Here is a 57,671-nt window from a genome sequence, read left to right as displayed (position 1 = left end):
GCGTGCAAATGAACTTCGTGGCGAGAAGCGCAGCCGCCTCATGCTTTACTGCCGTCCGGAACAAATACATAGCCCAGGCCCCAAACGGTCTGGATGTAGCGTGGATGGGCCGGATCTTCTTCCACCATGCGTCGCAGGCGGGAAATCTGTACGTCGATAGAACGTTCCATGGCGCTGTACTCCCGACCACGGGCCAGATTCATCAGCTTATCGCGCGACAGCGGCTCACGTGGATGGCTTACCAACGCCTTGAGAACGGCAAATTCACCGCTGGTCAACGGCATAGGTTCGTCTTCACGGAACATCTCACGCGTGCCCAGGTTAAGCTTGAACTTGCCAAAAGCGATGACCGCTTCTTCCTGAGACGGCGCACCGGGCAGTTCATTGGCCTGACGGCGCAATACCGCACGAATACGCGCCAGCAGCTCACGTGGGTTGAACGGCTTTGGAATATAGTCGTCAGCACCGATTTCCAGCCCAACGATGCGATCCACTTCTTCGCCCTTGGCGGTCACCATAATGATAGGCATCGGGTTGCTCTGACTGCGCAGGCGGCGGCAAATGGAAAGACCATCTTCGCCAGGCAGCATCAGATCAAGCACCATTAAATGGAAGGATTCGCGGGTTAACAGACGGTCCATCTGCTCGGCGTTGGCGACACTGCGCACCTGAAAGCCCTGCTCGGTAAGATAGCGCTCTAATAGTGCACGTAAACGCATATCGTCATCGACGACCAGAATCTTGTAGTTTTCTTGCATTTTTAACTCCCAAAGGCGCTATTGCCTGAGCCGATATTGTTAAAAAAAGATGCGGCACAGTGACAGTGTTTAATGGTTTATATTCTAGTCAAAATTGTTACAAAGCATATTAAACAGCAGCTTATATTTAAATTTTGGTCTGACGGCCGGGCAAGCTGCGTAATGACCACGGCGTTGAACAGAATACGGCAAATCTGAAATATTGGGTAAAATTCCGCTATTCACTGGTTTAGACGCGGCACACCGTGGCACAGCACTTGCAAATTCAAGCGCTTGCCGGAAAATTTGACTTAAATTACGTTCGTATCTGACGACGAATCCCGGATAGTCCGGTTTTTTAGACTGATAACAGCATAATATTCGGAAAAAAAACAGGTTAATACGCGACCTCTCTCGGATTAGTTTGAGAAGCCTCCCGAACAAGGCCATCTGCAGGTAAAGAGAGATAAATCAAACAGTAAAGCCCGCTTTGCGGCCCAATGGATTTCACCCACACTATAGCGACACCAACTTGCCGCTTTACGGGGAAACCATAATGAAAAAAACGATTTTACTGCTGAGCGCACTGGCTTTGGCCAGCGTCGGTCAGACTTATGCCGCTACCGCAACCGGTGAAGCCGCGGGCGCACAGGCAACGACCACCGCTCAGGGTAACTCCAATGCGATTGGTATTGGCGCAGTCGCCGCTCTGCTGGGCGTTGGACTGGCAACGGCTGGCGGCGGCGGCGGTGACGGCACCAACAGCAGCACCTCGACGACCACCTCGACCAAAGCCGGTAAGTAATTCCTGCCGCCACGGAACCGCACCGGTCTGGATATGACAGCCCCCCTCCTCTGTCATTGCCGTATAAGGGTTTTTTAACAGGTAAAAAACCCTTTTCCCACCTCTTTTTCGCCACGCACGATTTGCTTTACACTGATCCTCTTTCGATTTGACCGGCTTGTACCATGAGAACCCGACTGATTACCCGAGAAGGTTTCAACACCTTAAAAGCTGAACTCGATCACCTGTGGCGTGAAGAGCGACCTGAAGTCACCAAAAAAGTGACCTGGGCCGCCAGCCTCGGCGACCGCAGCGAAAATGCGGATTATCAATACAATAAGAAACGCCTGCGTGAAATTGACCGCCGCGTGCGCTATTTGAGCAAGAGCATTGAGCAACTGCGCATTGTGGATTATTCACCCCAGCAGGATGGCAAAGTATTTTTTGGCGCCTGGGTTGAAGTCGAAAACGATGACGGCGATGTGAAGCGCTTCCGTATCGTGGGTTACGATGAGATTTTTGGCCGCAAGGATTACATCTCAATTGACTCGCCCATGGCGCGGGCGCTGTTAAAAAAGGCCGTCGGCGACGCGGCGGTAGTAGAAACGCCAGCGGGCCCGGCATGCTGGTATGTCAATGAAATTAGCTATGTTGAAGGCTGATTCAGAATATCGCTGAAAGCAGGCCGCTTCTCTGGCAATTTCAGCCATCAATCCGTATAACTATCGGCTATTTCTCAACCCAGAAAGCATAATAGTCCGATGATGAATGTTCTTAGCCAGCTAATTGCAAGTGAGCTACAGGCGCGCCCTGAGCAAGTTGATGCGGCCGTCCGCCTGTTGGATGAAGGGAATACCGTGCCGTTTATCGCACGTTATCGTAAAGAGGTGACGGGCGGCCTGGATGATACACAACTCCGCCAGCTCGAAACCCGCCTCAGCTACCTGCGTGAATTATCCGAGCGTCGGCAGGCCATCCTGAAATCTATAGAGGAACAGGGAAAACTCACCGACGATCTGGCGAATGCCATCAATACCACCCTCAGCAAAACCGAACTTGAAGACCTCTACCTGCCCTATAAGCCTAAGCGCCGTACGCGTGGCCAAATCGCGATTGAAGCCGGGCTGGAACCCCTGGCCGATACCTTATGGCAGGATCCTTCACAGGACCCTGAGCAGTTGGCAACAGGCTATGTGAATGTGGATAACGGTGTCGCTGACGTTCGTGCGGCGCTGGATGGCGCGCGTTATATCCTGATGGAGCGCTTTGCTGAAGATGCCGCCCTGCTGGCTAAAGTCCGCCACTATTTGTGGAAAAATGCCCATCTGGTCTCAAACGTGGTGGAAGGCAAAGAGGAAGAAGGCGCGAAATTCCGCGACTACTTCGATCACCATGAGCCGCTGCACAGCGTTCCTTCGCATCGCGCGCTGGCCATGCTGCGCGGTCGTAATGAAGGTATTTTACAGCTGTCGCTGAATGCCGATCCGCAGTTTGATGAGCCACCGCGCGAAAGCCACGGTGAAACCCTGATTGCGGAACACCTGAATCTGCGACTGAATAACGCACCGGCTGACAGCTGGCGCAAGGCCGTGGTCAGTTGGACCTGGCGCATCAAAGTCATGCTGCATCTGGAAACCGAGCTGATGGGTACCGTTCGCGAGCGTGCGGAAGACGAGGCCATTAACGTCTTTGCCCGTAACCTGCACGACCTGTTAATGGCGGCACCTGCGGGCATGAGGGCCACGATGGGCCTGGATCCCGGCCTGCGTACCGGTGTGAAAGTTGCCGTGGTTGACGCGACCGGCAAGCTGGTCGCCACCGATACAGTTTATCCGCATACCGGGCAAACGGCCAAGGCGGCGGCAGCGGTCGCGGCGCTGTGCGTGAAACATCAGGTGGAACTGGTCGCCATCGGTAATGGCACTGCCTCACGTGAAACCGAGCGCTTCTTTCTGGATCTGCAAAAACAGTTTCCCCAGGTCACCGCCCAGAAAGTGATCGTCAGCGAAGCGGGCGCCTCAGTCTACTCCGCGTCTGAATTAGCTGCGCTGGAATTTCCGGATCTGGATGTCTCACTGCGTGGCGCAGTGTCGATCGCCCGTCGCCTGCAGGATCCGCTGGCCGAACTGGTGAAAATCGATCCGAAATCGATCGGTGTAGGCCAGTATCAGCATGACGTCAGCCAGAGCCAGCTCGCGAAAAAACTGGATGCGGTGGTGGAAGACTGTGTGAACGCCGTCGGTGTCGATCTTAACACGGCTTCGGTACCGCTGCTGACGCGCGTGGCCGGGTTAACCCGCATGATGGCACAAAATATTGTTGGCTGGCGCGATGAAAACGGCCGTTTCCAGAACCGTCAGCAGCTTCTCAAGGTCAGCCGTCTTGGGCCTAAAGCGTTTGAGCAGTGCGCTGGCTTCCTGCGCATCAACCACGGCGATAATCCACTGGATGCCTCGACGGTGCACCCGGAAGCTTATCCGGTGGTGGAACGCATTCTGGCCGCGACCGAGCAGGCGCTGAGTGAGCTGATGGGCAATCCCACCAGCCTGCGTAACCTGAAAGCGTTGGACTTCACAGACGACCGCTTTGGTTTACCGACTGTGACCGACATCATGAAAGAGCTGGAAAAGCCGGGCCGCGATCCCCGTCCTGAGTTTAAAACGGCACAGTTTGCCGAAGGCGTGGAAACCCTGAATGACCTGATGCCAGGCATGGTACTTGAAGGCGCCGTGACCAACGTCACCAACTTTGGTGCGTTCGTCGATATTGGCGTGCATCAGGATGGCCTGGTTCATATTTCTTCGCTGTCGGACAAGTTTGTGGAAGATCCTCATCAGGTCGTAAAAGCGGGCGACATCGTTAAAGTTAAAGTGATGGAAGTGGATCTACAACGTAAGCGCATTGCCTTAACCATGCGCCTTGACGAGCAGCCGGGAGAAGGCAACGCGCGCGGCGCTAAGAGCGGTGCGCCACGCGAAGAAAAACGTCCGGCCGCGAACAAAGGCCGCGCACGTCCTGCCAGCCAGCCCGCAGGCAACAGCGCCATGGGCGACGCGCTGGCGGCGGCATTCGGTAAAAAACGCTAGTTACGCACCACGCAGTCACCTCTTATCCCCGTCATGGAGAAGGAGGTGACTGTCATCCTTCTCTCGCTGGTCGCTCGTTTTATCTGAACAGAAAAAACGTTCCAGGCCGCCTCTGTTTACCTTCTGACGCGGGCGCAGTTGCCGATGTGGGGCTTCACGCCTGCTGCTTTGCACTGGCTTTTCAGGCCGACCTGGCACGTTTGAGTTGAAAATCCCCGCCCTGACGCTACGCTAAAAAGACGCCCGTCATAATAACGACACCTGCTGTGGCACCCTTTGATAATGGAAAAGATCACTGCTTTAATCGATAAGATTTATGCCGATGCCTTTCCTCAGGCTATGCGCGAACGCCTGCTCGCCACGATCGTTGAAGCCCGTGACACCACTAAGCTGCCGAGAAAGGCCCACTGGGATGAGCAGGACGTGGTGCTGATTACGTATGCCGATCAGTTCCGCGAGCCGGGCAAACCCACACTCAACACCTTTTCACGTTTCTACCAGCAGCATTTGCACGCCACGTTTCCGCTGGTGCACCTCCTGCCGTTTTATCCCTATTCGTCTGACGACGGCTTTTCGGTCATTAACTACCATCAGGTCGATCCGCTGTGTGGCGACTGGCAGGACATTGCCTTACTGCATCAGGAAACGCGCCTGATGTTCGACTTTGTCTGTAACCATATGTCAGCGCATAGTGCGTGGTTTAAAAATTATCTTGCTCAGGATGAAGGCTGGGATGATTTTTTTATCAGCCTGCCGCCCACCACCGACCTCAGCGCGGTCACGCGGCCAAGAACGTCACCGTTGCTCACCCCCTTTACGCTGGAAAACGGTGAAATCCGCTTTGTCTGGACCACGTTCAGTGCCGATCAGATTGACCTTAACTTTGCCCGTCCCAGGGTGCTAGTGCGCATGGTAGAGGTGCTACTCGACTATCTGAAACGTGGCGCGGACTATGTGCGACTGGATGCGGTGGGATACATGTGGAAAACGCCAGGCACGAACTGTATTCACCTCGAAAAAACGCATCTGCTGGTCAAACTGTTTCGCGCCATTGCCGACGTGGTCGCACCCGGCACCGTCATCATCACCGAAACGAATGTGCCGCACAAAGACAACATCAGCTACTTTGGTAACGGGCAAGACGAAGCCCAGATGGTGTATCAGTTTTCCTTGCCGCCGCTGGTGCTACACGCCATCCACACCGGATCGGCTCGCGCTCTGCGTCAATGGGCCAGCACCCTGCAGGTGGGCAATGGCAATACAACCTTTTTTAACTTCCTGGCCTCGCACGATGGTATAGGTCTTAATCCGGCACGCGGGATTTTATCGGAGGTGGAGATCACGGCGCTGGTGCGCGATCTGGCACTGGAGGGGGCGCTGATCTCTTATAAAAACAATCCTGACGGCAGCACCAGCCCATACGAAATCAACGTGACCTATTTCGACGCGCTTAACCGTGAAGGCGATGACGACGAAACGCGCCTCAAACGCTTTATGCTGGCGCATGCTATTTTACTGGCCTTTCCGGGTGTTCCAGCCGTCTATATTCAAAGCATCCTGGGATCGCGTAATGACTATGACGGCGTACGGGAGGCAGGCCATAACCGGGCCATTAACCGGCAAAAATATTCGCTCTCCGTTATCGAAGACGCACTGGTGAACAGCGACGGCTTACGCCATCAGGTTTATACCCGGCTGAGCAAACTGATTCAGCAGCGTCGACGCCAGACGGCCTTTCATCCCGACAACCCGTTGACGTTGTTTCAGAGCGATAATGCCCTGCTCATCATGAAGCGTTATTCGCATAACGGCGGTGATGAATTACTGTGTGTGTTTAATCTCAGTGGCAGGCAGATTGAAGCCCCGTTACCGGAGGCGCATCTTTTTCAGGATGTGGTAAGCGGTGAGAAAATTGATGGCACCCAGCCAGTAACGCTGGATGCCTGGCAATTCATGTGGCTACGATAATTACTTGTACACTTCCGCTGTCGCACTGAACTTACCGTGCTCACGACCCGCGATCACCAGGAAGTATTTGCCACCCTTCTCATCAGCGGCCTTTGACAGCTTCTTCTTAGCATCCATCGGCGACGTGGTTTCGGCCGTGGTATTTACGGTGCCGATTTTGGTCAGATGCATCTTCTGCACTTCTTCTTTGGTGACTTCTTTCGCCGCCAGAGCAGAGAATGACACTGCGCCCATCATCATTGATGCAACAACCCATTTCATAACCTTCATTTGTCTACCCTCATTCATGATCCATTGTTGAGATGTAAGCAGCCGCAAATCGCTTAAGGCTATATCGAACGGCATAGTCATCTCCCTGACTAATCGCATAGAAGTGCAGCGGCCTTGCTCACTCATGAAGTATTGCCGCTGCGCAGAAATTTGCCAGTGAGGGCCAGGGTTATCTGTCTAATTTGCTGATAAATGAAACAATGTGCTGGCAGAACGCATCCGGGTGCGAAATAAAGGGGGCATGTGCCGCTTTGTCCGTTACGACAGACGGCGACGTGGGCAGCAGCGGATCGAGTTGCTGCACAATCCGGCGCGGCACCAGACCATCCAGCGCGCCATACATCCGCAAAAAGGGCAGCGTAATGGCCGTAAGCCTGTCACGCAAGTCATCGTCGCTCAGAATCGTCAGGCCGCCATTGAGCACGTCCACGTCTGGCATCGGCTGCGACAATACCACCTCCTTGAGCTTACGTGCATCCGCCCGAGCGGTTTCCGTTCCCATGGTCTGCAGCGCCAGAAAACGCTCGACGGTGCGCTGAAAATCGTGACTGAGCTGCTGCTGGAAGTTATGCAGGGTTAAGGGGGCAATACCCGGCCAGTCATCGCGGGCCGTAAAACAGGGCGAAGAAGCCACCGTAATCAGGGCGCGTAACCGCTCTGGCTCGCTCAACGCCAGCTGTGTGGCGACCAACCCGCCAAGCGACCACCCCAGCACAATGGCGCGAGGCGGCAGAAAGGGCACCAGTGCCTGCGCCATCTGTTCCAGCGACAGGGCAGCAAACCCGCGGCTGCGACCATAGCCAGGCAGATCCACCAGATGCAGGCGAAACTGTGCGCTGAGTCGCGGCACAATGTTTTGCCACACTTCCGCATTCAGCCCCCAGCCGTGCAGCAGCACAAGATCGTCATCTCCTTCGCCACAGGTATGCCAGTAAAGTGAGCTCATCCGTTACTATTCCATGATTGATAAGGAGGTCACTATGCTACCAATGCCCGCCCTGTGTTGGCTATGTCAGTTACCCTTGCGGATTGCCCTGCATGGACTCTGCAGCATTTGCCTGCGCCAGCTACCACGGCTGCCATCACTGTGTCCATGCTGCGGCCTGCCTGCCGCATCCGATGCTCTGCCCTGCGGTCGTTGCCTGCTTAGACCGCCGCCCTGGCAGGCGCTAATCTGCGTCAGCCACTATCAGCCCCCGCTCAGCACATGGGTGAATCAATTAAAATTTTCGGGTATTACCGCACTCAGGGTGATGCTGGCCCGGCTGCTTTTGCTAAGCTGGCTCAATGCGTATCGCAGAGGACAGACCGTTCGTCCCGACTTACTGATGTGTGTTCCGCTGCATGCCCGACGCTGCTGGCGGCGCGGTTACAACCAGACGGCCCTGTTGGCAACGCCGCTGGCACGCTGGCTGGAGTGTGAATTCAGCCTGGCGTTATCCCGTCAGCGCGCCGGCGCTGTTCAGCATCAGTTGAGTGCCCGTCAGCGGCGCCGCAATCTACGCGGTGCGTTTTGCCTTGAAACGGATGTTAACGGACGCCATATCGCCTTAATCGATGATGTGGTGACGACCGGCAGCACGGTCAGAGAAATCAGCCGCCTGTTACAGGGGCGAGGCGCAGCCAGCGTGCAAGTGTGGTGCCTGTGCCGTACCTTGTAGAGCCTGAATGATGGGCGTATTATAACCAACTAAATTAGTCAACTATTGAGCAACTGACATGATCCGAATTACTGATTCTGCCCAAGAGCATTTTTCAAAACTGCTATCCAAACAAGAAGATGGCACCCAGATTCGCGTATTCGTGATTAACCCGGGTACGCCAACTGCCGAATGCGGTGTGTCCTACTGCCCACCGGATGCGGTAGAAGCGACAGATACTGAACTGAAATTTGAAAAGCTGTCAGCCTATGTGGATGAGCTGAGCGCGCCCTATTTGGAAGACGCTGAAATCGACTTCGTAACGGATAATCTGGGTTCGCAGCTGACGCTCAAGGCGCCTAATGCCAAAATGCGTAAAGTTTCCGATGATGCGCCGATGGTTGAGCGTGTTGAGTACCTGTTACAGGCTCAGATTAACCCGCAGCTGGCAGGCCACGGCGGTCGCGTTTCGCTGATGGAAATCACCGACGACGGTTTTGCTATTCTGCAATTCGGCGGCGGCTGTAACGGCTGTTCGATGATCGACGTCACCCTTAAAGACGGCATTGAGAAAGAACTGCTGGCGGCGTTCCCGCAGCTGAAAGGCGTGCGCGATATCACCGAACATCAGCGTGGCGAGCACTCTTTCTACTGATGTTTACGCGCGACAGCCCGGCTGTCGCGCGCATCCGTTATCCTGCCTTGCGTCGTTTAGTCACGGTTTCCAGCAGTTTATTCACGTTATCGTCGGCAAAAATGCGTTCCAGCGGCTGCGCGAGCTTGCGCCGCCAGTTGGGATATTGATCGACCGTACCCGGCACATTCACCGGCGTCGTCATCCCCAGCCAGTCTTCCGGCTGTAGCCCCAGCAGCGCACTGTTCGTGTCCGCCAGAAAACGGTGAACGGACTGATTCAGTTCGGCCGTCATCGCCAGAGCATCCGCCCGCTTTGCGCTGCGCGACGGTACGGCTCCCGCTTTATGCAGAGCATCCAGTAAGGCCTGTTTTTGCTTCATCCGCTGCTGCTGCAGGTTCTGTACCGTTTGCCCGTCTGGATAAAGCCCGATTTTCTCGCCAAGCTCTAAATCACCTGCACTCCAGAAGCCGGTCAACGTGGGAAGATCGTGCGTACTGGCGCTGGCAATGGACTGGCGTGGATAGGCCTGGGGGGCACGGTAAGTCCCCTGTTTTTCCTGCTCAAACCACAAGACTTTCCAGGAAAACACGCCGCTGTCGCGCAGCAGGCTGACGATCTCTTTAGGTACCGTACCGAGATCCTCACCAATCACCATACAGCGCAAACGCTGGCTTTCCAGCGCCAGAATGCCAAGCAGATCGTGCACAGGGTAAGCGACGTAGGCGCCTTTATCCGCCGTTTCACCTGCCGGAACCCACCAGAGGCGCAGCAGAGCCATGACGTGGTCAATACGCAGCGCCCCGCAGTCACGCATATTGGCGCGCAGGATATCAATAAATGGTTGATAGCCCCTGGCCTGCAATACGTGAGGATCCATTGGCGGCAGCCCCCAGTTTTGCCCCAACGGCCCCAGCCTGTCAGGCGGCGCGCCAATTGATGCCTTAAGGCGGTACAGCTCCGGATCGTGCCAGGTTTCGGCACTGCCTTCGGCCACACCGACCGCTAAATCACGATACAGCCCCACGCTCATGCCCAGCGCCTGGCTCCGTGCCCAACACTGAGAGAACTGCTGCTGTGCCAGCCACTGTAACCACTGCCAGAAGGCAATCTCATCCGCGTGCTGCGCGCACCAATCCTGAACGTCAGAAGACTGACTGTTACGCCAGCGCTCAGGCCAGGCCGGCCAGCCCGCGTGCGTGGCACCTTTCCCCTGCATTTCAGCCTGCAGACCCTCATAGGCCGCCTGATAGCGCAGGCTGTCGCCCCCCTGCTGGATGAAATCCGCAAACTGCTGCTTCTGTGCGTCTTGCGCATCGCGCGACTGGAACCGGGCCCAGCCGTGACGTAATGCCGTAATTTTCAGTGCCATAACCGCGTCATAATCCACCCATTCGCTTTCACGGGCTTGCTTTAACGCCTTTTGGGTTTTGGCACTTTTCCACCACTTCTGACCCGCGCTGCTTTGTTGGAAATCGGCAACCTGTGCCACATCGATGTAAATAATATTCAGCCAGCGGCGCGATGAAGGGCTGTAGGGGCTGGCAAAAGCGGGGCTGGACGGATAGAGCGCATGCAACGGGTTCAGGCCAACAAAGTCGCCGCCGCGTGCGGCAAGCTGCTCCAGCAACATTTCCAGATCGCCAAAATCACCGATGCCCCAGTTTTTCTCTGAACGCACGGTATAAAGCTGCACCAGCGCCCCCCAGCGTTTCTCTCCGGCGCGCAAGGCCGGTGGCAGATAACAACGGCGCGGTGTCACGATCACACGCGTCTGCCACTCACGCTTGCCCTTGCTCAAGGTCAGCTGGTGATAACCCTGCCCCAGAGGCGAAGGCAGTTTAAAGGGTGCACCGCCTTCGAGGGTTCCGCTAAGGGTTTTGCCTTTCTCTGTCTGCAACTGCCAGCGGAAGCTGCCGTCCATCTGAGGCGTCAGCTCGCGTTTACGGTTACCGCTAAAAACCACAACGGGGGGCAGCGGAGATTTACCGGCTTTCTGTGGGTTTTCCATTATGCCCAGTAAGGCGCGTTTGGTATCATCGCTGATGGCTTCAGGTTCACCGTTCGCATCGAAATACGTGAGCGCTATTCCCGCCGCCTGGGCGGCTTTATCAAGTGAAGTGGATTTCATCGCAATTCCTTAGCGTTGCGCCTGCCAGATGCGCTGTTGATAGTCCCGAATCGACCGATCCGAACTAAAAATACCGGTTCGCGCCGTGTTGAGAATGGCGGCGCGCGTCCAGGCTTCCCGATCGCGCCACAAGGCCTCAACCCGTTTCTGCGCATCGATATAGGCCTGATAATCCGCCAGCACCAGCCAGGGATCGCCATTTTTTGTCAGGCTATCCAACATTAGGTTGAATGCATGCTTATCGCCATGACTGAACGTTCCTTTTTTCAGTGATCTCAACAGTTCATCCAGTTCCTTGTTGTGCTTACGGACTTTTTGCGGTTTGTAGCCTCCGGCCTTGAGGGCTTTAACGTCATCCACGGTATTGCCAAAAATAAAGATATTTTCTGCCCCTACCTGCTCCGCAATTTCCACGTTGGCGCCATCCAGCGTGCCGATAGTCAGCGCGCCATTCAGTGCAAGTTTCATGTTGCCGGTGCCGGAAGCTTCATAACCTGCGGTGGAAATCTGCTCTGACAGATCGGCGGCGGGAATCAGGTATTCGGCGGCCGTGATGCGGTAATCCGGAATAAAGACCACCTTCAGCTTGTCGCCGACAAGCGGATCGTTGTTCACCACCTCTGCCACCTTGTTAATGGCATAGATAATGTTCTTTGCCAGGTAGTAGCCTGGTGCCGCCTTTGCCCCAAACAGAAACACTCTGGGAATGATACTGGCGTCATTGGGGTTGTCGCGGACGTTTTTATAGCAGTGCAGAATATGGAGCAGACCCAGATGCTGACGTTTATATTCATGTAGCCGCTTGATCTGCACGTCAAAAATCGCGTTTGGGTTAACCACAATGCCGGTGTGCTGAGCAATGTAGGTGGCTAACCGCGCTTTGTTGTGTTGCTTAACCGCGCGAAAACGCTCACGGAAAACGGGATCGTCGGCGTAAGGCTCCAGGCCCTGCAGCGCGGTCAGGTTGTTGACCCATTCACGCTTCAGGGTGTCATCAATCAGGCCAGCCAGCGCAGGATTGCACTGCTTTATCCAGCGGCGCGGCGTAATGCCGTTGGTGACATTATGAAACTTCTGCGGCCAGAGCTGATGGTACTCGGGAAAAAGATCCGTCACGACCAGCCCGGAATGCAGGGCCGCCACGCCATTCACCGCAAAGCCACTGACAACGCAAAGATTAGCCATTCTGACCTGCCCCTCGGCGACCACAGCCAGTTTGTTCCAAAGCGCTTTGTCATCAGGCCAGCGCTGTTTAACCTGCTGTTTGAGGCGACGGTTGATCTCTTTGATGATCATCATGTGGCGCGGCAGCAGGCTGCGTATCAGCTTCTCATCCCAGCGCTCCAGGGCTTCGGGCATTAAGGTGTGATTGGTATAGGCAAACACGCGGCTGGTGATGTGCCAGGCCTCGTCCCAACTTAGCTGGTGCTCATCCAGCAGCAGGCGCAGCATCTCCGGAATGGCGATAGTGGGATGCGTATCGTTAAGCTGAATGACCTCAAAATCAGGCAGCGCATGAATGCTTCTCCCCGCCTGATGATGGCGACGCAAAATATCGGCCACCGCACAGGCACACTGGAAATACTGCTGCATCAGACGCAGGCGTTTGCCCTGTGGATGGTTATCATTGGGATAGAGCACTTTGGTCAGGCTGGCGGCATCAATCCCCTGCTTCTCAGCCTGCAAAAACTGACCGTCGTTGAACAGGGTCAGGTCAAAGGGATGCTCACTGGTCGCTTTCCACAGCCTCAACGGCAGGGTGACGCCATTGCGATAACCTGTTACCGGTAAATCCCAGGCTTCTCCACGAAGATAAATGGCGGGCTCCCACACTTTACGCCCGTCATCCTGCTTGATGACTTTTCCGCCCATCGCGACGCGGACATCCAGCGCGGCGTTATGCCGAAACCAGGGGTACGTCTCGCGCGCCCAGTCGTCGGGTTCCTCGACCTGTTTCCCCTCTGCAAAACGCTGGCGAAACAAACCGTACTGGTAGTTAAGCCCGTGCCCGGTAGCGGGCTGCCCAACCGTCGCCATTGAGTCCATGTAACAGGCAGCCAGCCTGCCCAGGCCACCGTTCCCCAATGCCGGATCAACTTCTTCTTCCAGTAATTCGCTTAACTCAACCTGGTATTCCGCCAGCAGGGATTTGACCTCGTCGTACCACCCCAGATTCATCAGGTTATTTCCTGTAAGGCGCCCCAGCAGAAACTCCATTGAGAGATAGTTAACGTGACGCTGGGGTTGCGAGCCCCGGACCGCCGGTTGGGCGTTGAGCAATTCGTTGACCGTGGCACTCAGTGCCTGCCACCACTGGTGTGGCGTCATTTGTTTTGCGGAGGAGAAACCAAGATGCTGCCAGTGGCGGGTTAACGCAGCCTGAAAACGGGATTTGTTGAATTTCTGCTGTGGCATATCACTCCCTTTTGTATCCATATGGTTAAAGCAAAAATGGAATGCGCATGGGCCAGCCATATTGCTGGCGGCCATGTTAATTAAATACGCGAGTGGAGAAAAAAGCGACAGGCAGGTTTGAAAAACGCCAGTGATCTGACTGGCGTGCAGGTCTCAGCAGAGTTCGAGGTGAACCTCATGCTGTTCAATAACTTTCATGATGCTGTTAGGCGGCATCTTATCGGTGTAGAGATAGTCGAGCTGGCTCATATTGCCCAGATTGACCATCGCGTTACGGCCAAATTTCGAGTGGTCTACCACCAACATGACACAGCGGGAGTTTTCGATGATGGCGCGTTTGGTACGGACTTCGTGGTAGTCAAACTCCAGCAGCGATCCGTCCATATCGATGCCGCTGATCCCGAGGATGCCGTAATCAAGACGAAACTGTGAAATAAAGTCCAACGTCGCTTCCCCCATGACTGCGCCATCACGGGTACGCACTTCTCCACCGGCGATAATGACCCTGAAGTCTGGCTTGCCCATCAACAGCATTGCCACGTTCAGGTTGTTGGTCACCACGCGTAAATCGCTATGGTTTAACAACGCATGTGCCACGGCTTCTGGTGTGGTACCGATATCGATAAACAGCGTCGCCCCGTCCGGTATCTGGCTGGCCACCCGCTGTGCGATACGCGCTTTTTCAGCTGACCACATCATCTTGCGATCCTGCCAGGCGGTATTCTCTGAACTGGAAGGCAAGGCTGCGCCGCCGTGGTGGCGCTGAATTTTATTTTGATCGGCAAGGTCGTTTAAATCACGACGAATCGTTTGTGGGCTGACCTCGAAATGATCGACCAGCTCCTCAGTACTGACATATCCCTGACGCCGAACCAGATCAATAATGGCGTCATGACGTTGCGTCTGCTTCACATTCCTCTCCTGTTTCGGGCTTATTCTTATTCGTTGTGACTACCGTTTACGCTTGCGTGTGTCGACAAACGCCATTGCCAGTCCGACAAGCAGGCCACCAACGTGTGCTGCGTTAGCGATAGCCAGACCAAATGCACCAAACCAGCCCACCACCAGCCAGACAAGTGCAAAGCCGATTAACCCACGCTCCAGATAAACACCGCTGTCGGGATCGCGTTCACCGCGCAGCCAGCAGTATCCCATCAGCGCATAGACCACACCGGACAGGCCGCCAAACCAGATACCGCTAAATTTCGACTGAAGCCAGCCGCTGAGCAGTGCAGAAATGATAAAAATAACAAAAAGCTTACCGCTGCCCAGACGTTTTTCTACGGCTCCACCGAGATACCACCACCACATCAGATTAAACAGGATGTGCAACAGTGAAAAGTGAAGTAGCACATGGCTGAACCAGCGCCAGATCTCAAAATGTTGATCGGCATCTGGCCACGCCAGCCAGTACATTACGGTACGATCGCCCAGTACCTGCATCAGCACAAATACCGCAATACAGGCAAACATAACCACCATGGTCAACGGCCCGGCACGCTCACGGATGTTTGCCCAGATATTGCTTCGCTCATAGCGCAACCCGCTGTCGGTTTTACCACTGTGCCAGCTTGCCGCCTGGTAGCGCGGATGGTTGGGATCGCGCACAAACTGCTGAAGTTCGTTTTCGACCATCGAAAGCTGGCTTTCATCATCCAGCATAATGACGTAATGACTTTCACGTTCAATACGCAATTTCACGCCGCGCGTTGCCATATAGTCAACAAAAGCCTGCGCCATGCGCGGCTGGTTAAATTGGGTAATGCGCATTACTCACTCTCCGTGTTACGCCTGACCAGTCACTCAGCGCCACTGGTCACCTGTTGAGGGAAGGCGGCGCGCCAGGCATCAAACCCGCCATCAATACTGTAAGCAGTGGTAAATCCCTGGGCGTGCAGATAATCCGCTGCACTTTTACTGCTGTTGCCGTGATAGCACATTACCAGCACCGGCAGGCTTGTATCGGTTGAACTGATAAAATCATTAAGGTTGTTATTCGATAAATGCAAGGCGCCGTTGGCATGACCAAGAGCAAAACTTTGCGCATCGCGGATATCCACCATTACTGCGCCTTGTGCCAGCCGCTGTTGAGCCTGATGAACATCAATACATTGGTAAGTTTCCATGGTGTCTCTCATAACATCATCAAAATGACGTCTAGTGTAACCTGATAATCCTCGCCAATAACCTGACAATCACTACGGCTATTCACCTTTGCGCCCAGATAATGTTATCCATATCACGCAAAATTGTTTTTAGGTGGTTAAATACTGGCATCAATGTTGGTTTGCGATTATGATTATGCTCGAAAACGAACATAAGTGAACTATTCCGAACATCGGAGGAGACAACGTGGAAACCAAAGACCTGATCGTTATCGGCGGCGGCATCAACGGTGCTGGCATCGCAGCAGACGCTGCAGGACGCGGACTGTCGGTGTTAATGCTAGAGGCGCGGGACCTGGCTTGCGCGACCTCTTCCGCCAGCTCAAAGCTGATTCACGGTGGCCTGCGCTACCTTGAACATTATGAATTCCGTCTGGTGAGCGAAGCGCTGGCCGAGCGCGAAGTGCTGTTAAAGATGGCACCCCATATCGCATTCCCAATGCGCTTTCGCTTACCACACCGCCCGCATCTGCGTCCGGCGTGGATGATCCGTACTGGCCTGTTTATGTACGATCACCTGGGCAAGCGCACGAGCCTGCCGGGCAGTAAAAGCCTGAGCTTTGGTGCAGAGTCTGCACTTAAGCCTGAAATTAAGCGCGGTTTTGAGTATTCCGACTGCTGGGTGGACGATGCCCGAATGGTGGTACTCAATGCGCAGGAAGTGGTTAAACATGGTGGTGAGGTGCGTACCCGCACTCGCGTGACTCGCGCATGGCGTGAGAACGGCCTGTGGATGGTAGAAGCTGAGGATATCGACAGCGGCAAAACCTTCACCTGGCAGGCCAAAGGCCTGGTCAACGCCGCCGGTCCATGGGTTAAGCAGTTCTTCGACGATGGCCTGGAGCTGAAATCGCCTTACGGTATTCGCCTGATCAAAGGCAGCCATATTGTGGTGCCGCGCGTTCACAATGAGAAGCAGGCTTATATCCTGCAAAACGAAGATAACCGTATTGTGTTTGTTATTCCGTGGATGGATGAGTTTTCTATCATCGGCACCACCGACGTGGAATACAAAGGCGATCCGAAAAGCGTCGCTATTGATGATAATGAAATCGACTACATCCTGAAGGTGTACAACGGCCATTTCAAAAAGCAGCTGACGCCTGACGACATTGTGTGGACCTATTCCGGCGTGCGTCCGCTTTGTGATGACGAGTCCGATTCGCCGCAGGCGATCACTCGCGATTACACCCTGGATGTCCGCGATGACAACGGTCAGACGCCGCTGTTGTCCGTTTTCGGTGGTAAATTAACGACTTACCGTAAACTGGCCGAGCATGCGCTGGAGAAGTTGTCGAAGTATTATCCTGATGCGGGCGCAGCATGGACTAAAAACTGCGTGCTGCCCGGCGGTAATATTTCCGGCAGCAGCGACGATTACGCTGCCAGCCTGCGCCGCCGTTACCCGTTCATTACTGAAAACATGGCACGTCACTACGCCCGCACTTACGGTAGCAGCACCGAAGTGCTGCTTAAAGACGCGACATCGCTGGAAGACCTGGGTGAAAACTTCGGTCATGAGTTTTATGAGGCGGAGTTACGTTACCTTGTGCAGCATGAGTGGGTGCGTGAAGTGGATGATGCTATCTGGCGCCGTACCAAGCAAGGTATGTGGCTGAACGAAGCCCAGCAGGCACGCATTGCCGAATGGCTGGCGGCTAAGGCGAAGCCTACGCTGTCGCTGGCATCGTAGTCGCGCGTCAGCGCTGAAAGCGCGGTGCAACAGGTTGCGGCCTGTTGTGCCGCTTTTTTTTGCCTTAGCGGCGGCGTGTCAAGGTTCATTGCATGAACGTGGCTTTTGGTTGGTTGCCTGAGCGGCATCCAGTTATGTAACTCTGAGAAGGTTTCGCTCGCCAGGCGGCGGGCAGTTTCAGTCCGCCCCGTGCGGGCGACCGACAAGGGGCCGCCAGTCGCCGCGGCCCCTTGACCCCCGGCTCCCGTCCTGCCCACCCGCCGCTGCGCGGTGCCTTCGCTGCTTCAGGATTTCTGCCGGACCGCCCGGACGCGCCATCCCTGGCGCGGCCTGACTTTCGCCGACGTCCTGTCGGCTCATCCGGAAATCCTGCATCCGCTCAGCGGTACGGGAAGGCCGGCCCAACTCCCCCGCTTTGATAACTGTGTGAAAACCAACGCCTGTATCGCTTCAGATGTCAGAAAACATCGCTTCAGATGCCAGAAAAGCATCACAGCTTATTGCTGTTCATTTTTTCATTTTCGTCAGGCCTTCCTGTCTTCAGTTCTGATTGCGCATGTTCACAACAAGCAGGCAAAGCAGGCCTTTGGGAAAAATATACGCCCTCACAGGCGAGGGTTTGCTCGAGGCATCCGCCGCGCTGAGGAGAGAACGGAGGCTAGGACGGCGCGGCATGGAAGCCGCGACGAGGACGGCTGCGCCAAGGATGGCGCATCCGGACGGTCCGTCAGGCCACAGTGAATGACGAAGGAACAGCGGCGGCTGCCGGACGCCGGGATTGTTAAGGGGCTGGCGCGAGCCCCTTAACCCGACCGCCTGCACGGACAGGCTGAAACTCCCCGGCGCCTGGCGGGCGGAACCTGCTCAGAGCATAACGGTATGCTCACCGCCTCACAGGCAGAGCCAAACCCAATGATGAATAAGCCCTCACAGGCAGGGGTTTTCCGGAGGCATACGCCGCGCTGAGGAGAGAACGGAGGCCAGGACGGCGCGGCACGGAAGCCGCGACGAGGACGGCTGCGCCAGGGATGGCGCATCCGGACGGTCCGTCAGGCCGCAGTGAGTGACGAAGGTACAGCGGCGGCTGCCGGACGCCGGGATTGTTAAGGGGCTGGCGCGAGCCCCTTAACCCGACCGCCTGCACGGACAGGCTGAAACTCCCCGGTGCCTGGCGGGCGGAACCTGCTCAGAGCATAACGGTATGCTCACCGCCTCACAGGCAGAGCCAAACCCAATGAGGAATAAGCCCTCACAGGCGGGGGTTTTCAGAAGGCATCCGCCGCGCTGAGGAGAGAACGAAGGCCAGGACGTCGCGGCACGGAAGCCGCGACGAGGACGGCTGCGCCAGGGATGGCGCATCCGGACGGTCCGTCAGGCCGCAGTGAGTGACGAAGGTACAGCGGCTGCTGCTGCCGGACGCCGGGATTGTTAAGGGGCTGGCGCGAGCCCCTTAACCCGACCGCCTGCACGGACAGGCTGAAACTCCCCGGCGCCTGGCGGGCGGAACCTGCTCAATGCAAGACCGTGCCCCCACACCTGCCAGGTGCACAACCGTTGCGGGGGGAACCTGCTCAGAGCAGAAACGTTACCGCCAAACTACAACCTTACCGGCGAAATATTCCAAATCTCATCCGCATATTCCTGAATCGTACGGTCAGACGAGAAATAGCCCATGCCAGCAATGTTCATAGCCGCCCGGTGCTGCCAGACATCCGGCTGGCGATACAGTTCATCAACCTTATCCTGCGTATCCACATAGCTGCGGTAATCTGCCAACAGCTGATAGTGATCGCCGAAGTTGACCAGCAGGTCGAACAGATTACGGTAACGGCCGGGATCCTGCGGACTAAAGACGCCTGAGGCCAACTGAGTCAGCACCTGATGCAACTCTGCATCTTCTTCATAGTATTTACGCGGGTTATAACCTGCTTTACGCAAGGCTTCGACCTGCGGCGTTGTGTTACCAAAAATGAAGATGTTCTCTTTACCCACATGCTCCAGCATTTCAACGTTGGCCCCGTCCAGCGTGCCGATAGTCAACGCGCCGTTGAGCGCAAATTTCATATTACTGGTACCCGATGCTTCGGTACCTGCCGTTGAAATCTGCTCAGAGAGATCGGCAGCAGGAATAATAATCTGCGCCAGACTCACGCTGTAGTTAGGAATAAATACGACCTTGAGTTTGTTTTTAACCTGAGGATCGTTGTTGATGACCTTAGCCACATCGTTAATCAGATGAATAATGTGCTTGGCAACGTAGTAAGCGGACGCGGCTTTACCTGCAAAAATGTTAACACGCGGCACCCACTCGGCGTCCGGATCGGCTTTGATGCGGTTGTAGCGCGTAATCACGTGCAAAACGTTAAGCAACTGGCGCTTGTACTCATGGATGCGCTTAATCTGTACGTCAAACAGCGCGTTAGGATCGATAACGACATCCAGATTCTTCGCCACCCAGATCGCCAGACGTTTTTTGTTTTCCAGCTTGGCTTCGGCCACTTTCTCAATAAACGCAGGATAATCAACACAGCTTTTGAGTTCACTGAGCTGGCTTAGATCGGTGCGCCAGTTACGGCCAATTTGTTCGTCCAGCAATTCTGACAGTGGCGGATTAGCCAGCGCCAGCCAGCGACGTGGCGTTACGCCGTTGGTTTTGTTACAGAATCGGCCTGGGAACAGCCGCGAGAAATCGGCAAACAGGGACTGAACCATCAGGTTAGAGTGCAGTTCAGAAACGCCGTTAACCTTATGACTGACAACAACAGCCAGCCAGGCCATACGTACCCGACGCCCGTCGTTCTCGTCGATGATCGAAATACGCGACAGCAGATCCCAGTCGTCTGGATAGTATTCCTGAATCGTTTTAAGGAAAAAATCGTTGATTTCAAAGATGATGCTCAGATGACGCGGCAGGATCTTACCGATCATATCTACCGGCCAGGTTTCCAGGGCTTCAGTCATTAACGTGTGGTTGGTGTAAGAGAACACCTGGCAGCACACATCAAACGCATCATCCCAGGTGAATTTATGCTCATCAATCAACAACCGCATCAGCTCAGGAATCGCTAACACCGGATGTGTGTCATTAAGGTGAATGGCGATTTTATCAGCCAGATTGTTCCAGGTGCGGTGCATCATCCAGTGGCGATTCAGGATATCCTGCACGGTAGCTGACACCAGGAAGTACTCCTGACGCAAACGAAGCTCACGCCCGGAATAGGTCGAGTCATCGGGATAAAGCACGCGCGACACGTTTTCTGAGTGGTTTTTATCTTCCACAGCCGCAAAATAGTCACCCTGGTTGAATTTACCCAGGTTGATTTCGTTACTGGCCTGCGCGCCCCACAAACGTAACGTATTGGTCGAGTCAGTGTCGTAGCCAGGGATAATTTGATCGTAGGCCATGGCGAGAATTTCTTCGGTTTCCAGCCAGCGCACTTTTGCACCTTCGTGCTGAACGCGGCCACCGAAGCGAACTTTATAACGGGTGTTGAAGCGCTGAAACTCCCACGGGTTACCGTATTCCAGCCAGTAATCCGGAGACTCTTTCTGCTCGCCGTCCACAATATTTTGTTTGAACATGCCGTAATCATAGCGGATGCCGTAGCCGCGTCCGGGCATGCCCAGCGTAGCCAGAGAATCCAGGAAGCAGGCGGCAAGACGGCCTAAACCCCCGTTGCCCAGGCCGGGATCGTTCTCTTCTTCCATGAGTTCGGCCAGATCGAGGCCCATTTCGTCCAGTGCCAGATTGAGATCGTCGTAGATCCCCATGGCCAGTAGCGCATTGCCCAACGTGCGGCCCATCAGGAATTCCATCGACAGGTAATAAACCTGACGCACATCCTGGGAAAGTTGAGCACGATTAGAACGCAGCCAGCGCTCTACCATGCGATCGCGCACGGCAAGCAACGCGGCGTTGAGCCATTCATGTTTGTTCGCAATCGAAGGGTCTTTACCAATGGTGAACATCAGTTTGTAAGCGATTGAGTGCTTTAAGGCATCAACCGTCAACGTAGGTGAAGCGTAAGTGAATGGTGTATTCATTTTCTGTTTCCCAATCCGTTACAACAAACGTTGGTAAAGATCGCGGTAGGCTTGAGCGGCAACCTGCCAGCTAAAGTCCATTCCCATCGCCTGACGCTGCACATAACGCCACAGTGAAGGACGAGACCACAACACAAAAGCACGACGAATGGCCCTTAATAAGGACCAGGCATTACTGTCTTCGAAACTGAACCCACTGGCAATGCCATCCGCTAAATTTTCTAGCGAACTGTCGTTGACCGTATCCGCCAGCCCGCCCGTGCGGCGGACCAGTGGCAGCGTGCCGTATTTCAGTCCATAGAGCTGTGTCAGGCCGCAAGGCTCAAAACGGCTCGGTACCATAATGACATCGGCCCCACCAACGATGCGATGCGAGAATGCCTCGTGGTAGCCAATCTGCACGCCCACGCTGCCGGGATGTTCGGCGGCGGCGGCCAGAAAGCCCTGCTGCAGCTCAGCATCACCCTGTCCTAACAGCACCAGCTGTCCGCCCTGCGCCAGTAAACCCGGCAGCGCTTCCAGCACCAGATCCAGCCCTTTTTGCCGGGTCAGGCGGCTGATCACGGCAAACACCGGTGCTTTATCGTCAACCTTCAGTCCCATCGCAACCTGCAGCTGGCGCTTGTTTTCCGCTTTAGCTTCCAGCGTATCCCGGTTGTAGCGGGAGCTCAGCAACAGATCGTGAGAAGGATCCCAAATAGCCGGGTCCACGCCGTTCAGAACGCCGCTCAGGCGACCTTCACGCATACGCTGTGCCAGCAACGTTTCCATGCCATAGCCGTACTCTGGCGTCGTAATTTCACGCGCGTAAGTTGGGCTGACTGCCGTCACGTGGTCGGCGTAGAACAAGCCGGCCTTCAGGTAAGAGATCTGGCCAAAGAACTCCAGACCAAACATGTTAAAAAACGATTGTGGCAGCTGAATCTGATCCAAATGGTGCGCCGAAAAAAGCCCCTGATAAGCCAGGTTGTGCACGGTGAAGACAGACTTAGCCGGACGGCCACGCGCCTCCAGATAAGCACACGTCAGGCCCGCATGCCAGTCGTGTGCATGAACAATATCCGGTCGCCAGTAGCTATCCAGCCCGCAGCCTAACTCACAGCCCATCCATCCCAGTAAAGCAAAGCGCAAATAGTTGTCGACGTAGGCAAACTGCGATTCATCATGATAAGGACTGCCCGGCCGATCGTAGAGATCGGGAGCGTCGATAAGATAGATACCTACCCCATCGAATCGCCCAAAAAGCAGGCGCACCGGACCGGCAAAGGTTTGCAGTTCCGCAACCACCTGCGTATCGGGTATTCCTTTACGTAATGCAGGAAACGCGGGTAACAACACACGCGTATCTGTTCCACCCGCAATTTGTGCCTGAGGTAATGCTCCGACTACATCAGCCAGCCCGCCCGTTTTCAGCAGCGGGAAAAGTTCTGAACAGACATGTAAAACCTGCATCCTCGACCTCATTAAGTTACCAGGCACGATCCTCGTGCCGATGGGTTGTGTGCCGCTTGTCGTTTATGATCCCGCGCTATTTAGTTTGGCCAGCATGGCGCGCGTAACCAGTACAATGCCTTCTTCTGAACGGAAAAACCGGCGGCTGTCTTCATCAGGGTTTTCACCAATCACCATCCCTTCTGGCAGCACACAGGCGCGGTCAATGACGCAGCGGCGCAGACGACAGGATCGGCCGACTACCACATCAGGTAGCAGTACCGTTGAATCGATATTGCAAAATGAGTTCACCCGCACGCGGGAAAACATGACCGAATTCACCACCACCGATCCCGAGATAATGCAGCCACCGGAGACCAGTGAGTTCATCGTCATACCATGGCTGCCGGAACGGTCCTGAACAAACTTTGCCGGTGGCAAAGGTTCCATGTGCGTCCGAATCGGCCAGGTGCTGTCGTACATGTCCAGCTCGGGTGTAACAGAGGCTAAATCAAGGTTGGCGCGCCAGTAGGCTTCCAGCGTACCCACATCCCGCCAGTAGGGCGGTGCCTCGTGATCGTTTTGCACACAAGAGATCGCAAACGAATGGGCGTAGCCCTCTCCACTCGCGACCACTTTTGGCAGAATATCTTTGCCGAAATCGTGGCTTGAACCTGCTTCATGCAGGTCGGCTTCCAGCAAGCCATAGAGGTATTCGGCGTCGAAGACATAAATTCCCATACTGGCCAGCGATTTGGTGTCATCGCCCGGCATTGTCGGTGGCTTCGGCGGCTTCTCTACGAAATCGATTACTTTATTGTTTTCGTCGACGGCCATCACACCAAATGCGGTCGCCTCATGCACCGGCACGGGCAGACAGGCGATGGTGCATCGCGCATCGTTCAGCACGTGGTCCAGCAACATCCTTGAGTAATCCATCTTATAGATATGATCACCGGCCAGGATGACGACGTACTGCGCGCCATAGCGTCGGATAACGTCAAGGTTCTGTGTTACTGCATCCGCTGTTCCGCGATACCATTGCTCCGTCGAGAAGCGCTGCTGCGCAGGTAGCAGGTCAACAAATTCATTCATCTCTTCGTTGAAGATAGACCAACCACGCTGAATATGTTGAGTTAACGTATGAGACTGGTATTGCGTAATGACCCCAATGCGGCGAATCCCTGAGTTCACACAGTTGGAAAGTGCAAAGTCGATAATGCGGAATTTGCCACCAAAGTGAACGGCGGGCTTGGCACGCTTAGCGGTAAGATCGACCAGACGCGTACCGCGTCCACCAGCCAGTACAAGGGCAACGGTTTGTGTAGGGAGCTGGCGCGCCAGCATGAGATGTTCTGCTCTTTCTAATTTGACCATGTCTGACTCCTTATCATTGCTTTTGGAACACACACACAGCGTGTGCGGGACCATGCCAGACAGTTAACCGGATGGGGTGACATTCCCCGGTGAAAGGAGGAAGGACGTGCCATTCTCCGTCTGGTAAGGCGATATCACATATCGAATCTGTCGCATTTATTGTTATTAACCAGCGGTCTGAAAGCAGAATCTGCAGGCTACACATGCCCTGCTTCCAGCCAGCTTCATCTACGGGATTACCCTGGGCGTCCAGCCACTGGACATTGCCGTCATCGTTCTGCCACCAGCGATCTGCTGTGAGTGCAGGAATTCGCTTGCGCAGTTGAATCAGCGACGCCGTAAAATCGACCAGCGCTTTTTCGTCATCGTGCCAGTTGAGCCAGCTCAGAGGATTGTCCTGGCAATACGCATTGTTATTGCCCTGCTGACTTTGACCCCGTTCGTCTCCCGCCAGCAGCATGGGCGTTCCCTGAGAAAGCAGCAGCGTGGTCAGCAGCCCTTGCATGCTGCGGCGCCGGCGCTGCGCCACCTCCGCACTGCTCTCCAGACCTTCTGTACCATGATTGTGGCTATAGTTGTTACCGTGCCCGTCACGGTTTTCTTCACCGTTAACTTCGTTATGTTTATTGTTGAAACTCACGAGGTCGCGTAGGGTAAAACCATCGTGAGCGGTAATCAGATTGATGGTCGCGTGCGGCCTGCAATCGTCATGCTGAAAAAGGTCGCTTGAGGCGGCAAACCGGCAGGCAAATTCCCCCAGGCTGACGTCACCATGCAGCCATGCGCGCCGGGTCGTATCGCGAAATTGATCGTTCCATTCTGCAAAGGGCGCAGGAAAATTGCCTACCTGATAACCACCTGGACCGATATCCCAGGGCTCGGCGATCAGTTTGACTTTTGACAGTATCGGACAGGCGCGGATGGCCTCAAACAGAGCCGCATCGCGGTGATAATCCGGTTCGCGACCCAGCACCGGCGCAAGATCAAAGCGGAAACCATCGACGTGACAGACGCGCACCCAGTAGCGCAGCGCCTCCAGCGTCCAGTTCATTACCTGCGGATGGTTGAGGTTCAGGGTATTGCCGCAGCCGGTCCAGTTGTGATAATCGCCCTGTTCGTCCAGCCAGTAATAGCTGGCGTTATCAATGCCGCGAAAGGAAAGCGTCGGTCCGGTGTCATCCAGTTCCGCCGTGTGGTTAAACACCACATCCAGCAGCACCTCAATCCCGGCAGCGTGCAGACGCTTTACCGCCTGCTGAAACTCTTGCAGAGGAGACAGGCCATCCTGACCCGATGCATAGCGGGGATCGACAGCCCAGAGGGCAAAGGGGTTATAACCCCAGTAGTTAGTCAGTCCCAGGCGCAGCAGGCGAGGCTCGCTGGCGAACTGCGCAATGGGCAGGAGCTCAATGGCGGTGATGCCCATTTTCAGCAGGTAATCCACCATCACCGGATGGCCCAGAGCAGCATAGGTGCCGCGCAGGGGTTCAGGAATGCCGGGATGCAGCTGCGTCAGACCGCGGACATGCGCTTCGTAAATGACGCTATCGCCCCACGACGTGCGCGGCGGCACATCCCCTTGCCAGTCGAAATCGTCCGTCACGACAATGCTCTTGGGAGCGAGGGCGGCGTTATCACGACCATCAGGCTCGCCGTACCCGCAGTGAAAGCGCGGATCGTCGGGGACATCGCCCTGCACTGCTCTGGCGCAGGGATCGATTAACAGTTTGGCAGGATTAAAAAAGTGCCCCTGCTGGGGCGCCCACGGCCCGTGTACCCGATAGCCATAACGCTGTCCGGGCTTGAGTCCGGGCAGATAGCCGTGCCAGATATCGCCGCTTCGCTCAGTGAGTTCAACGCGCTGCTCAAGGCCGTTCTCATCGAACAGGCACAGTTCAACACGCTCAGCGTGATGGGAAAACAGCGTAAAATTGACCCCTTTCCCATCGTAGCTGGCACCCAGCGGTTGGGGATGTCCGGCACGTAATATCATTCCCCCTCCCGCACGAACCATACCGTCGCCAGTGGCGGTAAATTCAGGCTCAGCGATTGCGGGCGGCCATGACTTTCCTGCTGATCGGTGTGCACCAGATGATTGCGCACGTCGCTGCCGTGGTATTCATGCTGGTCGGTATTAAGCACTTCGCGCCAGCTGCCCGCCTGGTTCACGCCGAAGCGATAGCCCGGACGCGGGACAGGGGTAAAGTTGCTGACAACAATCACTTCATTGCCATCGCGGTCGCGACGTACAAACGCAAAGACGGAATGCTCTGCATCATCAACAACCAGCCACTCAAACCCCGCTGGATCGAAATCAAGCTGATGCAGGGAGGTGTAATGCTGATAGGTATGGTTCAGATCGCGCACCAGACGCTGAACGCCGTGATGCCAGTTGTCCTCACCTTCAAGCAGGTGCCAGTCAAGGCTGACATCGTGATTCCACTCTCTGCCCTGCGCAAATTCGTTGCCCATGAATAACAGCTTCTTACCCGGAAACGCCCACATCCAGCCGTAGTAGGCACGCAGGTTAGCGAATTTTTGCCAGGCATCTCCCGGCATGCGATCAAGAATAGAGCGTTTTCCGTGCACCACTTCATCGTGCGACAGCGGCAGGACGAAGTTTTCGCTGTAGTTGTACATGATGCCAAAGCTCATCAGATTATGATGGTAGCGGCGATGTACCGGGTCGAGTTTCATATAGTCCAGCGTGTCATGCATCCAGCCCAGGTTCCATTTGTACCAGAACCCCAGGCCGCCACCTTCAGGCGGTCGTGAAACACCAGGATAGTCTGTGGACTCTTCAGCCATCGTCACTGAACCTGGGGCGACGTGTCCCAAAGTACGGTTGGTATAGCGCAGGAAATTAATGGCTTCGAGATTTTCGCGACCACCGTATTGATTGGGGATCCACTCGCCTTCGGCGCGGCTGTAATCACGATAGATCATTGAAGCCACCGCATCGACACGCAGGCCATCAATACCGAAGCGCTCCATCCAGTACAGTGCATTGCCTGCCAGGAAGTTACTGACTTCCCGACGGCCAAAGTTGTAAATCAGCGTATTCCAGTCCTGATGGTAACCTTCACGCGGATCGCTGTGCTCATACAGTTCGGTGCCATCAAACTTCGCCAGACCAAAATCATCGCTCGGGAAATGGCCTGGCACCCAGTCCAGTAACACATTCAGCCCTGCGGCATGGGCGCTGTCGATAAAGTAGCGGAAATCATCACGGGTACCGAAACGGCGGGTGGGCGCATACATACCGAGCGGCTGATAACCCCAACTGCCGTCAAACGGATGTTCGTTAATGGGCAGCAGCTCAATATGGGTAAACCCCATCTCTTTAACGTAAGGCACCAGCTGCTCCGCCAGCTCTTTGTAACTGAGCCAGAAGTTGTCATCAGTATGGCGACGCCACGATCCCAGATGCACTTCGTAGATAGAGATGGGTTTATCAAACTCATTTGCCGCTTTGCGTGAGGCCGACATCTCCACTTTTTCGGGTAGGCCGCAAATCATTGATGCGGTTTGCGGACGCATTTGTGCTTCAAACGCTAAAGGATCGGCCTTGATACGGAGCTGTCCATGGGCATCGATGATTTCAAATTTATAGAGTTGCCCGTTAACAGCGCCAGGAACAAACAGCTCCCAGACGCCCATTTCCTGACGCAGACGCATCGGATGACGACGGCCGTCCCAAAAGTTGAAATCACCGACAACCGATACGCGGCGTGCGTTAGGTGCCCAGACACAAAAACGCGTACCAATCACACCATCAATGACGTCGCCGTGGGCGCCCAGCGTTTCATAGGGCCGCAGGTGCGTGCCTTCTGCCAGCAGCCACAAGTCCATCTCTTGCAACAAAGGGCCAAAGCGGTAGGCATCATCAATGAGGTTCTGCTGGCCGTGCCAGTTAACCGCCAGTTGATAGCGAAACGGATTTTTACGACGAGGAACGACGCCACTGAAAAAACCACGAGAATCATCACACTTCAGTTGGACCAGTTTGCGTCCTGTTGAGGTTTCAATGACCCAGACTTCCAAGGCTTCCGGAAGCAGCGCACGCACTTCAAGACCATTTTCGGTTTTATGCATCCCCAGCAGTGAAAAGGGGTCGGAATAATTACCCGCAAAAAGGGCATTGATCGCCTGGCGATCGGGTAGCTCTGACATGACTTTCTTCCTGTGATAGTTGGCAGGCGAAAAGACCACGACGTCGTGTTATCGCAGGTCTGTTGCGCTGCTCTTCATTGAGCCATGAGTACAGCGGCGTGGGTGTCAAAACGAAACGCTCCTCACCACGCGCCTCCTTAAATCACAACCAGTTAGCATCAAGCCTGTCTGCTCAATGCAAAGCCCGTAGTACCGCCAGATGCCCATCCGGCAAGCCTCCAGACATTAAATAACTTTTACTTTCACGTGCAAGCCGGCCCTGGCTAAAAAAGGCAGTCATCACCTACATCATCTGATGTAAGGCCGTTTTTAAGAGAGAACACCCGCCTTTTATTTTTGCGAACCGCCCCGCAAAAAATTAAATTATATTAATGTATAACAGATTCACGTTTCATCTTATTTAATAAAAACCGGCCACTTTTCGCTAAGAGCCCGCCATTCCGCTTAAGCCGTTCTTTTTTTCGGAAAGACCGGCCGGGAGGAGGACGTTTTAGCGCCCCGCTGCTGCACCGCGTATCTCAGGCGCCGCCGGGTTTTAGCGCAGAGCGAAGCCTCCAGCATCGCGGGTTAAGCGCTGCCAGTCAGATATGATTTATCCGCCTCATCGGTTGGATGGACGTCGGTGAAAAACAGTGCCAGTACGTTCCTCGAAAAAATGTCTTTCCCATCTACAACAACCATTTAGTTAATAAAGTAAAACAGTTAACTCGCGGCGCACCCTTGTTAAATCATAGCTTGATGACAGCGGTTATAAGAGCAGATAAGCAAAAATTTATTTCTGGACAGGCAAAAAGGGGAAGCGGATCACTTAGCGATCGTAACAGTAGAACAATTTGCAGTGATTTGTGGGAATAAGACCGGACAAGTCCGGTCTTTTGATGCTTTCAGATTTAGTCGATGAGCAAACGCAACATGCGACGCAGCGGCTCGGCAGCGCCCCAAAGAAGCTGATCGCCGACAGTAAAGGCAGAAAGATATTCTGGCCCCATATTCAACTTGCGGAGACGTCCTACCGGTGTATTCAGCGTACCGGTCACGGCGGCTGGGGTGAGTTCACGCAGGGTGAGTTCACGATCGTTAGGCACCACTTTCACCCATTCATTGTGGGAAGCCAGCAGTTGCTCAATTTCCGCCAGCGGCAGGTCTTTTTTAAGCTTCAGCGTAAAGGCCTGGCTGTGGCAGCGCAGCGCGCCCACGCGGACGCATAGCCCGTCAACCGGAATGACGCGCGGGGTCGCCAGAATTTTGTTCGTTTCGGCCTGACCTTTCCACTCTTCGCGGCTCTGACCGTTTTCGAGTTGCTTGTCGATCCACGGAATCAGGCTGCCCGCCAACGGCACGCCAAAGTTATCCGTTGGCAGCGTACCAGAGCGGGTGAAATCCGTTACGCTTCGCTCAATATCCAGAATCGCCGAAGCCGGGTTTTGCAGAGAAGTCGCCACGTGATCGTGCAACATGCCCATCTGCGTCAGCAGTTCGCGCATATGACGCGCGCCGCCGCCGGATGCAGCCTGATAGGTTGCCACTGAGGCCCATTCCACCAAATCCTGTGCAAACAGACCGCCTAGCGACATTAACATCAGGCTGACGGTGCAGTTACCGCCAACAAAGGTTTTTACGCCGCTGTCGATGCCCTGACGAATAACCTGATGGTTAACCGGATCGAGAATAATGATGGCATCGTCTTTCATACGCAGCGTTGACGCCGCATCGATCCAGTAGCCATTCCAGCCGCTGGCGCGCAGTTTTGGATAGACCTCAGAGGTGTAGTCACCGCCCTGACAGGTGATAATGATATCCAGCGCGTTCAACGCCTCGATATCAAAGGCATCCTGCAACGTACCCTGCTGCTTGCCTGCAAACGTCGGGGCCGCTTCACCGTGCTGCGAGGTGGAGAAGAAGACCGGATTGATCACATCAAAATCCCGTTCTTCGCTCATGCGGGACATCAGCACTGAGCCAACCATACCGCGCCAACCAACTAAACCTACATTCTTCATGTCATGTCCGTTTCAGGATGATAAACACCTGACTTTCTTATCGAAGGGAAAAGTGTCGTGGTACTCTCACGCCACTCTGCGTAATAATCAGATCTGCCTGTGATGATTTACTCTACAAAATGCAGCTTTTCTGGCAAGTGAATTAATGTAATCAGGCCAACTTTTTCAGCAACACCGCTAATAACCTGACTTTATCTATAACGAGAAGACGTAAAACGAATGACTGAAATGATCTCGGCAACAATATTATTGTTGTTAATAATGGATCCCTTAGGCAATTTGCCGATTTTTATGTCGGTTTTAAAGCATCTGGAACCGAAACGTCGGCGAGTCGTGCTTATTCGTGAAATGCTGATTGCGCTCATCATCATGTTGCTGTTTTTGTTTACCGGCGAGCGAATTCTGGCCTTTCTCAACCTGCGTACTGAAACCGTGTCCATATCTGGTGGCGTCATCCTGTTTTTAATCGCCATCAAAATGATTTTCCCGTCACCTGAAAGCAGTAGCACGGGCTTACCGGCGGGAGAAGAGCCTTTTCTGGTGCCGCTGGCGATTCCCCTGGTGGCCGGGCCGTCATTGCTGGCGACCCTGATGCTGCTGTCGCATCAGTATCCCAATCAAATGTCTCATCTGGTGGGTGCCCTGCTCATTGCCTGGGGCGTAACGGTCATGATTCTGCTGTTGTCAGGCCTGTTTCTTCGGCTGCTGGGCGATAAGGGCGTTAATGCGCTGGAACGTCTGATGGGATTGATACTGATTATGCTGGCAACGCAGATGTTCTTAGACGGGATTCGCGTGTATCTGAAGTTGTAACCATGGTCGATTGTAACCGGGCAGCCCTGCCCGGTTACAACGCATCAGGAAAGCAGCGTAAAGGCGATCATGCCGACTACGGCACCGACGGTGCCCAAAATGGTCTCCATCAATGTCCACGTCTTTAAGGTTTCCCCTTCCGTGGCGCCGGTAAATCGCCCAAACAACCAGAAACCTGCATCGTTAACATGGCTGATAATAATGGAACCGCCACCGATACAGATGGACAAGGCCGCCAGCTGCGCGCCGTTATAATGCAGTGGCTCAATCACAGGCATGATCAATCCCACTGTCGTCAGGCAGGCGACCGTGGCCGATCCCTGAATCACCCGGACCGCCCCAGACAGAATAAAACAGGCCAGCGCAACGGGCAGCCCGGCACCGGTCAGGGCATTTCCCAGCACAGGCCCTACGCCGGAATCGACCAGTACCTGTTTAAAGACGCCGCCCGCACCAATCACCAGCAAAATAATGCCTGCTGGCTGCAGTGCGCTGCCGCAGATCTGCATCACTTTCTCTTTTTCCATGCCCTGACGATAAGCCAGGCCGTAAATAGCCACCAGGCAGGCCAGCAGAATGGCGATAAAAGGATGGCCGATAAATTCCAGCCATTGATAAAGCGCGGTGCCTTCCGTGGTGAAGCGTGCGCCAATGGTTTTTAACCCGACCAGCACGAGAGGAAACAGGATTAACGCCAGGCTAAAACCAAAAGAGGGCAGCTTGTTTTCATCAATATCCGGCTGATGATCTTCAGGAGGCGCGCTGAACGAAACGCGTCTGGCGATAAAATTACCAAACAGCGGCCCGGCAATCAGCATGCCCGGCAGCGCAGCGCACAGGCCGATTAAAATCATCCAGCCAAAATCTGCGTGCATCTGAGACGCCAGCAACATGGGCGCAGGCCCCGGCAGCAGAAAGGCCGCGGCGGCAGCCACACCGGCAAACAGCGGTATCACTAGCTTCACCAGATTATCCCCCGTGCGTCGGGCGACGGCGAAAGCAATGCTGATAAGCAGTACCACGGCAACTTCAAAGAAGAGCGGTAAGGCACAGATTAGCCCGGCGATTCCCATGGCAAAGTGGGCGCGGTTTTCGCCAAAGGTCTTGAGCATGCGAATCGCAATTTGGTCAACGGCACCGGTTTCATGCAGGATCTTGCCGAACATCGCGCCCAGCGCCACCACAATTGCCAGAAAGCCCAGCGTGCCGCCCATGCCTTTCTGCATGGTTTCGGCGATGTTATCCAGTGGCATACCGGATAACAGCCCGGCCCCGACTGAAACCAGCATCAAGGCAAGAAAGGCATGCATGCGGGCTTTCATCACCAGAAAGAGCAGCAGCAGGACAGAGCCTGCTGCGGTTAAAATAAGTGTTGCGGTATTCATGGCCTAGCCTTGATTAATGGCGTCCTTGATGGTCGCAACCGTCGCCGCCACAACCTCATCCAGCGGGTTCGCGATATCCACGACCAGCACATCTTTTTCATCACTGCCCGGCTCTTCCAGGGTGGCAAACTGCGTCACCAGCATTTGCGGCTTGAAGAAGTGGCCTTTACGCGCCTTCAGACGGGCTTCGATGGTATCGAAATCCCCTTTCAGATACACAAAACTCAGGTTGTCATTGCCCTGACGAAGAATATCGCGGTAATGCTTTTTCAGGGCTGAACAGACGATGATGGAAATGGCCTGGGTGCGTTGCATCGCGAAAGCCGCGTCGTTCAGAGCCTGTAACCAGGGCAGACGATCGTTATCATCCAGTGGATGGCCTTCTGCCATTTTCAGGATATTGGCACGCGGATGAAGAAAATCACCGTCGAGAAACGCGGTGTTCAACTGGTGAGAAACCTGGTTAGCGACAACGGATTTACCGCTGCCTGAAACACCCATCAGAATAAAAACGTGATGTGGCGAAGATTGCGTGGTCATTTTTTACTCCGGCAAGTTCAGTCAGTCTACCATGTTACCGATAACAATGGTGGAGCACATTGTCCTGGTGGCATTCCATGCTGGCAACCTTTTTACATCCCAAAGCGTTAAAGTGTGAGCTGCTTCATAAAATCGCGTTAATCAGATACTGCCACCTTCCAGAATCTCAAAACCGATATCCAGCGGTGGTGTAACGCTGTGTTCCCCGGCGATACGCGCCAGTAATAATGCAGCAGACTCACGTCCCATTCGGTCGCGCGGGGTGAGTACCGTTGCCAGCTGCGGCGTGACAACCTGGCTAATATCATGGCCGTGGAAACCGGCAATCGCCATTTGGGAAGGCACCTTGAGTCCCTGTCGCTGACACTCAAACATCGCGCCGACCGCCAGATCGTCATTGGTACAGAACAGGCTGTCTGTCTGAGGATAACGGCGCTGCGCTTCACGCAGCAGATCGCCGCCTGCGCTAAACGAGGAGGCTTCTTCCATCATCACGCTGCGCGGCGTTAATCCGGCCTCGCGCATGGCGGCTTCATAACCGCGCTGTTTTTGCAGCGTTCGCTCATCCAGACGCGCGCCCAGATAAACGGTATGACGATGACCTTTATTGATGATTGCCAGCGTCATCTGCCGGGCCGCCTCGACATTGTCAAAGCCGACCGCCATATCAAGACAAGGGGTAACGCTGTCCATCATTTCAATGACCGGAATCCCCGCCACTTCCAGCATGCGCAACGTGCCGGGCGTGTGGGTGCGCTCCGTCAGGATAACGCCGTCGATGTTCCAGCCCAGCAGCGACCGTAGCTGACGCTCTTCTTTTTCCGGGTTATAGCCAAAGTGCGCCACCAGCGTCTGATAACCGGCCTCATCGGTGACGGCTTCAATGCCACGCAGTACATCGGCAAAAACCTGATTGGTCAGGGAAGGCAGCAACACGCCAATGGCGCGGCTGGTCGCATTCGACAGCATATCCGGGGCACGATTCGGTATGTATCCCAGTTCGTCCAGCGCCACGGCAATCTTTTTCCCCAGCGCAACGGACACCTGCTCGGGATTACGCAGATAACGACTGACAGTCATTTTGGTGATACCGATACGATCGGCAACGTCCTGTAAAACCGGTCTTTTCTTCTTCATCGTAAGCGCCTGGATAGCCCTGAAAGCAAGTTACGACGAGTCTATCACTTTTTTGCAGCCAGATTGCCAGTGGGGCGAGATATGCCCGCCCCAACAGGCTTATACCGGCGGCAGATCAAACAGCAGGACTTCCGCGGCGCTGTCTGCTTCGAGCACCAGGCTGCTTTCGTCCCAGATGGCAAAAGCATCGCTGTTTGTCGCTGGCTGACCGTTTACCTTGACCTGGCCCTTCACCACCTGGATCCAGATACGGCGGCCCGCGTCGGGTACCACGCTGTCGCTGTCGCCCGCCGCAAATACCCAGCGCGACAACGTCATGTCCTGCCAGACTTTGAGCGATCCGTCACGGGCATCAGGCGTCAGAATATACTGGCGTCCCTGTACGTCGGGAAAACGGCGCTGAGCGTAGCGCGGCTCTATCCCTGTGCTTTCTGGAATAATCCAGATTTGGTAGAGGTGCAGGGGTTCGGTTTGGCTGGCGTTATATTCTGAATGACGCACGCCCGTACCGGCACTCATAATCTGGAATTCGCCTGCCGGTATCTGTTCTTTATTCCCCATGCTGTCCTGATGTTCAACGGTACCTGACAGCACATAGGTCAGAATTTCCATGTCTTTATGGGGATGCGTACCAAAGCCCTGACCCGGATCGATCACGTCTTCGTTAATGACGCGTAACGCCGAAAAGCCCATAAAATTGGCATCGTAATAGTTGGCAAAGGAAAAGGTATGCCAGCTGTCCAGCCAGCCGTGATTCGCGTGACCGCGTTCTTCAGCTTTACGTAAATAGATCATGTTCAAATCTCCTCACTGTTTTTTATAGTGTGGTATCCGGCGTAAAAGATTGATAGCTGAAAAACTTCACCTCTCTGTTCAAAAATTATGAACATTAAATGACGGGTTGTTGAAAGGGGCTGAAGGAGGCCTGGCGGGAAGAGGTAGCAAAAAAAAAGCCAGCACCCGGCTGGCTAAATAATACTGGAAGCAATGTGAGCAATGTCGTGCGTTCTACCGTGTCGATGACACGCGAGAAAGCATGACAATAATAATCATTATCATTCGCATCTGTAAAGTCTTTTTGCACATTCTTTTATTGACGTCATGCGTAAATACCTTGAAGTTGAAAGGGTTATCACCCTGCCAACAAGGATAAGCGCTATGAACACGGTAACCATTCGTCATGCTATCCCTTCTGACGCATCCGCATTAACGCGTCTTTACAGCCAGCCCGAAACGCAGGCGGCTACCCTGCACCTGCCTTATCCTTCCCCCTCGCTGTGGGAGCAGAAACTCACTAGCCCGCGCGCGGGCGTTTATATGCTCGTTGCCTGTCTCGGTGAGCAGGTCGTTGGGCAACTTACGCTTGAGGGAATGACGGCCGCACGGCGACGGCATTGTGCCAGCCTGGGGATGGGCGTCGATCCGGCGTTTCATCGTCGCGGGATTGGCAGCGCCCTGATGGCCGCGATGATCGATCTCTGCGACAACTGGCTACAGGTTACGCGCATTGAACTCACGGTGTTTGCCGACAATGACAACGCGATAGCGCTGTATCACAAGTTCGGCTTCCGAATTGAAGGCACCGCGCAAGGCTTCGCCATGCGTGAGGGTGCCTTGATCGATACACATTATATGGCGAGGCTGAAAACATAAGATTACGGGCAGCCAAAGGGCTGCCCGTTTTCATCAGTAACCTGCGCTCAGGTCATCTACGGTGCGCGGATCGGACGCGCCATACAGCGTACCGTCAGGCCCAATCATAATACTTTGGGTACTGCCCATCGACGGCAACACTTTCACATGCTGGCCTTTGGCCTCCAGTAACCGCAAGGTATCCGGACTGAATCCCTTTTCAACACGCAGCTGATCGGGCAGCCATTGATGATGGAAGCGCGGCGCGTTGGTCGCCTCTGCCACGTTCATCCCGTAATCAATACTGTTCACCACCATCTGCAATACCGTGGTGATAATGCGGCTGCCGCCCGGGCTACCCGTTACCAGCCATGTTTTCCCGTCTTTCACCACGATAGTCGGTGACATCGAAGACAGCGGACGCTTCCCGGCCTGCACGGCATTGGCTTCGCCGCCGACTAACCCGTAAACATTCGGCGTGCCCGGCTTGGCAGAGAAATCATCCATCTGGTTATTCATCAGAATGCCGCTGTTACCGGCGACGATACCGCTGCCGAAGTAGGTGTTAAGCGTGTAGGTGACAGCGACCGCATTGCCACTTTTGTCCACCACGGAGAAGTGAGTAGTTTGATTACTTTCGTAAGGGGCCAGTTTACCCGGCTTGATCTCGCTGGACGGGCGGGCTTTGGCAATATCAATCTGCTGCGCCAGTGACTTCGCATAGGCTTTGCTGGTCAGCGCCTGCCAGGGCACCTTGACGAAATCCGGATCGCCCAGATATTCGGAACGGTCCGCGTAAGCATACTTCTCCGCTTCCGCCATGACCTGCATCGCGTCCGCGCTGCCGAAGCCCATTTTGCCCAAATCAAAATTTTCCAGGATATTCAGGATCTGCACGATATGAATGCCGCCCGATGAAGGCGGTGGCATGGAAAACACCTCATAACCACGATAGGTGCCGCTGACGGGCTTACGTTCAACCGCATGATAGGCTGCTAAATCGGCTTTATTAATTAACCCGCCATGCTGGGCCATTTCGGCAGCGATTTGATCGGCAATTTTTCCTTTATAGAAGGCATCCGGGCCTTGCTGCGCAATCAGTTGTAAGCTGTGGGCCAGATTTTTTTGCACCAGACGGTCGCCCTTCTGCCACGGCGTGCCATCGGGCTTATAGAAAATGGCTTTGCTATTGGGATGCGTGATCAGCACTTCCTTACCGTAGGTTTTCAGGTCATCCGCCAGCGCATCGTTGACGACAAAACCGTCACGCGCCAGTTTAATAGCAGGCGCCAGCAGCTTGCTGAGCGGCAGCGTGCCATATTTATTGACGGCTAAAGCAAAACCCGCCACGGTGCCGGGCGTACCTGAGGCCAGGTGCGAAGTGAGGGAAAGCTTGCTATCGGCATTTCCCTGCTTATCCAGGAACATATCGCGTGAAGCCGCCGCCGGGGCCATTTCACGGAAATCGATGGCCGTGGTCTGTCCTGATGCCGTGCGCAGCAGCATAAAGCCCCCACCGCCCAGGTTGCCCGCCTGCGGATGCGTGACCGCCAGCGCAAAGCCCACCGCAACGGCGGCATCCACCGCGTTACCGCCCTGGCGCAGGATATCAACGCCGACCTGGGTTGCCAGCGCATCCACTGAGGCCACCATACCGTTATGCGCCTTAACCGGATGAAACGTATCGCTGTCGATACCATAAGAGACGGGCGGTGCCTGAACCGGCGCGGCACCCGCCCCGGTCACAACAGTAAAACTCATCAATAATGACCAGCCCAGCTGGCGCAGTTTGCCTTGCATCATCATGTTGTTTCCACTCTCCACTTTTATTTACATTTCTTTATTCTTTATGTAACTGACTACAAACACAGTCGAATATCAAGAATTAACGCAAATTCAGTGCACTCCTGGAGCAGGAATCTGAACCCGTGCATAGAATGACGATAACGACCTCGTGACCCGATTTGGGCACGCACACACAGCACCCGGTCGTTTACTGGAGGATAAAAATGAAAAAGTGGCTTATGGTTTTTGCCGCCCTGCTGCCGTTAAGCGGCATGGCGAACATGCTGAATAACACCAACAATCCTAATCAACCCGGCTATAACCCTAGCCAGCAGCGCATGCAAACGCAGATGCTCAACCAGTCGCAGCAACAACAGAACAAACTGCAACAGGATCAGCAGCGTCAGAATCAGGATTTACAGCGTAAACTGCAGGAACAACGAGACAGTGCCCAGCAGCGAGTGATTAAATCGCAGCCGGGCCAGCAGCAGAATCAACAGAGTCAGTATTAGCGGAAATCGGGGCCGATGATGTCGATGCTGTCCGTACAGATGGCATCAACGCCCCATTTCAACAGCGTTCTGGCCCGGTCAGGGCTGTTTACGGTATAAACCAGAATATGCAGATCGGCCTCTTTCAGTTCTGCCACCCGCGCCTCGGTTAACACCTTATGATTGAGATGAATGGAGGTGCAGTCGAGCGCGCGGGTTTTCGCTTTCCACGCGGTGTCCCAGCTATGGGATAACAGCCCACGCGGTAGCTGAGGTTCAGCCTGCATCGCGGCTTCCAGCGCCTCAAAGGAAAATGATGACAGCAATGGCAGCGTTTGTCCCTGCCACAGCGCGGCGGCTGCCTGGGCAATGGCGCGCCCGGTTTCTGCATCCGTTCCTGTTGTAGGTTTAATTTCGATATTGGCCATCATGCCATGCTGGCGACAGCGCGCGGCGACCTCATCCAGCCGGGCCAGCTTTTCCCCCTGAAACACATCGCTAAACCAGCCGCCCGCATCCAGCTGTGACAGCTTGTCCCAGGGCAGTTCACCCGCTACGCCCCAGCCGTTGCTGGTACGATCTAACGTATCGTCATGCAGCAGGAAAATATGCGCATCGGCCGACAGTTTGGCGTCGAATTCAATCATCAGGTGACCATATCTGGCGCCCGTATCAATTGCCGCAAGTGTATTTTCCGGTGCCAGCTTTCCTCCACCCCGATGGGCGACGATGGGCGGATAAGGCCACTGTTTTTTGCTCATTCCAGACGTTTCCCGTGCGTTGAATCGAAGAAATGTAGCGACCCCACGGGCAGATGCAGCCATAAGGTACTGCCTGCTTCAGGGCGCTCGCTGTGGGGCAAGCGTACCACTAAACGTGCCTCACCGATGCGGCCATGCGCCAGATTATCCGCCCCGAGCATTTCCAGGGTTTCCACCCGGAACGGAATTCCGCCCTGCGCCTGGCTGCTGATCTGAATATGTTCTGGTCGTACGCCAAGGACGACGGGACGGTTGGCCCACTTTGCTTTTCCCTCGCCAATGGCTATCCCGTGGGAGGCATCAATCGTAAAGCGCGTCCCCTCCTGGCTGATATTGCCATGGATCAGATTCATGGCTGGTGAGCCCATAAAAGACGCGACAAACTGGCTGGCGGGCCGTTCATAGACCTCTACCGGCGTGCCGATCTGCTCCAGTATGCCTTTGTTCATGACCATGACGCGCTGTGCCAGCGTCATCGCCTCGACCTGATCGTGCGTCACGTACAGGCTGGTGGTTTGCAGACGACGGTGCAGCTGCTGAAGCTCCAGGCGCATCTGGACACGCAGGCGGGCATCCAGATTAGAGAGGGGCTCATCAAACAGAAACACGGCAGGTTCACGCACGATAGCGCGGCCCATGGCCACTCGCTGGCGCTGCCCACCCGATAACTCACGCGGACGGCGCGTCAACAGGTGATCCAGCTCCAGGCTCCGTGCGGCTTCCAGCACACGTTGACGAACATGTTCTTTACCCATGCCGCGGATTTTCAGGCCGTAAGCCATGTTCTCTTCGACGGACATATGAGGATAGAGCGCATAGTTTTGGAACACCATGGCAATGCCGCGGTCTTTTGGCTCTTCGTGAGTGACACGTTTATCGGCAATATAGATATCGCCAGAGGTCACCCGCTCCAGTCCGGCGACCATACGCAACAACGTCGATTTGCCACAGCCCGAAGGGCCCACCATCACCATAAACTCACCGTCGTTGATCGTGACGTTGAGCGGTTGGATGATCTGATTTTTACCGTCGTAAGACTTGGTCACCGCCTGAAGGGTTACGCCTGCCATCTTTATTTCTCGCTCTCAACCAGACCACGCACAAAGGCGCGCTGCATAACAAATACCACCACCACCGGTGGAATCAGGGTTAACAACATTGCCGCCATCACTTCGTTCCACTGGGTCGGCGAACCGCTGGTGGAGATCATGCTTTTAATGCCGGCCACGGCAGTGCCCAGGTTGGCGTTATCAATGATTAACAGCGGCCAGAGATACTGGTTCCAGCCATAGATAAAGGTGATCACGAACAGCGCCGCCAGGTTAGTTTTCGACAGCGGCAGCACGATGTCCCAGAAAAAACGCATCGCGCTGGCCCCGTCAATGCGCGCCGCTTCGATTAACTCATCCGGTAGCGACATAAAGAACTGCCGAAACAGAAAAGTGGCGGTAGCTGAGGCCATCAGGGGCAGGGTCAGCCCGCTGTAGCTGTCCAGCAGATTAAGATCGGCGATAACCTGCACCGTCGGGAAAATGCGCACCTCAACCGGCAGCATCAGGGTAATAAAGATCATCCAAAAGAACAGCGAACGCAGTGGAAAGCGGAACCACACCAGCGCAAAGGCCGACAGAATCGACACCAGGATTTTGCCAATCGTAATACCCAGCGCCATGATGACGCTGTTCATCAGCATCACGCTAAAGGCCGGACCGTTGCCGTTAACCCCGCGCGTCCAGATGTTCGAAATGTTTTCCCACAGGTGCGTGCCGGGAATCAGCGTCATCGGGACGTTATACACGGCGTCGTTATCCAGCGTAGCCGCCACAAAGGCGACATAGAGCGGAAACAGAATGGTCAGGATGCCCAGTACCAGCACCACATGGCTGAATATGTCCAGCCCGCGACGGTTTTCAATCATTGGTATTGCACCTTACGCTCAACAAAACGGAACTGAATGACCGTCAGGCCAATCACCAGCAGCATTAACACCACGGACTGCGCGGCTGAAGAGGAGAGATCGAGGCCGGTGAAGCCTTCCCGGTAAATTTTATAGATAAGCGTGGTCGTTGCCTGAACCGGACCACCGCCTGTCGCGGCATCAATCACCGGGAAGGTATCGAAGAAGGCATAGATCAGATTGACCACCAGCAGAAAGAAGCTTACCGGCGTGATCAACGGGAGCGAAATCGAGAAGAAGCGGCGCGCCGGCCCCGCGCCATCAATGGCGGCGGCTTCGACCAGCGACTTCGGTATTGACTGTAATGCCGCAAAAAAGAACAGGAAGTTGTAGCTCATCTGTTGCCACACCGAGGCCAGCACCACCAGAAACATAGCCTGACCGCTGTTTTGGGCAAAGTTCCAGTTATAGCCCATGTGGTTAAGCAGATAGCTGAGTAAACCCAGGCCGGGGCTGAACAGAAACATCCATAATACCGCGGCAATAACCGGCGCCACGGCGTAGGGCAACAGCAGCAGCATCTGATACAGCTTGCGCAGCCGCACGACATAGTCCACCAGTGCCGCCAGGAGCAAAGACGATACCATGCCAAAAAACGCCACCATCCCGCTGAACTTGATCGTGGTCCAGAAGGTATCCAGATAGAGGCTATCGGAAAACAGCCGTTTGAAGTTATCCAGCCCGACAAAGGTGCTGGAGATACCGAAGGGATCCAGGTTTTGCAGGGAATACCACAGCGCTTCACCCGCTGGCCAGACAAAGAAAATAGCGGTGATCAGGAGCTGCGGGAGCACCAGCAAATAGGGTAACAGGCGATTGCGAAACACCGGGCGAGATGGAGACATAACGTTCTCTGACTTTGGGGAAAAAAGGCCAGCCGGAGCTGGCCTGCACACCGGATTACTTGTTCTGTTGCTCGAAACGACGCAGCAGTTCGTTACCGCGTTTCACTGCGTTATCCAGTGCCGCCTGCGGTGACTGCTTGCCGGTCCAGACGCCTTCCAGCTCTTCATCCAGAATGGTACGGATCTGAGGCATATTCCCCAGACGCATGCCTTTGGTGTAAGGCAATGGTGGCTTGTTCATCATCTGGCGAATGGCGATATCCGCGCCTGGATTTTTATCGTAGAAGCCTTCTTTCTTCGTCAGCTCATATGCCGCAGTGGTAATCGGCAGGTAGCCGGTTTTCTGATGCCATTCCGCCGCAATTTTTGGCTCGGTGAGGAATTTCATGAATTCCGCTGCACCTTTGTAGGTGTTAGCATCTTTGCCCTTCATCACCCACAGGCTGGCACCGCCGATAATCGCGTTCTGTGGCGCATTCGGGATATCCGCATCGTAAGGCATCATGCCTACGCCGTAGTTAAATTTGGCATAATGACGGATGTCGGCCAGCGAGCCGGACGAGGCCGTCGTCATACCACAATCCCCGTTGTAGAACTTGGCGGTCGATTCATCTTTACGACCAAAATAGGTGAAGTCACCTTTCTTGTTCATATCTTCCAGTAGCTGGATATGACGAACCTGTGCCGGCTTGTTGAACTCCAGCACGGCATCAGTGCCATCGAAACCATTGTTCTTGGTCGCCACCGGCAGACCGTTCCAGGCACTGAAGTTTTCAATCTGGATCCATCCCTGCCAGCCGCTGGCATAGCCGCAGCTCATGCCTGACTTACGCAGCGCGTCGGCATCCTTTGCCAGTTCCTGCCAGGTTTTTGGCGGCTGGTCCGGATTCAGGCCCGCTTTTTTAAACGCGTCTTTGTTGTAGTACAGCACGGGCGTAGAGCTGTTAAAGGGTTGAGAGATCAGCTGGCCTTGTGCGTTGCTGTAGTAACCGGCGACCGCAGGCACAAACTGCTTCTCATCCATTGGGATGCCAGCATCTTTAAACACCTGGTACACCGGCACGATGGCTTTGGAGGCCATCATGGTTGCCGTACCCACTTCATAAACCTGTAACAGCGCAGGGGCTTTTCCTGTGCGGACCGCAGCGATACCTGCCGCCAGACTCTGTTCGTAGTTCCCTTTATACACCGGGACGATCTTGTAGTCGGGGTGCTCCTGGTTAAAACGTTGTGCCAGTGAGTCAACTTCTTTGCCTAACTCGCCTTCCATTGAGTGCCAGAAAGGGATCTCAGTTACGGCCAGTGCATTACCACTGATCGCCAGACCGAGCAGTGCGCTCATCAGGCTACGACGAAAAGTAACAACGGACATAGAATTTTCCTGTTCAGGTAGGTACGCGCGTTATCACGCATTTTTTGCTCGCGAAGTAACATGACACGCGGAAATGACGGAAAAATAACAGTCAGATGACGGAAAAATGACGGCAGAATGTCAGAAGATGACAGGGATAAGCGGGATTAATGCATGATGACGACAAGCGAGTGCAGAAGAATGCAGCTAAGGCAGCGCTGAGAAACAGCGCCCACACCTGTACGAGGAGGGGCGCTGCCGGATCCTGGCCTGACAGGAACGTCAGGCCAGAAAGCTAGGCGCCCAGATACGCGCTGCGCACGGCCTCGTTAGAAAGCAATGCCTCACCGCTGTCCTCCAGCACCACGTGACCGTTTTCCAGTACGTAGCCCCTGTCGGCCAGTTTCAGTGCCTGGTTCGCGTTTTGCTCGACCAGGAAAATCGTCATGCCTTCGCTGCGTAACTGCTCAATCGTATCGAATATTTGCTGAATAATAATCGGCGCCAGGCCCAGAGAAGGCTCATCGAGTAACAACAGGCGCGGCTGGCTCATCAGTGCCCGGCCGATAGCCAGCATCTGCTGTTCGCCACCGGACATCGTGCCTGCCCGCTGAATTTTACGCTCAGCCAGACGCGGGAACAGCTGGTAAACACGTTCGATGCGCTGCAGATACTGCTGACGACTGGCAAAAAAACCGCCCATCGCCAGATTCTCTTCCACGGTCATACGTGAAAATACGCGACGGCCTTCAGGCACGATGGCAATGGCTTCACGCATAATGCGCGCCGTTTGCCAGTCGGTAATGGCTTTGCCATCAAAAGTAATGGTGCCGCTGGTGGCACGCGGTTCGCCGCACAGCGTACCCAGCAGCGTGGTTTTACCGGCACCGTTGGCACCAATCAGCGTGACGATCTCACCCTGATCGATATGCAGGCTTACGCCATGCAGGGCCTGAATTTTGCCGTAATGCGCACTGACGTTATCAATGGTTAACATGGCCATATTACGCCTCTCCTAAATAGGCACGGATCACGTCCGGATTGTTACGAATCTCTTCCGGCGTGCCGTTAGCCAGCGGCGTTCCCTGATTAACCACATAGATACGATCGGAAATGCCCATGACCAGTTTCATGTCGTGCTCAATCAATAAAACGGAAACCTTATGTTCGCCACGTAACTCGGCAATCAATTCATCAAGCTCGTGCGTTTCTTTGGGGTTAAGCCCGGCGGCCGGTTCATCCAGCATTAAAATCTCCGGACGCGTCACCATGCAGCGGGCGATCTCCAGGCGGCGCTGCTGACCGTAGGCCAGATTACCGGCCTGGCGGTTGGCCATGTCCAGCAACCCGACGCGTTCGAGCCAGGTGGCGGCACGATCCAGCGCCTCGCCTTCACTGCGGCGAAAGGCGGGCGTTTTAATCAGGCCGGAAAAGACCCCGCTTTTCAGATGTTGATGCTGCGCGACCAGCAGGTTTTCTATCACCGTCATTTCGCGGAACAGGCGCACATGCTGAAAGGTACGGACAATCCCCATGCGCGCGATCTTCTGCCCGGATAAACCGGCCAGATTCTTGTCACGCAAGGTAATGCTGCCGCCTGTTGGCTTGTAGAAACCTGTCAGGCAGTTGAACACGGTGGTTTTGCCTGCTCCGTTCGGACCGATAAGCGACACGATTTCCTGTGGACGCAGTTCCAGTTTGACGTTGTTTACGGCTAACAGACCGCCGAAGCGCATCATCAGGCCTTCAACGGCTAATAAAGGCTGACTCATGCCTGCTCTCCTTGTTTACCCTGCCTGAGTTTCAGGTGTGGACGCTTCATCGGCAATAAACCCTGCGGCCGCCAGATCATCATCAGCACCATCAACCCACCGAGGACCAGCATGCTGTACTCATTGAGGTCGCGCATCAGTTCACGCGACACCACCAGCAGAATGGCGGCCAGAATCACCGCAAACTGCGATCCCATTCCGCCCAGAACCACGATGGCCAGCACAAACGCGGATTCAACGAAGGTAAAGGATTCGGGACTGACAAATCCCTGGCGGGCGGCAAACAGCGTACCGGCAAACCCCGCAAAAGCCGCACTGATAGTAAAGGCAGTCAGCTTGATACGGGTCGGGCTTAAGCCCAGCGAGCGACAGGCAATCTCATCTTCACGCAGTGCTTCCCAGGCCCGTCCAAGCGGCATACGCAGCAGACGGTTAATCACAAACAGCGTCAACACCACTAACAGTAACGCCACCAGATACAGGAAAATCACCCTGTCGCTGGGATCGTACTTCATGCCAAAGACCTCGTGAAACGTGCCCCATCCCCCTTCACTGACGCGGCGGCCGAACTCCAGGCCGAAGAAAGTGGGTTTAGGAATCTGGGCAATACCGTTCGGTCCCCCTGTAATCGCGGTATTGTTAAGCAGCAGAATACGGACGATTTCGCCGAAGCCCAGCGTCACGATAGCCAGATAATCGCCGCGCAGCCGCAATACCGGGAACCCCAGCAGCAGGCCAAAGGCCGCGGCCACTAATCCGGCCAGCGGCAGGCTCTGCCAGAAACCGAAACCATAGTAATGATTGAGCAAAGCAAAGGTATAGGCACCGATGGCATAGAAGCCGCCATAGCCCAGAACCAGCAGCCCCGATAGCCCAACCACCACGTTCAGCCCCAGGCCCAGCATGATGTAGATGAGCGTCAGCGTCGCAATATCAACGCTGCCGCGCGATACCAGAAAAGGCCAGATAACGGCAGCAGCGATCATTAACGCCATGACAAGTTTTTGCTTCGGCGTGGAACCATCAAACCCAGGCAGCACCAGACCGCCACTGCTGCGCTTCAGCTTGCCCTGAAGCAGCGGACGCAGCAGCTGGAACAGAAACACCACCGCACAACCGATAAATATCCAGTTCCAGCGCACGCTACCGGCATTGACCACCTGTAGCTTCGTACCATTCAGATCGAGGCGCATTCCCATAAAGAACGCGGCCAGAACCAGCAACATGACCGTAGAGATCAGCGCATTGACCAGACCAAGGCGTTTCATACTTTCTCTACCTCCGGACGGCCCAGAATGCCGGTCGGCATCACCAGCAGCACCACGATCAGTAAGGCAAACGACACCACATCTTTATATTCCGTGGAGAGATAAGCCGAGGTCAGGGCTTCAGCAATGCCCAGCACCAGACCGCCAATCATCGCGCCCGGAATACTGCCAATGCCGCCCAGCACCGCTGCGGTAAAGGCTTTCATGCCCGCCATGAAGCCGATAAAGGGGTTGATGGAGCCATAAAACTGGCCTAACAGCACGCCGGCCACCGCCGCCATCGCGGCACCAATCACGAAGGTCAGCGAAATGACGCGATCCGTATTAATGCCCAGCAGGCTGGCCATCTTCAGGTCTTCAGCACAGGCTCGGCAGGCGCGGCCCATGCGGGAATAGCGAATAAACAGGGTCAGTGCCAGCATGGTCAGGAACGTCACCACCCAGATCACCAGCTGCATCGTCGACAGCGTGGCCGCGAAACCATTGCTTTCTCCCAGCGTCCACTGGCCGGTAATTAAGCTCGGCAACGCAAGATCGCGCGAGCCCTGGGTGAGGCTGACGTAGTTTTGCAGGAAGATGGACATTCCGATGGCGGAGATCAGCGCAATCAGGCGCTTGGAAGAGCGAACCGGCCGGTAAGCCACGCGCTCAATGCTCCAGCCATAGGCGCTGGAAATAATCACTGCCATCACAAAGCCGGCGGCGATCATGAGCCATGAGGTATCAATGCCCATCATCATCAGGGCAGCAATCACCATAAAAGAGACATAGCTGCCGATCATATAGACCTCGCCGTGGGCGAAGTTGATCATGCCGATAATGCCGTAAACCATGGTGTAGCCAATGGCGATCAGCGCGTATGTGCTCCCGAGGGTGACCCCGTTGAACATCTGCTGAATGAAATAGAGAAACTGCTCGGACATAATGAGGACCTACTCAGAAACCAGAAAACCCCTCTCCTGCCAGCAGGAGAGGGTTAGCAAGGCGAAAGCATTGCCCCACAGGGCGCATCGCTTTGGCCTGCTTCCCCGAGCAAAGGCTGCAGGGAAGCGTCATGACCTTATTTAACCGCGGTGGATGAACCGTCTTTGTGCCATTTGAAGACACCAAACTCGAAGCCTTTCAGATCGCCTTTCTGATCCCAGCTCAGGTCACCCATCACTGTCGGCACAGGCGCGCCGGTTTTCAGGTTCTTCGCAATCGCATCTGGCTCATCGCTCTTACTGCGTTCAATACCAGTTACCAGAGACTGAATCGCCGCGTAGGTTGTCCAGACAAAGGGGCCGGTTGGATCTTTGCGGTTAGACGCGGTATTCGCTTTAATGGCTTCAACAATCGCCTTGTTCTGCGGCAGCTGGTCGTAACGTTTTGGTAAGGTTACATACAGCCCTTCAGAAGCGTCGCCTGCGATGTTAGACAGCGAGGCGTTACCCACACCTTCTGGTCCCATAAAGCCGGCTTTCAGGCCTGCCGCTTTCGCCTGGCGCAGAATCTGGCCCAGCTCCGGGTAGTAACCACCGTAGTACACGAAATCCACGTTCTCTTTCTTCAGACGCGCAACCAGCGTAGAGAAATCTTTATCGCCCGCGGTGATACCTTCGAACATCACCACGTTGCCGCCTTTGGCCTTAAGGGTTTTTTGTACGGATTCCGCGAGGCCTTGGCCGTACTGCTGTTTGTCATGCACCACAGCGATACGTTTAGGTTTGATCACATCCAGAATGTAGTTCGCCGCCGTTGGGCCCTGGTCAGAATCCAGACCGGTGGTGCGCATCACATCTGCATAGCCACGTGCCGTGAGTTCAGGTGCCGTGGCCGCGGGGGTAATCATCAGCACGCCTTCGTCGTTGTAGATATCTGAAGCGGGCTGAGTTGAGGAGGAGCACAGGTGGCCGATAACATACTTAATGCCGTCGTTGATCACCTTGTTCGCCACCGCAACCGCTTGTTTTGGGTCGCAGGCGTCGTCATATTCCACACCGACCAGTTTGTCGCCGTTCACGCCGCCTTTGGCATTAATATCTTTAATCGCCTGTGCAGCGCCGGTAAATTCCATATCACCGTATTGCGCGACTGGGCCAGTAGCGGCGCCTACGATAGCTATTTTAATCTCTTTCGCCATTGCCGCATGGCTCATCGCCAATGCAACGCATCCAGCCAGTAACGCGCGACCTGTCATTTTCATGCGAACTACCCCATCAGTTGTGTCGTGTTTGTTGTGAGTGGTTTTATTTTCTGCCAGATAAAGTGGAAAACTGATTTAACAATAATGAGTTAGCACGCTTTTCTGGCTTTTATTAATAATAAGGCTTTATATTTCAGTCTATTAAACAGGAAGTTTATTCTGTAAAGCAACTGACATATTCATGATTCGCAGCCAAAAGCAGCATAATCCTCTGGAGCCAATGCGTGGCTTTTACTCACCAGGCCAGCGCGTTATGCTGCCTTTAAAAGCGGATATCATGTTTATAGCTATTATCCTGGCACTCTGTCGCTGTTTTGACCTGTTTTATTGCCTAAAATGTGCCAGGGTTCCGGTAACGGGAATTGACTACACTAACGACTTTTTACACGCACAGGTGTTTATTATGAAGCTCACCATTTTGCGTCTCACCTCGTTGACGCTACAGGACCGGATAGATCTGGGGAAAATCTGGCCTGAGATCGATATAGAAAAGCTGGAGACAGCGTTGAATGAAAGCCATCGTCTTTATGCGGCGCGCTTCAACGATCGTCTACTGGCTGCATTACAACTTGAAATTTCAGGTATTCACGGCAAAGTGCATCATTTGGCTGTAAGAGATGTTACCCGGCGACGTGGCGTAGGACAGTATTTGCTGGAAGAGACGATGAAGCAGAATCCATCGTTAAACGACTGGTGGATTGCCGATGACGGCAGTGACGATCAACGTATTCGGGCGGCGTTTATGCAGGCCTGTGGTTTTCGCGCCCAGGTTGACGGCTGGGTAAAATAAAAAAACAGACAATAAAAAAGGGCGACCTGAAGTCGCCCTGTCTCGTCAGGCTTCGATAGCCATTCGGAGTTTCTTCATCGCGTTCTTTTCAAGCTGTCGGACGCGCTCTGCGGAAACGCCATAACGATCGGCCAGTTCCTGCAGGGTAGTTTTGTTGTCCTCATCCAGCCAGCGGGCGCGAATGATATGCTGGCTGCGCTCGTCCAAGCCTTCCATTGCGTACGTCAGCTTGTCGGCTGCATGTGACTCCCAGTTATCCTCTTCGATACCGTCGGCAAAATCAGAGGTTTTATCCTGGAGATACAGCACCGGCGCCATGGATTTACCTTCACCGCTTTCGTCATCAGCGGACATATCGAAGGTCATATCCTGAGCGGCCATGCGCGATTCCATTTCCCGCACATCTTTGCTGCTCACGCCCAACTCGCGCGCGACCATTTCTACTTCGTCCTGATTAAACCAGCCCAGGCGCTGCTTGGTTTTACGCAGGTTAAAGAACAGCTTGCGCTGTGCCTTCGTGGTCGCCACTTTCACGATACGCCAGTTACGCAGCACATATTCGTGAATTTCCGCTTTAATCCAGTGTACGGCAAAGGATACCAGACGGACGCCAACTTCAGGATTAAAGCGACGAACGGCTTTCATCAAGCCGATGTTACCTTCCTGAATCAGGTCAGCCTGAGGCAGGCCGTAACCTGAGTAGTTACGAGCGATATGAACAACAAAGCGTAGGTGAGACAGGATCAGCGTCTTAGCCGCATCCAGATCGCCCTGGTAATGCAGCCGTTCAGCCAACGCCTTTTCCTCTTCTGCCGACAGCATCGGCCAGGTGTTGGCAGCCCGAACGTAAGATTCCAGGTTGCCCAGAGGAGCAATAGCTAAAGTTTGCATTTCTTTGGTCATTCAAACCCTCACAAAATCAGTGGAATTGCCGCATCTTTCCTTAAGCGCACGTCACATTATGTCAACGTCGCAGGAAAACCAAAAGCAATCTGTGCTACTTGGAAAACAAAGTTATCCACAAGTTCAATTTTAGCAGTGAATATTTTACACACAGATGACAGCGGGGCAATATCCTCTGCACCCATTGTCGGCAGCAGAGGATGATTATAACAAAAAAATGTTGCAGAGGTTTACTGCGGCGTAAATCGGCGTAAATGTTGTACCGTAGCCAGCCAGGCCGCAACCCATCCAATAATCGCCGCGATCAGCAGCAGCAACAGTGCCTCATCCCAGGAGAACCCTTCCAGCGAGAAGGTCGTGCCAAACACCGAGGCAACATGCGCCACCACGGACTGCAAACGCAGGACCAGCACTTCGGAAAGAAGCAGCGATAACACGGCACCAGAGAAACCTAACAACGCACCGCCATACAGGAACGGACGCAGAATAAACCCGTCGGTCGCCCCGATCAACTTCTGCACGTTGATGGTATCGCGCCGGGCAAAAATGCTCAGCCTGACGCTGTTGCCAATCACCAGGAACACCGCCACGATCATTAAGATACCGATCATGGAGGCAATCTGCCCCACCAGCCCGGTCAGCGCCGCAAGACGAGCAAACCAGCTGTCATCCATGCGCACTTCGTCAACGCCCTGCACTTTCGCCACCCTGTCGCGCAAAGTTTGTAGCGTGTCGGAATTCTGGAAGGTCAGTTTAGGCGTAATGATGACCACGGCCGGGAGAGGATTCTGCTCCAGCATATCCATCGCGCCGCCAAAGCCTGACCAGTTACGGAATTCGTTCAGGGCTTCTTCACGCGTCAGGTAGTTAACGTGGTCCACGCCATCGACCTGCTTCAGCTGAGTCGTCACGTTTTCGGCGGCGGCATCATCCAGCGTTTTGGAGAGATAGACCGTCAGCTGCGGCGCGGGATACCACTGAGTGGCGGCCTGGCTAACGTTTTTCCACACCATGTAACACACGCTGGGCAACGTCAGAGAGATCGCGATAACCATCACCGTCAGCAACGTCGCTAACGGCTGACGCCACATGTCAGACAACGTACCGCGCAGCGCATAGCGCCACTGCTCCTGCCAGCCGCCGCGTAACGCTTTGCTTTTCGACGGTTGCTTCGCCTTCGGCGCGGGCGCGCGTTTGTTGCGTTTATTGACCATCGTGGCCTCCGTGCAGGCGTCCTTTATTTAGCGTCATCACCCGATAATTTCGGCGACCGATTAGCCCCACATCGTGTGTCGCCATCAGGACCGTCACCCCAACGCGGTTAAACTCTTCAAACAGGCGCAGGATGTCTTCAGACAGCGCCTCATCCAGGTTACCGGTTGGTTCATCAGCCAACAGCACCGCCGGTTTATTCACCACCGCGCGTGCAATACCCACGCGCTGCTGTTCACCACCGGAAAGTTGAATAGGATAACTTTTCGCTTTGTCGAGCAGGCCCACTTTATCTAGCGCGGCTGAAACACGCCGCCGGATATCTTCCCCGCTGGCACCGGAGATGATCAGCGGAATGGCCACGTTGTCATAGACAGAACGATCCATCAGCAGGTGGTGATCCTGAAAGATCATACCAATCTGACGGCGCAGAAACGGCACCTCGCTGTTACGCAGGCGTGAAATGTCATGCCCGCTAAACCAGATTTGTCCGGCGCTGGGACGCTCAATGCCACAAATCAGCTTCAGCAAGGTACTTTTCCCTGCGCCAGAATGGCCGGTCAGAAACGCCATTTCACCGGGACGTAGATGAAAATCTACGCCCTGCAGCGCCTGACGTCCGCCGAGATATGCCTTACTGACCTCTTCAAAGCGAATCATCCTAATTAGTCCTCTCGGGCAAACAATGCCTCAATAAAATCCTCGGCCTTGAACGGCCGTAAATCTTCGATGCCTTCTCCGACACCGATATACCGGATAGGGATGCCAAACTGATCTGCCACCGAGAAAATCACACCGCCTTTGGCCGTGCCATCCAGTTTTGTCAGGGTAATACCGGTCAGACCAACCGCTTCATGGAACAGTTTGGCCTGGCTGATGGCATTTTGCCCGGTGCTGGCATCAATTGTCAGCATGACTTCATGCGGCGCCTGCTCATCCAGTTTTTTCATGACGCGCGTAATTTTCTTCAGTTCTTCCATCAGGTGCGATTTGTTTTGCAAACGGCCTGCGGTGTCGGCGATTAACACGTCAACGCCACGGGATTTCGCGGCCTGAATCGCATCGAAAATCACCGAAGCGGAATCGGCACCGGTATGCTGCGCCACCACAGAAATGTTGTTACGCTGGCCCCATACCTGAAGCTGTTCAACGGCCGCTGCACGGAAGGTGTCGCCCGCCGCCAGCATGACCGACTTGCCTTCTGCCTGATACTGACGAGCCAGCTTGCCGATGGTGGTCGTTTTACCTACGCCGTTAACACCGACCATCAAAATGACAAAAGGCGTTTTGCCTTCAACATTAAGCGGTTCTTCCACTTTCGCCAGAATGTCGGCCATTTCAGTTTTCAGCAGGCCATAAAGCGCCTCTGCATCGCGAAGCTGTTTACGGTCGGCATGCTGCGTCAGGCTGGTGATGATACGGCGCGTCGTTTCGACCCCCACATCCGCAATCAGCAGTTGCTCTTCGAGCTCTTCAAACAGCTCATCATCAATCTTTTTGCCACGGAACAGGCCGATAAAACCCGATCCCAGGTTCTGACGGGTTTTCACCAGGCTGCGTTTCAGGCGGGCAAAGAAGCCCTCTTTTGTCGGACGATCCTGCTCCTGCGTCACCAGTGGCGCGGCGGCTAAAGGAAGATCGCTGACGGTATCTGTTGGCTCCACCCGATCGGCGTTTTCTGGAACATCCTGAACGGCATCCGCGTCGGCCAGCGCCAGTGCGGCGAGTTCGTCATCGCTGAGCGGCGCCTCGTCTGCCTCCGGGACAGGTTCGGACTCGAGGATTTCAGGCTCGTGCGGCGTAACCTCCACGATCTCCGCATCGGCCAGCGCCAGTGCGGCGAGTTCGTCATCGCTGAGCGGTGCTTCGTCTGCCACCGGGACAGGTTCGGACTGAAGGATTTCAGGCTCGTGCGGCGTGACTTCCACGATCTCCGCATCGGCCAGCGCCAGTGCGGCGAGTTCATCATCGCTGAGCGGCGCCTCATCGTCCACAGGCTCGGACGCAGGTTCTGCGGGCGTGATAACGCCATCATGCGGATCAGGCACGTTTTCAGTCGATGGGGTAATTGCTGTCAGCTTTACTTCGCTATCGGGATCCGCTGCGTGTTGCTGTTCAACGACTTTTTCAGTCGTTGCAACGGTCTCTTCCGCGTGGATCTCCGCCTGACTTATTGCCGGGGCTTCCTGTTCTGGCTGCTGGACTTCCGGTTGTGCAGTTTGTGATGCCTGCGCTTCCGTTGAGGGTTGTTTCTCTTCTTCTTTGCCAAATCCCAGCCAGGAAAAAAAGCCTCGTTTTTTCTCTTTTGCCATTGTGTAACCACACTCCTCGATGGCTTCATCCCGGTAGCACAATGTTCCCAGGGTTAAAAACAGTATTGGTGATAAACGCCAGATGAGCGTCAAACCGCAGAATTATGCATAACAGCAGCAACGCTGTAGTCTAACACTTTCCAGCCAGCTCACCACAGCACCCTTTTTTAACGTTTCTTCTCATCGTTTCGCCCGTTAAACTACGCAACAAATTATGAAGATTTGTGAGCAAGATGATAAAACCTCCCCGTAAGACTGGTGGTGCAGGCCAAATCCGCATTATTGGCGGACAGTGGCGCGGCCGCAAATTGCCGGTGCCGGACAGCGCCGGACTGCGCCCGACTACCGACAGAGTGCGTGAAACGCTGTTTAACTGGCTGGCGCCCTCTATTCAGGCGGCCAACTGTCTGGACTGCTTTGCCGGCAGTGGTGCGCTGGGGCTGGAAGCCTTGTCGCGTTTCGCCGCGTCGGCAACGTTACTGGAGCTGGAACGCCCGGTAGCGCAGCAGTTGGCCAAAAATTTACAGACGCTTCAGGCCGCCAACGGCCAGGTTGTGCAGACCAATACGCTGACATGGCTGGCGCAGAGCGGTAAGCCGTTCAATATCGTGTTTATCGACCCGCCGTTTCGTCAGGGCCTGCTGGAACAAACGCTGCAACTGCTGGAGAATAACGGCTGGCTGACTGCTGACGCACTCATCTACGTTGAAAGTGAAGTTGAACGCGGTGCTCCCCCGGTTCCAGCACACTGGGATCTATACCGCGAAAAAATTGCCGGCCAGGTGGCCTATCGCTTATATCAGCGCCAACAGGAGACACACGATGTTACTTAATTTAGGACGCCTGCTGATGCTGTGCGTATGGGGTTTTTTACTGTTTAACCTGATTCATCCTTATCCTAAGCCACTGACCTGGTTTATCAATGTGGCTCTGATATTTATGATTCTGATGCATGGTCTGCAGTTGGTCCTGCTGCGCACCACTCAAGGTAAAGATGCGCCGCCGATCGATCGTGTCACTCAGATAAAAGTCTTTTTGTTTGGCGTATTCGAACTGGTCGCGTGGCAGAAAAAAAACTTCCCACGTAAGTAAGTCGTCACGGCGGGCACCTGGCCCGCCGTCAGTGCCGGGCGGGCGTAAACTGAATAAAGCGCGAGCCCTGCAGAGTCAGTTCCCCTTGCGTGCCCTTGTCCATCAGATGGTAGTCGCTTTCACTTACCCGCATCTTAATATCGCTTTCGCCGTTCAGCGGATGAAACCAGGCCTCATAGCGCATTTCATCACCGGCGATCACTTCCCGTTCACGCGAGCGCCGACTGGAAACAGAAAACTCACGTTTGGTTTTCACTTCGACTGTCAGGGTGCGAACCGGCGAGGCATCGTTGACGGCGGCTTCACGCCGCTGTTTGATGAACTGGCGAGTCGCTAAAACGGCGATAACAGCCAGCACAATGATAAAAAGTAGCGGTGGTTTCATAATATCCCAACGTTTCTCAGGTTACAGATGGCGTACATGGCGCGCTAAAGCATACAACCAGAGTTGACCGATTGTCACATCAGGCTGGCGTAACCTAGACTGACAGGAGTATTTCAGGAACTGTCACCATTTTTGGTCAATAGGGAGAAGCAATGCTCTGGTCCTTTCTCGCGGTACTTTTCTCCGGCTGGCTGTATGTGGATGCCTCTTACCGGGGACCTCAATGGCAACGCTGGTTATTCAAGCCGGTAACCTTACTGCTGTTAGTCGGCCTCGCCTGGCAAGCCCCTACGCGCAACACGTCAGACTATCTGATTGTGGCCGGGCTGGTCGCCACGCTTGTCGGCGATACGCTGACGCTACTTCCACGTCAGCAGACGCTCTACGCGCTGGGCGCGTTTTTCCTGTCGCATCTGCTCTATACGCTGTGCTTCGCCGCCAACATGACGATGAGTTTCTACTGGCCCATTCCGCTGACCTTTTTGATCATCGGGGTTGTCGTGATTGGCATTCTGTGGAGCAAGCTGGAAACGCTACGCTGGCCGGTCTGTACGCTTATCGGCATGACGCTGGTGATGAACTGGATGGCGGCAGAGCAATATTTTTTCCGTCCCAGCGATTACAGCTTTTCGATTCTCGTCGGTTCGGCCCTGCTTCTTTTGGCCAATATTGTGTGGTTTATCAGCCATTACCGTCGCCGCTTTAGCGCGGACAGCGCCATCGTCGCAGCCTGCTATTTCGCGGGCCACTTTATGATTGTCCGCTCCCTGTGGATTTACTAAGAAAGCGTCACAATAAATCTGAAGATGGAATAAACCGTCGGGTGTAAGATAAGGTGTGGGCATGGTGCCCACGTCTTCCGGAGGTTATATGCATCAACATCATGCTTGTGGCTGCGGTAAGCCCTGCGGTACGCACCGTGCCGCAAAACCGCTTTGTGCAATCCGCCCTGTTCGTTCCGGTACGCTGTCGGTTACTGCGGCAACGCCTGAAATTTCTGACGGCAATGGCTGCGCTGGTGACTGCGCGTGCGGCAGTTCATCCAGCAGTGAAGCCAATGACGAAGGTGACCGACGACGGTCCTCAGATGCTTTTCAGTTCAGCTGGCTGGTCAGCGGCATGGACTGCCCCAGCTGTGCCCGCGCTATTGAAACGGCCGTTCGTCAGCTTCCTGATGTCACCCAGGCCCGCGTCGTATTCTCCAGTGAGAAGCTGATTGTTGACGCCCGCGCACCGGTTCAAGGAGCAATAGAAGACGCCGTCAGAAAAGCCGGATTTCAACTCTCCTCCACCGCTGCTTCCGCTTCTTCACTCGCCTCCTGGCAAACACATATCCCCCTTTTTCTGCTCGCCGGGTTAATGCTGGCCAGCGTTGCGCTCAGCCAGATCAATGCTGTGTGGGGCGATCGATTATTTATTCTCACCACGCTGGTTGGCCTGGCACCGGTCGCGCGTAAAGCCTGGCAGCGTCTACGAACCGGCTCCGCTTTTACGATTGAAACCCTGATGACGCTGGCGTCGGCGGGCGCGCTGTTGATTGGCGCCCATGCGGAAGCAGCCATGGTGTTGCTGCTGTTCCAACTGGGTGAACGCCTGGAGGCCTATGCGGCAACCCGTGCGCGCAGTGGCGTGAGTCAGCTGATGGCGATCCGTCCCGAATCGGCCGTGCGCCTGCAAAATGGCGTTCGCAGTGAGGTTCCACTGGCGGCGCTGCAGCCAGGCGACCGTATAGAGGTTGCCGCCGGTGGTCGCCTGCCGGTTGACGGATGCCTGGTCGCGGAAAGCGCCAGCTTCGATGAAAGCGCCTTAACCGGCGAGTCTTTGCCGGTTCTTCGCATGCGGGGCGATAAGGTGCTTGCTGGCGCCACCAGCGTGGACAGGCTGGTGACGCTGGACGTGGTGTCAAAACCCGGCGAGAGCGCGATTGACCGCATTTTGCAGCTGATTGAGGAAGCCGAAAGCCATCGTGCTCCGGTGGAACGCTTTATCGATAATTTCAGCCGCATCTACACGCCAGCAATCATGCTGCTGGCGCTGCTGGTCATGGTCATACCGCCGCTGCTCGGCGCCGGTCCATGGCTACCGTGGATCTACAAAGGGCTGACGTTACTTCTCATCGGTTGCCCCTGTGCACTGGTGATCTCGACGCCAGCGGCCATTACGTCTGGCCTTGCGACTGCGGCGCGGCGCGGCGCTTTAATCAAGGGCGGTGCAGCCCTGGAACGCCTGAGTACGGTGCAGACGATTGCGTTCGATAAAACCGGGACGCTCACGGAAGGCAAACCGCAGTTAACCCGCATTTTGTCATTCGGCGATCTCAGTGAAGACGAGATTCTGCTGCTGGGCGCCGCCGTTGAACAAGGCTCCACGCATCCGCTGGCTACGGCAATTGTGGCTGCGGCCCAGGCGAAATCCCTGACAATTCCGGCAGCCGCACATCAACAGGCCATCGCCGGCAGCGGCATCAGGGCCGAGGTTGCAGGCCAGCGCATTGAACTGCTGGCACC

50 protein-coding genes (2 of these 50 cut by a window edge) are annotated in these 57,671 nt (G+C 54.8%); 15 read left to right on the top strand and 35 right to left on the bottom strand.

Going from position 1 to position 57,671, the window contains the following annotated elements; all coding sequences use genetic code 11:
* Both envZ and ompR read right to left on the bottom strand, forming a co-directional pair.
* A protein-coding gene (gene envZ / locus ACPXSQ_RS20600; protein ID WP_013027520.1) for a two-component system sensor histidine kinase EnvZ crosses the window boundary here: on the bottom strand, positions 1–42 show its 5' portion. It extends 1,323 nt beyond the left edge of the window; 42 of the gene's 1,365 nt are visible here — the first part of the coding sequence; its start codon is at positions 40–42; the stop codon falls past the left edge of the window.
* Positions 39–758 carry a two-component system response regulator OmpR gene (ompR, locus tag ACPXSQ_RS20595; protein ID WP_001157751.1) on the bottom strand — a complete coding sequence of 240 codons (720 nt, stop codon included), beginning with the start codon at positions 756–758 and terminating at the stop codon, positions 39–41. Before ompR ends, envZ begins: the two co-directional genes overlap by 4 nt.
* A gap of 535 nt (positions 759–1,293) precedes the next feature.
* Between ompR and yjbE the strand changes: the two genes are divergently transcribed.
* From yjbE to ACPXSQ_RS20575, 4 genes are all read left to right on the top strand, one after another.
* Positions 1,294–1,542 carry an exopolysaccharide production protein YjbE gene (gene yjbE, locus ACPXSQ_RS20590; protein ID WP_014604850.1) on the top strand — a complete coding sequence of 83 codons (249 nt, stop codon included), beginning with the start codon at positions 1,294–1,296 and terminating at the stop codon, positions 1,540–1,542.
* Between the two features lie 164 nt (positions 1,543–1,706).
* The gene (gene greB, locus ACPXSQ_RS20585; protein ID WP_014604849.1) at positions 1,707–2,183 is read left to right on the top strand and encodes a transcription elongation factor GreB; all 477 of its coding nucleotides are present in this window, start codon (positions 1,707–1,709) and stop codon (positions 2,181–2,183) included.
* Between the two features lie 99 nt (positions 2,184–2,282).
* Positions 2,283–4,607: a Tex family protein gene (locus tag ACPXSQ_RS20580; protein ID WP_014604848.1), complete on the top strand. Its 2,325-nt coding sequence runs from the start codon at positions 2,283–2,285 to the stop codon at positions 4,605–4,607.
* 282 nt (positions 4,608–4,889) lie between these two features.
* Positions 4,890–6,575, top strand: coding sequence for an alpha-amylase family glycosyl hydrolase (locus ACPXSQ_RS20575; RefSeq protein ID WP_426144266.1), 1,686 nt, complete (start codon positions 4,890–4,892; stop codon positions 6,573–6,575).
* On the opposite strand, the gene ACPXSQ_RS20570 is transcribed toward ACPXSQ_RS20575, so the two are convergent.
* Positions 6,576–6,845 carry a YdgH/BhsA/McbA-like domain containing protein gene (locus ACPXSQ_RS20570; protein ID WP_024471381.1) on the bottom strand — a complete coding sequence of 90 codons (270 nt, stop codon included), beginning with the start codon at positions 6,843–6,845 and terminating at the stop codon, positions 6,576–6,578. It abuts the gene before it with no gap.
* Positions 6,846–7,014: 169 nt separating this feature from the next.
* A complete protein-coding gene (bioH, locus tag ACPXSQ_RS20565; RefSeq protein ID WP_014594791.1) occupies positions 7,015–7,791 on the bottom strand; it encodes a pimeloyl-ACP methyl ester esterase BioH in 777 nt (258 codons plus the stop codon).
* 34 nt (positions 7,792–7,825) lie between these two features.
* Here bioH and gntX point away from each other — a divergent pair, with 34 nt between their 5' ends.
* Together gntX and nfuA are read left to right on the top strand one after the other, a co-directional pair.
* Complete coding sequence (gene gntX / locus ACPXSQ_RS20560) at positions 7,826–8,506, top strand: DNA utilization protein GntX (protein WP_014604845.1); 681 nt, start codon at positions 7,826–7,828, stop codon at positions 8,504–8,506.
* Positions 8,507–8,564: 58 nt separating this feature from the next.
* Complete coding sequence (nfuA, locus tag ACPXSQ_RS20555; protein WP_013027528.1) at positions 8,565–9,140, top strand: Fe-S biogenesis protein NfuA; 576 nt, start codon at positions 8,565–8,567, stop codon at positions 9,138–9,140.
* 37 nt (positions 9,141–9,177) lie between these two features.
* On the opposite strand, the gene malQ is transcribed toward nfuA, so the two are convergent.
* The 5 genes from malQ to glpE form a co-directional block, all read right to left on the bottom strand.
* Complete coding sequence (gene malQ, locus ACPXSQ_RS20550; RefSeq protein ID WP_014604844.1) at positions 9,178–11,250, bottom strand: 4-alpha-glucanotransferase; 2,073 nt, start codon at positions 11,248–11,250, stop codon at positions 9,178–9,180.
* Positions 11,251–11,259: 9 nt separating this feature from the next.
* Entirely contained in the window at positions 11,260–13,665 is a 2,406-nt protein-coding gene (gene malP / locus ACPXSQ_RS20545; protein ID WP_072138369.1) for a maltodextrin phosphorylase, read from the bottom strand.
* A 153-nt stretch (positions 13,666–13,818) separates the two neighbouring features.
* Entirely contained in the window at positions 13,819–14,577 is a 759-nt protein-coding gene (locus ACPXSQ_RS20540; RefSeq protein WP_013027531.1) for a DeoR/GlpR family transcriptional regulator, read from the bottom strand.
* A 39-nt stretch (positions 14,578–14,616) separates the two neighbouring features.
* Positions 14,617–15,435, bottom strand: a complete 819-nt coding sequence (gene glpG, locus ACPXSQ_RS20535) for a rhomboid family intramembrane serine protease GlpG (protein WP_013027532.1) — start codon at positions 15,433–15,435, stop codon at positions 14,617–14,619.
* A gap of 29 nt (positions 15,436–15,464) precedes the next feature.
* Complete coding sequence (glpE, locus tag ACPXSQ_RS20530) at positions 15,465–15,791, bottom strand: thiosulfate sulfurtransferase GlpE (protein ID WP_014604842.1); 327 nt, start codon at positions 15,789–15,791, stop codon at positions 15,465–15,467.
* Positions 15,792–16,017: 226 nt separating this feature from the next.
* Here glpE and glpD point away from each other — a divergent pair, with 226 nt between their 5' ends.
* Positions 16,018–17,523: a glycerol-3-phosphate dehydrogenase gene (gene glpD / locus ACPXSQ_RS20525; RefSeq protein WP_014604841.1), complete on the top strand. Its 1,506-nt coding sequence runs from the start codon at positions 16,018–16,020 to the stop codon at positions 17,521–17,523.
* 1,596 nt (positions 17,524–19,119) lie between these two features.
* On the opposite strand, the gene glgP is transcribed toward glpD, so the two are convergent.
* The 6 genes from glgP to asd form a co-directional block, all read right to left on the bottom strand.
* On the bottom strand, positions 19,120–21,567 hold the full coding sequence (gene glgP, locus ACPXSQ_RS20520) for a glycogen phosphorylase (RefSeq protein WP_013027535.1): 2,448 nt from the start codon (positions 21,565–21,567) through the stop codon (positions 19,120–19,122).
* An 18-nt stretch (positions 21,568–21,585) separates the two neighbouring features.
* Positions 21,586–23,019: a glycogen synthase GlgA gene (gene glgA, locus ACPXSQ_RS20515; RefSeq protein ID WP_014604840.1), complete on the bottom strand. Its 1,434-nt coding sequence runs from the start codon at positions 23,017–23,019 to the stop codon at positions 21,586–21,588.
* A 63-nt stretch (positions 23,020–23,082) separates the two neighbouring features.
* Positions 23,083–24,375 (bottom strand): glucose-1-phosphate adenylyltransferase, encoded by a 1,293-nt coding sequence (gene glgC, locus ACPXSQ_RS20510; RefSeq protein WP_014604839.1) that lies wholly within the window; start codon positions 24,373–24,375, stop codon positions 23,083–23,085.
* Between the two features lie 13 nt (positions 24,376–24,388).
* Complete coding sequence (gene glgX / locus ACPXSQ_RS20505) at positions 24,389–26,368, bottom strand: glycogen debranching protein GlgX (protein ID WP_426144262.1); 1,980 nt, start codon at positions 26,366–26,368, stop codon at positions 24,389–24,391.
* Entirely contained in the window at positions 26,365–28,548 is a 2,184-nt protein-coding gene (gene glgB, locus ACPXSQ_RS20500; RefSeq protein ID WP_014594798.1) for a 1,4-alpha-glucan branching enzyme, read from the bottom strand. The genes glgX and glgB overlap by 4 nt, the downstream gene beginning before the upstream one ends.
* An 890-nt stretch (positions 28,549–29,438) precedes the next feature.
* The gene (asd, locus tag ACPXSQ_RS20495) at positions 29,439–30,548 is read right to left on the bottom strand and encodes an aspartate-semialdehyde dehydrogenase (protein WP_014594799.1); all 1,110 of its coding nucleotides are present in this window, start codon (positions 30,546–30,548) and stop codon (positions 29,439–29,441) included.
* Positions 30,549–30,767: 219 nt separating this feature from the next.
* Between asd and ACPXSQ_RS20490 the strand changes: the two genes are divergently transcribed.
* Positions 30,768–31,361, top strand: a complete 594-nt coding sequence (locus ACPXSQ_RS20490) for a YhgN family NAAT transporter (RefSeq protein WP_006121032.1) — start codon at positions 30,768–30,770, stop codon at positions 31,359–31,361.
* Positions 31,362–31,405: 44 nt separating this feature from the next.
* On the opposite strand, the gene gntU is transcribed toward ACPXSQ_RS20490, so the two are convergent.
* From gntU to ACPXSQ_RS20470, 4 genes are all read right to left on the bottom strand, one after another.
* Complete coding sequence (gene gntU / locus ACPXSQ_RS20485) at positions 31,406–32,746, bottom strand: gluconate transporter (protein ID WP_013027541.1); 1,341 nt, start codon at positions 32,744–32,746, stop codon at positions 31,406–31,408.
* 3 nt (positions 32,747–32,749) lie between these two features.
* Entirely contained in the window at positions 32,750–33,286 is a 537-nt protein-coding gene (gntK, locus tag ACPXSQ_RS20480) for a gluconokinase (protein WP_013027542.1), read from the bottom strand.
* 141 nt (positions 33,287–33,427) lie between these two features.
* Entirely contained in the window at positions 33,428–34,423 is a 996-nt protein-coding gene (gene gntR / locus ACPXSQ_RS20475; RefSeq protein WP_013027543.1) for a gluconate operon transcriptional repressor GntR, read from the bottom strand.
* 99 nt (positions 34,424–34,522) lie between these two features.
* On the bottom strand, positions 34,523–35,218 hold the full coding sequence (locus ACPXSQ_RS20470; RefSeq protein WP_014594800.1) for a pirin family protein: 696 nt from the start codon (positions 35,216–35,218) through the stop codon (positions 34,523–34,525).
* Positions 35,219–35,581: 363 nt separating this feature from the next.
* Between ACPXSQ_RS20470 and ACPXSQ_RS20465 the strand changes: the two genes are divergently transcribed.
* The gene (locus ACPXSQ_RS20465; protein ID WP_210453370.1) at positions 35,582–36,076 is read left to right on the top strand and encodes a GNAT family N-acetyltransferase; all 495 of its coding nucleotides are present in this window, start codon (positions 35,582–35,584) and stop codon (positions 36,074–36,076) included.
* A 33-nt stretch (positions 36,077–36,109) separates the two neighbouring features.
* On the opposite strand, the gene ggt is transcribed toward ACPXSQ_RS20465, so the two are convergent.
* Positions 36,110–37,861 carry a gamma-glutamyltransferase gene (gene ggt / locus ACPXSQ_RS20460; protein WP_014604834.1) on the bottom strand — a complete coding sequence of 584 codons (1,752 nt, stop codon included), beginning with the start codon at positions 37,859–37,861 and terminating at the stop codon, positions 36,110–36,112.
* 203 nt (positions 37,862–38,064) lie between these two features.
* Between ggt and ACPXSQ_RS20455 the strand changes: the two genes are divergently transcribed.
* On the top strand, positions 38,065–38,352 hold the full coding sequence (locus tag ACPXSQ_RS20455) for a DUF2756 domain-containing protein (protein ID WP_014604833.1): 288 nt from the start codon (positions 38,065–38,067) through the stop codon (positions 38,350–38,352).
* Here the strand turns inward: ACPXSQ_RS20455 and ugpQ are convergent.
* The 10 genes from ugpQ to ACPXSQ_RS20405 form a co-directional block, all read right to left on the bottom strand.
* Positions 38,349–39,092, bottom strand: coding sequence for a glycerophosphodiester phosphodiesterase (gene ugpQ / locus ACPXSQ_RS20450; protein ID WP_014594802.1), 744 nt, complete (start codon positions 39,090–39,092; stop codon positions 38,349–38,351). The genes ACPXSQ_RS20455 and ugpQ overlap by 4 nt on opposite strands.
* Positions 39,089–40,162, bottom strand: coding sequence for a sn-glycerol-3-phosphate import ATP-binding protein UgpC (locus ACPXSQ_RS20445; protein WP_105087918.1), 1,074 nt, complete (start codon positions 40,160–40,162; stop codon positions 39,089–39,091). The genes ugpQ and ACPXSQ_RS20445 overlap by 4 nt, the downstream gene beginning before the upstream one ends.
* Positions 40,163–40,164: 2 nt before the next feature.
* Positions 40,165–41,010 carry a sn-glycerol-3-phosphate ABC transporter permease UgpE gene (gene ugpE, locus ACPXSQ_RS20440; protein WP_013027550.1) on the bottom strand — a complete coding sequence of 282 codons (846 nt, stop codon included), beginning with the start codon at positions 41,008–41,010 and terminating at the stop codon, positions 40,165–40,167.
* On the bottom strand, positions 41,007–41,894 hold the full coding sequence (ugpA, locus tag ACPXSQ_RS20435; protein WP_112900593.1) for a sn-glycerol-3-phosphate ABC transporter permease UgpA: 888 nt from the start codon (positions 41,892–41,894) through the stop codon (positions 41,007–41,009). Before ugpA ends, ugpE begins: the two co-directional genes overlap by 4 nt.
* A gap of 55 nt (positions 41,895–41,949) precedes the next feature.
* On the bottom strand, positions 41,950–43,266 hold the full coding sequence (gene ugpB, locus ACPXSQ_RS20430; RefSeq protein WP_013027552.1) for a sn-glycerol-3-phosphate ABC transporter substrate-binding protein UgpB: 1,317 nt from the start codon (positions 43,264–43,266) through the stop codon (positions 41,950–41,952).
* A 274-nt stretch (positions 43,267–43,540) separates the two neighbouring features.
* Entirely contained in the window at positions 43,541–44,248 is a 708-nt protein-coding gene (gene livF, locus ACPXSQ_RS20425; RefSeq protein ID WP_013027553.1) for a high-affinity branched-chain amino acid ABC transporter ATP-binding protein LivF, read from the bottom strand.
* 1 nt (position 44,249) lies between these two features.
* The gene (gene livG / locus ACPXSQ_RS20420) at positions 44,250–45,017 is read right to left on the bottom strand and encodes a high-affinity branched-chain amino acid ABC transporter ATP-binding protein LivG (RefSeq protein ID WP_013027554.1); all 768 of its coding nucleotides are present in this window, start codon (positions 45,015–45,017) and stop codon (positions 44,250–44,252) included.
* The gene (locus tag ACPXSQ_RS20415; protein WP_013027555.1) at positions 45,014–46,285 is read right to left on the bottom strand and encodes a high-affinity branched-chain amino acid ABC transporter permease LivM; all 1,272 of its coding nucleotides are present in this window, start codon (positions 46,283–46,285) and stop codon (positions 45,014–45,016) included. The genes livG and ACPXSQ_RS20415 overlap by 4 nt, the downstream gene beginning before the upstream one ends.
* Positions 46,282–47,208 (bottom strand): high-affinity branched-chain amino acid ABC transporter permease LivH, encoded by a 927-nt coding sequence (livH, locus tag ACPXSQ_RS20410; protein WP_014594805.1) that lies wholly within the window; start codon positions 47,206–47,208, stop codon positions 46,282–46,284. Before livH ends, ACPXSQ_RS20415 begins: the two co-directional genes overlap by 4 nt.
* A gap of 137 nt (positions 47,209–47,345) precedes the next feature.
* Positions 47,346–48,470, bottom strand: coding sequence for a branched-chain amino acid ABC transporter substrate-binding protein (locus tag ACPXSQ_RS20405; RefSeq protein WP_013027557.1), 1,125 nt, complete (start codon positions 48,468–48,470; stop codon positions 47,346–47,348).
* Between the two features lie 403 nt (positions 48,471–48,873).
* Between ACPXSQ_RS20405 and panM the strand changes: the two genes are divergently transcribed.
* On the top strand, positions 48,874–49,260 hold the full coding sequence (panM, locus tag ACPXSQ_RS20400; RefSeq protein WP_014604831.1) for an aspartate 1-decarboxylase autocleavage activator PanM: 387 nt from the start codon (positions 48,874–48,876) through the stop codon (positions 49,258–49,260).
* A 45-nt stretch (positions 49,261–49,305) separates the two neighbouring features.
* Here panM and rpoH read toward each other — a convergent pair whose 3' ends face one another.
* The 4 genes from rpoH to ftsY all read right to left on the bottom strand — a co-directional run bounded on the left by rpoH (position 49,306) and on the right by ftsY (position 53,687).
* On the bottom strand, positions 49,306–50,163 hold the full coding sequence (gene rpoH / locus ACPXSQ_RS20395) for an RNA polymerase sigma factor RpoH (RefSeq protein WP_013027559.1): 858 nt from the start codon (positions 50,161–50,163) through the stop codon (positions 49,306–49,308).
* A gap of 230 nt (positions 50,164–50,393) precedes the next feature.
* Entirely contained in the window at positions 50,394–51,377 is a 984-nt protein-coding gene (gene ftsX, locus ACPXSQ_RS20390; protein ID WP_022622526.1) for a permease-like cell division protein FtsX, read from the bottom strand.
* A complete protein-coding gene (gene ftsE, locus ACPXSQ_RS20385; RefSeq protein WP_013027561.1) occupies positions 51,367–52,035 on the bottom strand; it encodes a cell division ATP-binding protein FtsE in 669 nt (222 codons plus the stop codon). Before ftsE ends, ftsX begins: the two co-directional genes overlap by 11 nt.
* Before the next feature lie 5 nt (positions 52,036–52,040).
* Entirely contained in the window at positions 52,041–53,687 is a 1,647-nt protein-coding gene (gene ftsY, locus ACPXSQ_RS20380) for a signal recognition particle-docking protein FtsY (protein ID WP_426144260.1), read from the bottom strand.
* Between the two features lie 233 nt (positions 53,688–53,920).
* On the opposite strand from ftsY, the gene rsmD reads away from it, so the two are divergent.
* Complete coding sequence (rsmD, locus tag ACPXSQ_RS20375; protein WP_014594808.1) at positions 53,921–54,520, top strand: 16S rRNA (guanine(966)-N(2))-methyltransferase; 600 nt, start codon at positions 53,921–53,923, stop codon at positions 54,518–54,520.
* The gene (locus ACPXSQ_RS20370) at positions 54,510–54,779 is read left to right on the top strand and encodes a DUF1145 family protein (RefSeq protein ID WP_013027564.1); all 270 of its coding nucleotides are present in this window, start codon (positions 54,510–54,512) and stop codon (positions 54,777–54,779) included. Before rsmD ends, ACPXSQ_RS20370 begins: the two co-directional genes overlap by 11 nt.
* Before the next feature lie 28 nt (positions 54,780–54,807).
* Here ACPXSQ_RS20370 and ACPXSQ_RS20365 read toward each other — a convergent pair whose 3' ends face one another.
* Positions 54,808–55,164 carry a DUF2500 domain-containing protein gene (locus ACPXSQ_RS20365; protein WP_013027565.1) on the bottom strand — a complete coding sequence of 119 codons (357 nt, stop codon included), beginning with the start codon at positions 55,162–55,164 and terminating at the stop codon, positions 54,808–54,810.
* 152 nt (positions 55,165–55,316) lie between these two features.
* Here ACPXSQ_RS20365 and ACPXSQ_RS20360 point away from each other — a divergent pair, with 152 nt between their 5' ends.
* Both ACPXSQ_RS20360 and ACPXSQ_RS20355 read left to right on the top strand, forming a co-directional pair.
* Positions 55,317–55,946 (top strand): lysoplasmalogenase, encoded by a 630-nt coding sequence (locus ACPXSQ_RS20360; RefSeq protein WP_013027566.1) that lies wholly within the window; start codon positions 55,317–55,319, stop codon positions 55,944–55,946.
* 88 nt (positions 55,947–56,034) lie between these two features.
* A protein-coding gene (locus ACPXSQ_RS20355) for a zinc/cadmium/mercury/lead-transporting ATPase (protein WP_426144259.1) crosses the window boundary here: on the top strand, positions 56,035–57,671 show its 5' portion. 649 nt of this gene lie beyond the right edge of the window; only the first 1,637 of its 2,286 coding nucleotides appear in the window; it begins with the start codon at positions 56,035–56,037; its stop codon lies off the right edge, out of view.

It is taken from the genome of Pantoea sp. EEL5, assembly GCF_049892805.1.
Taxonomy (GTDB): Bacteria; Pseudomonadota; Gammaproteobacteria; order Enterobacterales; family Enterobacteriaceae; genus Pantoea; species Pantoea ananatis.
Note: the sequence above shows the minus strand (reverse complement) of the source record. Positions and strands in the feature narration are given on the sequence as shown.

Bases quoted from the DNA above. Each gene is read 5' to 3' on its own strand.
- ompR (WP_001157751.1), bottom strand. From the start codon at position 758: ATGCAAGAAAACTACAAGATTCTGGTCGTCGATGACGATATGCGTTTA.
- yjbE (WP_014604850.1), top strand. From the start codon at position 1,294: ATGAAAAAAACGATTTTACTGCTGAGCGCACTGGCTTTGGCCAGCGTC.
- greB (WP_014604849.1), top strand. From the start codon at position 1,707: ATGAGAACCCGACTGATTACCCGAGAAGGTTTCAACACCTTAAAAGCT.
- ACPXSQ_RS20580 (WP_014604848.1), top strand. From the start codon at position 2,283: ATGATGAATGTTCTTAGCCAGCTAATTGCAAGTGAGCTACAGGCGCGC.
- ACPXSQ_RS20575 (WP_426144266.1), top strand. From the start codon at position 4,890: ATGGAAAAGATCACTGCTTTAATCGATAAGATTTATGCCGATGCCTTT.
- ACPXSQ_RS20570 (WP_024471381.1), bottom strand. From the start codon at position 6,845: ATGAAGGTTATGAAATGGGTTGTTGCATCAATGATGATGGGCGCAGTG.
- bioH (WP_014594791.1), bottom strand. From the start codon at position 7,791: ATGAGCTCACTTTACTGGCATACCTGTGGCGAAGGAGATGACGATCTT.
- gntX (WP_014604845.1), top strand. From the start codon at position 7,826: ATGCTACCAATGCCCGCCCTGTGTTGGCTATGTCAGTTACCCTTGCGG.
- nfuA (WP_013027528.1), top strand. From the start codon at position 8,565: ATGATCCGAATTACTGATTCTGCCCAAGAGCATTTTTCAAAACTGCTA.
- malQ (WP_014604844.1), bottom strand. From the start codon at position 11,250: ATGAAATCCACTTCACTTGATAAAGCCGCCCAGGCGGCGGGAATAGCG.
- malP (WP_072138369.1), bottom strand. From the start codon at position 13,665: ATGCCACAGCAGAAATTCAACAAATCCCGTTTTCAGGCTGCGTTAACC.
- glpG (WP_013027532.1), bottom strand. From the start codon at position 15,435: ATGCGCATTACCCAATTTAACCAGCCGCGCATGGCGCAGGCTTTTGTT.
- glpE (WP_014604842.1), bottom strand. From the start codon at position 15,791: ATGGAAACTTACCAATGTATTGATGTTCATCAGGCTCAACAGCGGCTG.
- glgP (WP_013027535.1), bottom strand. From the start codon at position 21,567: ATGAATACACCATTCACTTACGCTTCACCTACGTTGACGGTTGATGCC.
- glgA (WP_014604840.1), bottom strand. From the start codon at position 23,019: ATGCAGGTTTTACATGTCTGTTCAGAACTTTTCCCGCTGCTGAAAACG.
- glgC (WP_014604839.1), bottom strand. From the start codon at position 24,375: ATGGTCAAATTAGAAAGAGCAGAACATCTCATGCTGGCGCGCCAGCTC.
- glgX (WP_426144262.1), bottom strand. From the start codon at position 26,368: ATGATATTACGTGCCGGACATCCCCAACCGCTGGGTGCCAGCTACGAT.
- glgB (WP_014594798.1), bottom strand. From the start codon at position 28,548: ATGTCAGAGCTACCCGATCGCCAGGCGATCAATGCCCTTTTTGCGGGT.
- asd (WP_014594799.1), bottom strand. From the start codon at position 30,548: ATGAAGAATGTAGGTTTAGTTGGTTGGCGCGGTATGGTTGGCTCAGTG.
- ACPXSQ_RS20490 (WP_006121032.1), top strand. From the start codon at position 30,768: ATGACTGAAATGATCTCGGCAACAATATTATTGTTGTTAATAATGGAT.
- gntU (WP_013027541.1), bottom strand. From the start codon at position 32,746: ATGAATACCGCAACACTTATTTTAACCGCAGCAGGCTCTGTCCTGCTG.
- gntK (WP_013027542.1), bottom strand. From the start codon at position 33,286: ATGACCACGCAATCTTCGCCACATCACGTTTTTATTCTGATGGGTGTT.
- gntR (WP_013027543.1), bottom strand. From the start codon at position 34,423: ATGAAGAAGAAAAGACCGGTTTTACAGGACGTTGCCGATCGTATCGGT.
- ACPXSQ_RS20470 (WP_014594800.1), bottom strand. From the start codon at position 35,218: ATGATCTATTTACGTAAAGCTGAAGAACGCGGTCACGCGAATCACGGC.
- ACPXSQ_RS20465 (WP_210453370.1), top strand. From the start codon at position 35,582: ATGAACACGGTAACCATTCGTCATGCTATCCCTTCTGACGCATCCGCA.
- ggt (WP_014604834.1), bottom strand. From the start codon at position 37,861: ATGATGATGCAAGGCAAACTGCGCCAGCTGGGCTGGTCATTATTGATG.
- ACPXSQ_RS20455 (WP_014604833.1), top strand. From the start codon at position 38,065: ATGAAAAAGTGGCTTATGGTTTTTGCCGCCCTGCTGCCGTTAAGCGGC.
- ugpQ (WP_014594802.1), bottom strand. From the start codon at position 39,092: ATGAGCAAAAAACAGTGGCCTTATCCGCCCATCGTCGCCCATCGGGGT.
- ACPXSQ_RS20445 (WP_105087918.1), bottom strand. From the start codon at position 40,162: ATGGCAGGCGTAACCCTTCAGGCGGTGACCAAGTCTTACGACGGTAAA.
- ugpE (WP_013027550.1), bottom strand. From the start codon at position 41,010: ATGATTGAAAACCGTCGCGGGCTGGACATATTCAGCCATGTGGTGCTG.
- ugpA (WP_112900593.1), bottom strand. From the start codon at position 41,894: ATGTCTCCATCTCGCCCGGTGTTTCGCAATCGCCTGTTACCCTATTTG.
- ugpB (WP_013027552.1), bottom strand. From the start codon at position 43,266: ATGTCCGTTGTTACTTTTCGTCGTAGCCTGATGAGCGCACTGCTCGGT.
- livF (WP_013027553.1), bottom strand. From the start codon at position 44,248: ATGGCCATGTTAACCATTGATAACGTCAGTGCGCATTACGGCAAAATT.
- livG (WP_013027554.1), bottom strand. From the start codon at position 45,017: ATGAGTCAGCCTTTATTAGCCGTTGAAGGCCTGATGATGCGCTTCGGC.
- ACPXSQ_RS20415 (WP_013027555.1), bottom strand. From the start codon at position 46,285: ATGAAACGCCTTGGTCTGGTCAATGCGCTGATCTCTACGGTCATGTTG.
- livH (WP_014594805.1), bottom strand. From the start codon at position 47,208: ATGTCCGAGCAGTTTCTCTATTTCATTCAGCAGATGTTCAACGGGGTC.
- ACPXSQ_RS20405 (WP_013027557.1), bottom strand. From the start codon at position 48,470: ATGAAAATGACAGGTCGCGCGTTACTGGCTGGATGCGTTGCATTGGCG.
- panM (WP_014604831.1), top strand. From the start codon at position 48,874: ATGAAGCTCACCATTTTGCGTCTCACCTCGTTGACGCTACAGGACCGG.
- rpoH (WP_013027559.1), bottom strand. From the start codon at position 50,163: ATGACCAAAGAAATGCAAACTTTAGCTATTGCTCCTCTGGGCAACCTG.
- ftsX (WP_022622526.1), bottom strand. From the start codon at position 51,377: ATGGTCAATAAACGCAACAAACGCGCGCCCGCGCCGAAGGCGAAGCAA.
- ftsE (WP_013027561.1), bottom strand. From the start codon at position 52,035: ATGATTCGCTTTGAAGAGGTCAGTAAGGCATATCTCGGCGGACGTCAG.
- ftsY (WP_426144260.1), bottom strand. From the start codon at position 53,687: ATGGCAAAAGAGAAAAAACGAGGCTTTTTTTCCTGGCTGGGATTTGGC.
- rsmD (WP_014594808.1), top strand. From the start codon at position 53,921: ATGATAAAACCTCCCCGTAAGACTGGTGGTGCAGGCCAAATCCGCATT.
- ACPXSQ_RS20370 (WP_013027564.1), top strand. From the start codon at position 54,510: ATGTTACTTAATTTAGGACGCCTGCTGATGCTGTGCGTATGGGGTTTT.
- ACPXSQ_RS20365 (WP_013027565.1), bottom strand. From the start codon at position 55,164: ATGAAACCACCGCTACTTTTTATCATTGTGCTGGCTGTTATCGCCGTT.
- ACPXSQ_RS20360 (WP_013027566.1), top strand. From the start codon at position 55,317: ATGCTCTGGTCCTTTCTCGCGGTACTTTTCTCCGGCTGGCTGTATGTG.